A 49436-nucleotide genomic window follows, 5' to 3' on the forward strand; every position below is an offset into this window, starting at 1 on the left:
TGAAACCCTGTGGGACCGGCTTCAGCCGGGAAGGCGATTTCCCGGCTGAAGCCGGTCCCACAAGACCCCCATTGTTAGCCGATATCGATATCCAGCCGCTTCAACCGCGAGGCCAGCGTCGTCGGCTTCAACCCCAGTAACTCTGCCGCGCCGCCCTTGCCAAATAGCTTGCCGCCACAGGCCTTGAGCGCCGCCTGCATATTGCTGCGCTCCAGATCGCGCAGTTGCGCGTCGGTAAGAATGCGTTCTTCAGTTGAAACCGTGGCGGGGGCGGCTGTTTTTGGCTCGTCCGGCAGGTCAAGGTTAAGGTCGGCACCGGTTGAAGTAATCAACGCCCGTTCAATAACGTTCTGCAGTTCGCGGATATTGCCCGGCCAGGAGTAACGCTGCAGGCGTTCGATATCGCTGTTGCGCAGGCGCCGCCCGGGCATGTTCAGGCGCTTGGCGGTCTGTTTGAGGAAGTGCGCGGCCAGCGGCGCGATATCCATGGGCCGGTCGCGCAGGGCCGGGGACTGGATCGGAAATACGTTGAGACGAAAGTACAGGTCCTCGCGGAAATGCCGCGCCCCGACTTCCTGACGCAGGTCGCGGTTGGTGGCGGCGATGATGCGCACATCGACCTTGCGCGTGCGCTCTTCGCCGACCCGCTCGAACTGGCCCTCCTGCAAGACCCGCAGCAGCTTGCTTTGCAGCTCCAGAGGAATTTCGCCGATCTCGTCGAGGAACAGGGTACCGCCGTCGGCCAGTTCGAAACGCCCGACCCGATCCCGTACCGCGCCGGTAAAGGCGCCACGGATATGGCCGAAGAACTCGCTCTCGAACAACTCGGTGGGGATCGCCGCGCAGTTGACCCGGATCAGCGGGTGGGCGCTGCGGCGACTGGCCTGGTGGATGGCCCGGGCGATCAGTTCCTTGCCGGTACCGGATTCGCCATTGATCAGCACGCTGGCGTCGGTGGGTGCGACTACGTCGATCTGGCGGATGATCTTCAGGATGGGTTCGCTCTGGCCGACGATCTCGCGGAAGTTGTGCTCGATATGAATCTCTTCCTGCAGGTAGGCGTTTTGCTCTTCCAAACGCTCCTTGAGCACCTTGAGTTCTTCCAAAGCCACATGCAGCTGGTTTTCCGTGGTGCGTCGTTCGGTGATATCGCGAAACACCACCACGGCCCCGGCAATGCGGCCATCGGAGATCACCGGGGTACTGGTGAATTCCACCGGGAAGCTGCTGCCGTCGCGGCGCCAGAACACTTCCTGGCGGCCTTCGTGGACCACCCCGTCGTGCACCGCCTTATAGATCGGACAGTCCTCCACCGGGTAGTGGCTGCCATCGGCGTGGCTATGGTGATGAATGCGGTGGATGTTCTTGCCGATCATGTCCTTGACCTCCCAGCCGAGCATGCGCGCCCCGGCCGGGTTGACGAAGGTCGCCAGGCCGTCGCTGTCGATGGCGTAGATACCGTCGCCCACCGAACTGAGCAGCAATTGATTGTCGCGCTCGGACTCCTGGAACAGGTTGAGGATATTGCGCCATTCGATCAGGCCGCCGCGCATGGTCCGTTCGGTGTAGGCCTGGTCCTGATGGTATTGCTGACGACTGGCTTCGCGCAGCACCAGGATCAACTGCGGGCTGCCGCGGACCTGCAAGGTGGTGGCGGAGATTTCCAGTTCGATGCGCTCGCCGGTCTTGCAGTTGCAACTGAGGTCGTCGCTCCAGCCCCGACCCTTGTCCATCACTGCCTGGGTAAAGACGATCAGGTCCGCCAGTTGATGACCGAACAGTTTGCTCACCGGCAGGTTCAACAACTCCTGGCGCGGATAGCCGAGCAGCTTGCAGGTGGCGATATTCAGATCGCCGAAACGGTCGGCGAACGGATCGAGCAGGGCGATGGCTTCGGCGCAGTGTTCGAACACCATGTGCCGCGAGGAATAAGCCAGGTCAGCCCAACCGCTGAGGGAGTCGGTCTCGGTCATTACGAAATCTCGTGATGCAGCGCTACGAATATTCGTATTTCTACGGGAATGCGTGATTTGGTGAAAGCATCAGAGAGGTGATTTAAAACCGTATCAGATAAACAATTCGTTATTTATCAGTTGGTTAACAGGCTATAAAAAATCATCTCAGTGAGTGGCACGGCCTTCGCTCTAGTACCGGTGTAAACCCGAAAACACCCATAGCCGGAGAGCGACACGATGCCAAGCGTAGACATTGCCCACTATCAAGACGGTGACTTCCTGGTCAATTACGAAGAAAAGGTCTTCGAGGACGTCAAGGCCGAGCCGGGCGAAAAATGCCTGATCACTTTCCACACCATCGCCTTCGAGGGCTCCATCGGTCTGGTCAACATGCTCCAGGCCAAGCGCCTTTTGCGCAAAGGCTTCGAAACCAAAGTGCTGCTGTACGGGCCGGGCGTGCAGCTGGGCGTACAGCGTGGCTTCCCGACCCTGGGCGCCGAAGCCTTCCCTGGCCATCTGGCGGTGAATAACCAGATCAAGGCGTTCATGGCCGAAGGCGGTGAAGTCTATGCCTGCCGCTTTGCCCTGCAGGCCCTGTACGGCCAGACCGAAAAAGCCCTGATCGAAGGCATCCGCCCGATCAACCCTCTGGATGTGATGGACCTGCGCCTGCTGATGCGGCGCGAGGGTGCGCTGATTATTGATACCTGGACGGCGTAATTCCTCCGATTTGAACTGAAATGAGGCCCTGTGGGAGCTGCCGAAGGCTGCGAAAGCGGTGTGGCAGGCAAAACCGATTCGCAGCCTTCGGCAGCTCCTACAGGTTCCATGCATTTGCTACAGGACACCCCACCATGACTACCATCCGCGCCGCCGCCGTGCAGTTCAGCCCGGTGCTGTACTCCCGCCAGGCCACCGTCGACAAGCTGTGCCGTACCTTGCTGGAACTGGGTCGCGAAGGAGTGCAGTTCGCGGTATTCCCGGAAACCGTGGTGCCGTACTACCCCTACTTTTCTTTTGTCCAGCCGCCCTTTGCCATGGGCAAGCAACACCTGTTGTTGCTGGAACAATCCGTCACCGTGCCCTCGGACGTCACCCGGCAGATCGGTGAAGCCTGTCGCGAGGCGGGGATTGTCGCCAGCATCGGCGTCAACGAGCGTGACGGCGGCACTATTTATAACGCGCAGTTGCTGTTCGATGCCGACGGCAGCCTGATCCAGCATCGGCGCAAGATTACCCCGACCTACCATGAGCGCATGGTCTGGGGGCAGGGCGATGGTTCCGGTCTGCGCGCCGTGGACAGCGCGGTCGGGCGCATTGGCTCTCTGGCCTGTTGGGAGCATTACAACCCCCTGGCACGCTATGCCCTGATGGCCGATGGCGAGCAGATCCATGTGGCGATGTTTCCCGGCTCCCTGGTCGGCGACATCTTTGCCGAGCAAATCGAAGTCACCATTCGCCATCACGCTCTGGAAAGCGGTTGCTTCGTGGTCAACGCCACGGCCTGGCTGGATGCCGATCAGCAGGGCCTGATCATACAGGACACCGGCTGCGAGCTGGGGCCGATCTCCGGTGGCTGTTTCACCGCGATCATTTCCCCGGAAGGCAAGATCCTCGGCGAACCCTTGCGCAGTGGCGAAGGCGTGGTGATTGCCGACCTCGATCTGGCCCTGATCGACAAGCGCAAACGCATGATGGATTCAGTCGGTCATTACAGTCGCCCGGAACTGCTCAGCCTGTTGATCGACCGCACGCCCACCGCCCATGTGCATGAACGCGCTGCCGCTCTCAACCCAGGCAAGGAGCTTGATCATGCAGAACAGTGAACTGCTCGCCGAACTGCAATGCCACGGCCTGCGCTGGCCCGCCGCGCAGAATGGCCTGTCACGCCAGGGCGGTGCCGGACCTTCCGATCACAAGGCGCTGACCGTAGGCAACCGCACGTCGATGATCCCGATCCTCAATCAGGCGTCCCAGGATTCGCCCTATCAGGCCAGGCCCAGCGACGACGGCAGCCATGCCCTGATTTTCCGCCAGGGCCAGCAGGTCGGCCAGGTGCAGATGCCCGGTGTGCCGAAGTTCTACGGCCTGACGACCGAAGATGGCATTCCCTACTGGAAGATCGCCACGCTGCACAGCAGTGATGTGCTCGCTACGACCGTTTTACAGCATTGCATCCGCTTCAATGATCGCGGCACCTCGTGCCAGTTCTGCGCCATCGGCCAGTCCCTGGCGGCGGGCAAGACCATTGCCCGCAAGCGTCCACAGCAGCTGGCGCAGGTGGCCAGGGCGGCGGTGGAGCTGGACGGGGTCAAGCATATGGTGATGACCACCGGCACCCCGCAGACCCCGGACCGTGGCGCAGCGATTCTCTGCGAATCGGCAGCTGCCGTGACTGCCGCCGTCGATCTGCCGATCCAGGCCCAGTGCGAGCCGCCGGATGATGACCGCTGGTTCAGCCGCCTGCGCGACAGCGGCGTGGTCTCGCTGGGCATGCACCTGGAGGCGGTCACCGACGCAGTACGCCAGCGCATCATGCCGGGCAAGGCCGAGGTGCCTCTGAGCCGCTATTTCGAGGCGTTCGAGGCGGCGGTCGGGGTGTTTGGCCGGGGGCAGGTCAGCACCTACATCCTTGCCGGGCTGGGCGACAGCGAGTCGGCCATCGTCGAGATGAGCGAGCGCCTCAGCGCCCTGGGTGTGTATCCCTTTGTCGTGCCCTTCGTGCCCATCGACGGTACGCCCCTGGCCCGTCATCCGAAACCCGACAGCGCCATGATGGCCCGGCTGTATCCGCAGATCGGCGCCAGCCTGCGTCGTCACGGCCTGCACTCGGAGCAGATCAATGCCGGTTGCGCCAAGTGCGGGGCCTGTTCGGCTCTGAAAAGCCACGAATAATTGCGGGAGTCACGCTCATGCCCAATCTGGCCTATGCCCTTGTCGACAGTACCTTCGAGCCGTTTCGCGCGGGTGAGCTGGTGGTCAAGCCCGCCAGCGAGCCGTGGGAGAAACAGGCCTATTACGCCCTGCGCCGGGCGGTATTTTCCGATGAGCAACAGCTGTTGCCCCAGGACAAGGACGGCCACGACTTTCAGGCCATTGCCATTGTCGCCCTGGCGGGTAACTGCGGCATGGCCGATCAAGTGGTCGGTGCCGTGCGCATTTATCAGCCCGAAGCGGGGCTGTGGTTCGGCGGACGCCTGTGCGTGGCTCAGGCTTATCGCCGCCACAGCATGATCGGCAAGGCTTTGGTCAATGAGGCGGTGTCCCGGGCCAAGGAACTGGGGTGCGAGGTGTTTCGCGCCACGGTGCAGCAGGCCAACGAGGCGTACTTCCACAGCCTGCACTGGCAAACCCTGGAGCCTCTCGAATTACTCGGCCAGCCCCATTGCCTGATGCAGGCGGACCTGGCGAGCTATCCATTCATGCCGCGCCAGGTGTCGCTGGGTCCGCTGAAGGGGGCTCGTCATGGCTGATTCTCTGCCTCTTGCCGAACTGCTGGCGGCCCTGCGCGATACTCCGGCGATGCGCTCCAAACAGACCATTCAACAACCGGCCACGGTGTTGGCCGATGACTCGCGGCCCCTGACCCGGCAGCAGCTCTACGCCTTGCCCGGTGACGATACGGCAGCCATTGCCTGCGGCGAGCATTATCAGTTGCTGGCCATCGAAGGCATGTTGCCCGGCTTCGTCAGCGCCGCGCCGTGGTTTGCCGGCTGGTCGGCGGTGATGGCCAATGTCAGCGATATCACCGCCATGGGCGGCCGGGCCACGGCTGTAGTAAATGCCTACTGGCATCACGACGAGGCCGCCGCCGGGCAGATCCTCGCCGGTATTCAGGCGGCCTGCCGCGCCTACGGATTGTTATTGGCGGGGGGCCATACCAGTCAGGCCATGGGCAACCCGACCGCCCTGGCCGTGGCGATTACCGGCATTGCCAGCCGCCTGTTGTCGAGTCTGCACGTCAGGCCGGGGCAGGTGATTGCCATGGCCGTGGACCTGGAAGGCGTCTGGCATGCCGACAGTACTTACTGGAAAGCCTTCGAAGGCGTACCTGCCGAGCGCCTGCGCAGCAAGCTCGAAGTCCTGCCGCGCCTGGCCGAAGCCGGGTTGCTCAAGGCGGCCAAGGACATCAGTAACGCCGGGGTATTGGGCAGTCTGCTGATGCTGTTGGAAAGCACCGGCTGCGGCGCCGAAATCGACCTGGCGAGCCTGCCTTGCCCGGCCGACGGCGACCTGCTGCGCTGGCTGCAGGTCTTCCCCAGCTACGGCTTCCTCATGACCCTGGACGCCGCCGATTGGGACAACGTCCAGGCCGCCTTTGCCTTCGAAGGCCTGCGCTGCGAACGCATCGGTCAGGTCACCGACAGTGCTGCGCTGAATGTGGGTGACGGTGAACAACACGAGCAATTCTGGAACCTGCGCCAGCGGCCCTTTACCGGCTTTTGCTATGCGCAACTCGATCTTTCCTCCGTGCAACCACAGGAGCACTGATATGCCCGCAGTCAACTTCAAGATCCGCTGGCCCGATGGCAAGGAAGCGGCCGGTTACTCGCCGTCCACGGTGATCTACGACCATTTGCAGGAAGGCGCGAGCTACCCGCTGGCGGACTTTCTCGAACGCATCGAAGGCGGCCTGAACAACGCCTCGGAACGGGTCAAGCAGGTCAAGGGCTTCTACTGCAGTTCGGCCATGGACACCCTCAACTCTCTCAAGGGCCAGGCTTCACGCCAGCAGGACGGGCCGGTAGCGGTGTTGAGCATGCGCACCGAAGGCGGCGGCCGGGTTACCGGGGCCGGGTGGAGTTCGTTTTAGTAATTGGCTTAGACCTGTGGGAGCGGATTCATCCGCGAAGACGGTAGTTCAGGCAATGCAAATGTAGCGGATGTAATGGCCTCTTCGCGGATGAATCCGCTCCCACTGAATTCACTTGATATTTCTTGGAGACTCCCCCATGCCACATCTCACCTCAGTCAAACCCCCTCACTACAGCGTAATCATCGTCGGCGGCGGCCAGGCCGGGTTGTCGGCCAGTTATTACCTGCAAGCCCAAGGCATCGACCATCTGGTCCTGGAAAAACACAGCCTTACCCACGCCTGGCGTCATCAGCGCTGGGATGCATTCAGCCTGGTCACGCCGAACTGGCAGTGTGCACTGCCAGGTTATCGCTATGGCATCGAGCATCCTGGCAACGATCCCCACGGCTTCATGGTCAAGGATGAAATCAACGCCTACCTGGCCGGATTCGTCGCCAAGGTCAATGCCCCGGCCCTGGAGGGGGTGACGGTACGTCGCGTAGTGCCGCGCAGTCACGGCGGTTATGACGTACACACGACCAAGGGCGAGTTCACGGCTGATCAGGTGATTGTTGCTTCGGGCGGTTATCACACACCGATCATCCCGCGTCTGGCCGAACGCCTGCCGGCGGGCATTACGCAGATTCACTCGGAGCAATACCGCAATCCGCAGAGCCTGCCCGAAGGTAACGTGCTGGTGGTGGGCTCGGGTCAGTCCGGCGCGCAGATTGCTGAGGATCTGCACCTGGCCGGGCGCAAGGTGTTTCTGGCGGTGGGCGATGCGCCCCGTTGCGCACGGTTTTACCGGGGCCGCGATGTGGTCGATTGGTTGGCGCAAATGGGTTACTACGATATCGGCGTCGATGCCCATCCATTGCGTGAAGGCGTGCGCGACAACACCAACCATTACGTCACCGGTCGTGACGGCGGACGTGATATCGACCTGCGCCGGTTCGCCGCCGAAGGCATGGAGTTGTTCGGCCGCCTGGACGGCTTGCAGGGGGCGACCCTGCAGTTCTGCGCCGACCTGGCCCGGAGCCTGGACAGTGCAGATGCCGTCTATAACCGCATCAACAGTTCCATCGACAAATACATCGCCGAGCAAGGCATTGAAGCGCCGACAGGGGAGGTCTATATCCCGCGCTGGGCGCCGCAGCAGGAGCGTACTGAGCTGGACCTGAGTGCTGCGGGCATCACCAGCATCATCTGGTGCATCGGCTTCAGCCCGGACTTCACCTGGGTCGAGGCGCCGGTATTCAACGGTCGCGGCCATCCGGGCCACAAGCGCGGTATTACTGCTCAGCCTGGGTTGTATTTCCTTGGCCTGCCGTGGCTGTACACCTGGGGCTCGGGGCGTTTTTCCGGGATTGCCCGGGATGCCGAGTATCTGGTGGAGCGGATTGCCGAGTCGATTTCGGGTGGGGATGAGTTGCGCGTGGCGAGGCGTTAGACCTGGATTCGAAACTTATTGGTGGCTTCAAAATTAGACAACAACCTCTGTAGAGGAGACTTCTGTAGGAGCGAATTGTGGGAGCGAATTCATTCGCGAAGGCTGCGTTTAAGGCGATGAATATCCATCGAATGTACGGCATCTTCGCGAATGAATTCGCTCCCACAGTTTGCTCCACCGTTCCTCCCTCAGGCGTTGCAAAAATGGCGCCCCTCTTCAAAATCAACCTCACACCTTGACGCCACTTTTTTACGGGAGAATACTGTGCAAAGATTCATATAGATGACTATATAACTAAAACAGTGAAGCTCGACCATGAACCAGCTTTCCAGTGACGACCGTCTGCCGCTTTATCAACGCCTGCGTGACCAGTTGGCTGAGCAAATCGCCAATAACCGCTGGCGCCCGGGGGAGGCGATTCCTACCGAGGCGGCGCTTTCCAGTGAGTACTGCCTGTCCACCGGTACCGTGCGCAAGGCCATCGACATGCTGGTGGCCGAGAATATTCTCGAGCGCCAACAGGGCCGTGGCACCTTTATCCGCCGCCCGCAATTCCAGTCTTCGCTATTCCGCTTCTTCCGCTTCCAGACTGCCGCCGGTGAGCGTCGGGTGCCGGAGAGCCGGATCCTGTCCATCGAGCCGCTGCTGGCACCGTCGGCGGTTAGTCGGGCACTGGGCCTGATGCCCGACGCTCCGGTGATTCGCATGGTGCGCCTGCGTCTGCTCGATGCCCAGCCGGTGCTGGCCGAGGAAATCTGGCTGCCACGGGTACAGTTCCAGGCGCTGCTGGAGACCGAGCTGGATCGCCACGGTCCGTTGCTTTACCCCATCTACGAAGAACTCTGCGGCCAGGTCGTCGCCTACGCCGAAGAAACCCTCACCGCCGAAGCAGTCAGCGATGTGCATGCGCGTCTACTGCAGATTCCGGCCGACAGCCCGGTGGTGGTGATCGAACGTCTGGCCCGCAATTACGCTGGTCATCCTCTGGAGTGGCGTCGCTCGCGAGGCCACGCCAGCCATTTCCGCTACAGCGTCGAAATTCGCTGACGCCATGCAACACTGCCCACACTTATAAGGACAACAATCATGTTCAGTTGGTATCGCCAAATCACTGCGCGCGAGCGCAAGACATTCTGGGCCTGCTTCGGCGGCTGGTCGCTGGATGCCCTGGAAGTACAAATGTTCGGTCTGGCGATCCCCGCCCTGATTGCCGCGTTTGCCCTGAGCAAGGGTGACGCGGGCCTGATCAGCGGCGTAACCCTGGTGACTTCGGCCCTGGGTGGCTGGGTCGGCGGTACGCTGTCGGACCGCTACGGTCGTGTGCGCACCCTGCAGTGGATGATCCTCTGGTTCTCGGTGTTCACCTTCCTGTCCGCCTTCGTCACGGGCTTCCATCAACTGCTGATCGTCAAGGCGCTGCAAGGCTTTGGTATCGGCGGTGAGTGGGCTGCCGGTGCGGTATTGATGGCTGAGACCATCCAGCCGAAGTATCGCGGCAAGGTCATGGGTACGGTACAGAGCGCCTGGGCCGTGGGCTGGGGCCTGGCGGTGGGCGTATTCACCCTGATCTATTCCTTTGTGCCGCAGGATATGGCCTGGCGCGTGATGTTCCTGGTCGGCCTGCTGCCTTCGCTGCTGATCATCTGGGTGCGGCGCAATGTCGAGGAACCGGACAGCTTCCAGCGCCTGCAGAAAGAAAAGGCCATCCCGCAAAGCTTCTTCAAGTCCCTGGCCGGTATCTTCCGTCCGGAACTGCTGCGCGTGACCCTGCTTGGCGGTTTGCTCGGCCTCGGCGCCCACGGCGGTTACCACGCGGTGATGACCTGGCTGCCGACCTTTCTCAAGACTGAGCGCAACCTGTCCGTGCTGAGTTCCGGCGGTTATCTGGCGGTGATCATTTTTGCCTTCTGGTGTGGTTGCGTGGCCAGCGGTCTGATGATCGATCGCATCGGTCGGCGCAAAAACATCCTGTTGTTCGCCCTGTGCTGCGTGACCACCGTGCAGTGTTATGTGTTCCTGCCGCTGACCAATACACAGATGCTGTTCCTCGGTTTCCCCCTGGGCTTCTTCGCCGCAGGTATTCCGGCCAGCCTGGGTGCCTTCTTCAACGAGTTGTACCCCACCGACGTGCGCGGTGCCGGGGTCGGCTTCTGCTACAACTTCGGCCGCGTATTGTCCTCGGTGTTCCCGTTCCTGGTCGGCCATATGAGCGAGTCCATGTCCCTGGGTTCGGCCATCGGCATCGACGCGGGGATTGCCTACGGCGTTGCCGTACTGGCTGCGCTCTTGCTGCCGGAAACCCGTGGCCGCAGCCTGGAAACCAGCGTGCCGGCCACGGCCGAAACACCACAGGCGCAGCAGGCCTGATCGATCCCCTTGTTGCGCGGCGTGCTCCTGCGCCGCGTCTTTTCTACATAGACGAGTTCCATGCCCCATACCCGTACCGCGCCGATACTCGGCATCGATAGCCACGCCCATGTCTTCAGTCGCGACCTGCAACTGACCAGTTCGCGCCGCTACACCCCCGACTATGACGCACCCCTGGCGCTGTACCTGGCCAACCTGGACCAACACGGTCTGAGCCATGGCGTGCTGGTGCAGCCGAGCTTTCTCGGCACCGACAACAGCTATCTGCTGGCGGCATTGGCTCAGGCGCCCGGGCAGTTGCGTGGGGTAGTGGTCGTGGCCCGGGATATCAGCCGCGCTGAATTGCAGGCCATGGCCACTCAGGGGGTCACGGGCATCCGTCTGAACCTGATGGGCAAGCCGTTGCCGGACTTCGCCGAGCCCCAGTGGCAGGTGCTGTTCGACCATATCGCTGAACTGGACTGGCATATCGAACTGCATCGTCAGGTCGAGGACCTGCCGCAGCTGGTGCGGGCGTTGCTGCCGTTTGGCTGCAAGATCGTGGTTGATCATTTCGGCCGCCCGGATGCGCGTCTCGGTGTGAATCAGCCGGGCCTTATCGAGCTGCTTGACCTGGGTTCGAGCGGGCGGTTGTGGATGAAAGTCTCGGCTATTTACCGGCTGGCCGCAGAGGCCCGACAGAACCTCGAATTCGCCTGCTCGTTACTGCCGCTGCTGGAACAGAGCCTCGGTCCGCAGCGTCTGGTATGGGGCAGTGACTGGCCGCATACCCAGCATGAAGCGGATGTCGGTTATGGCACGGTGATGGACCAGTTGCAGGCGTTGGGCTGTTCCGAGAGCCTGCGCCAGGCGATGTTGGTCGATTCGCCTGTGCAGTTATTCGGTTTCTAGCCAGAGAAACCCGATCATGTGGGGCCGGCCCCACACGCATCAGGCTTTCCAACCCCCACCCAACGCCACCAGCAACCCTACACTGGCCTGCAACTGGCTGCTCTGCACCACCTGCAAGCGTCGCTGGGCTTCCAGCGCGGTGGTCTGGGCGGTGACCACATCCAGATAACTCACTGCGCCAGCCTGATAGCTGCTCATTGCGATCTGTTCGGCCTGTTGCGCGGCGTCGACGGCGGCTTGTTGGTCCTGGGCTTCGCGTTGCAGGTCGCCTAGCTGGCCAAGGTTGTCCTCCACTTCGCGCACGGCCTTGAGTACCAGGCTGTGGTAATGGGCAGCGGCTTCTTCGAATTCGGCCCTGGCTTGACGGTCAGCGGCGCTGCGGCGGCCACCGTCCAACAGCGGCAGGCTGACCACCGGCCCTAATGCCCAGAAGCGGTTGGCGGCGGTCAGCAGGTTGCCCGCGCCCTGGGTCTGGCCGCCGAGCAGACCGCTGAGGCTGAAGTCGGGATACCAGGCCGCCCGTGCCACGCCGATCCCGGCATTGGCGGCGAATACCCGGCGTTCGGCGGCGGCGATGTCCGGACGCTGTTGCAGCAAGGTGCCGGGCAGGGCGACGGGAATTGCCGGCAGGTCTAACGGCTGCGCATTGACGGCTAGAGTGAAGTCGCTGGGCAGAGCACCCACCAGTTCGGCAATGGCATGTTCGCCAAGATCGCGCTGGGCCTGGATATCGTCCAGTTGTGCCTGGGCCTGGGCCAGTTGGCTCTGAGCCCTGCTCAGGTCCAGTTCAGAGGCGATCTTGCCTTGATAGCGGTCGCGGGTCAGTTGCAGCGCCTGTTGATAGTCGTTCAGGGAGTCCTTGAGGATCTTGCCTTGGGCGTCCAGTCCGCGCATCTGCACATACAGGCTTGCCAGTTGCCGTTGCAGGCTCAGTCGCGCCACTGCCAGGTCGTCGCCGGATGCCTGGGCCTGAGCATCGCCTGCCGCCACTTGATTGCGAATCCGTCCCCAGAGATCGAGGTCGAAACTCAAACCCAGACTCAAGGTATCGCTGTTATATACCGAAGGCTGGGTGGTGCCGCGCAACGGCCGGTTATCCGACTGACGCTGACGCAAAGGCTGAAAGGAAGCGCCCAGTTGCGGGAACAGGCCGCCATGCAACTGGCTGGCGTAGGCCTGGGCGGCGTCATAGTGGGCCAGGGCTGCAGCCAGGTCGGGATTGGCCTTGAGCAGTCGCTCTTGCAGATCGTTCAAGTGCGGCTCGTGGTACAGCAGCCACCACTGGCCAGGTACGTGATCGGCGGCCTGAGTGCTGTGCCAGGACCCGATCTGGCTTTCCTTGAACTGTGTGGGCAGGGCCACCTCGGGCTTGCGGTAGACAGGCGCCAGGGAGCAGCCTTGCACGCTCAGGGCGATCAGCAGCGCTAGCACATCAAGCCTTGGGCGCATGGGCACCTCCGGCGTCGGCCAGTTGCACCGGATCGTTCTCGCGCAGGGCGTCCGGCGGGTTATCCACTACCCGATCATTCGGCGCCAGGCCTTGATCGATCACCAGACGATCGCCCAGGTCCATACCGATATGGACGCTGCGCATATGCACGTGCTGCTGATCATCCAGCACCGCGACCTGGGTGCCTGCGGCGCGGAAGATCAGGGCGCTGGCCGGGATACTGACACCATTGGGTGAAGCGCTGACCTTGAGCGTGGCCTCTGCATAGTCGCCTGGAAGCAGGGCGCCGTCGGGGTTGTCGGCGACGAACTGGGCCAGCAGCGTGCCGGAGCGCGGATCCACAGCCGTGGAGTCGCCGAGCAGACGGGCGCTGAACTGCTGGTTGGGGTGCTCGGGGACGGTCAACTGCACCTGCATGCCTGGGGTGATGATGCTGGCGTAGTTCTGTGGCACCGGCACATACAGGCGGATGCGGCGGGTGTCGGCCATAGTGAACAGCGGTGTACCGCCACCGTCGTCGGCCTTGATCAACTGGCCGATATCGGTGTTGCGAGCGGTGATGGTGCCGGCGAAGGGCGCGCGGATGGTCTTGTAGGCTTCCAGATCCGTCAGTCGCGCATAGTCGGCCGCCGCCGCCTGCATATCGGCCTTGGCGGCCGCGGCATTGGCCAGTTTTTCGTCGACTTCCTGCTGCGATACCGAGTGATTGGCCAGCAGGTTCTGCCAGCGTTGAGCGGTGGTGGCGGCCAGTTTTGCGGTGGCGGTCTGTTGCGCCAGATGGGCGCGGGTCTGGGCCAGTTGCTGATCCAGCTCGGGGCTGTCGATGGTCGCCAGCACCTGGCCGGCGCTGACCTGGCTGCCGATATCACTGTTCCAGTCTTTCAGGTAGCCGCTGACCCGGGCATCGATCGGCGCCTTGCTCCACGCCTCCAGGTGGGCGGGCAGTTGCAGGGTGCTGCCCTGGGCGTTGTGGGACGGCTGGAACACGTTGACTACCGGCACGGCCTGGGCCTCGGTCCAGTTGGTGACGGACTGTTCATGGCGGGTACGCGCGGCCAGGCCGTTGGCCACCAGCAGGGCGGCCAGGGTCAGGCCGCCGATGCCGGCCAGCATCAGGCGTTTGCGGGAAGGGGCGTGTTCAGACGACATGAGGCGTTTCTCCAACAACGGCACGAGAAGGTGAGCGGCGGTGCACCAGGCTGAAGACCACGGGCACGAACAGCAGGGTGGCGGTGGTGGCGAGGATCAGGCCGCCGATGACCGCGCGGCCCAGGGGCGCGTTCTGTTCCTGGGACAGAGCCAGGGGCAGCATGCCGAGGATCATCGCCAGGGCGGTCATGCACACCGGGCGGAAACGCGTGTAACCCGCTTCCATGGCCGCCTTTAGGGCATCGCCATGTTCGGCCAGCCGTTCGCGGCAGAAGCTCACCACCAGAATGGAGTTGGCCGTGGCCACGCCCATGCACAGGATCGCTCCGGTCAGGGCTGGCACCGACAGCGAGGTATTGCTCAGGAACAGCATCCAGACGATCCCGGCCAATGCTGCGGGCAGGGCGGTGATGATCACGAACGGATCGAGCCAGGACTGGAAGTTGACCACGATCAGCAGATAGATCAGCACTACCGCGCCGAGCAGGCCGAAACTCAGGCCGCTGAAGGCTTCATGCAGGGCGTCGATCTGGCCGTGCAGGGTGATGGTCGCGCCTTTCGGCCGCAGGGCTGCGGCGCCGTCGATGACTTTTTGCACGTCCTTGGCCACGCCGCCGAGGTCGCGGCCCTGAACGTTGGCGAACAGGTCCAGTGTCGGCTGGATGTTGTAGTGAGTGACCACCGCCGGGCTGTCCACGCGCTGGATGGTCGCCAGGCCACCGAGGATCTGCGACTGGCCGTCGGCGCCGGTAATGGGCAAGGCTTCCAGGGTCGGCAGGTTGTCCATGCGGTATTGCGGGGTGGCGGCGACAATGGAGTAGGACACACCATTCTTCGGATTCAGCCAGTAGGTCGGCGCGACTTGCGAAGTGCCAGCCAGAGAAGCGCCAAGGCTGGTAGTGACGTCATGTTCGGTAATGCCCAGTTGCTTGGCGCGCAGGCGATCGACATTCACTTGCAGAGACGGGTAACCGGTGGACTGCTGGATGCGCAGGTCAGCGATGCCGGGTACATGTTGCAGGCGTCGTTGCAGTTCCAGGGCGTAGGCGCGGTTGGCTTCGCCGTCGGGGCCGGAGACTTCCACGTCCAGGGGCGCCGGGTTGCCGAAGTTGAGGATCTGGCTGCTGATATCGGCGGGCAGGAAGGCGAAGTGGCTGCCGGGGAAACTGTGCGGCAGGGCTTCGCGCAGGCGCTTGACGTAGTCGGCAGTGGGTGCGTGCCCAGCCTTGAGGGTGACCTGGATATCACCGTCCTGTGGGCCGATGGTGCCGCTGCTGCTATAGGCCATGTCGATACCGCTCAGGGGAATGCCAATATTGTCGATCACGGTGTCCAGTTCGTTGGCCGGGATGACCTCGCGGATGCGCTGCTCGATGCGGTCGAAGGCGGCGGCGCTTTCTTCGATACGGGTGCCCAGGGGCAGGCGCACATGCAGGGCCAGGGCACCGGCGTCGGTGGCCGGGAAGAAGTCCTGGCCCAGGCTTGGCAGCAGGGCGAAGCTGGCCAGCACGCAAGTGAGGAAGCCGATCAGGAAGCGCTTGTAGTACCTCAAGGCCAGGCCCAGCACGCCGTAATAGACATCGCGTACCGCCGAGAAACCGTGCTCGAAACCCTGCTGGATACGTAAGGCACTGCGCAGCAGGGCGTTGCGCCCAGGCGCATGCTGATCGCCTTCGTGATGATTGATCACCGGGTCTTCGGGGTGATGCCCGGCGCCCTGTTCCAGCACATGGGGCTTGAGCAGGAACATCGCCAGGGTCGGCACCAGCGTGCGCGACAGCAGGAACGAACTGGCCATGGCGAAGATCACCGCCAGGGCCATGGGCCGGAACAGATAGCCGGCGATGCCCTGCAACATGAACATCGGCACGAAGACGATGCAGATGCATAACAGCGAGACAAAGGCCGGGCCGACGATCTGCCGGGCGCCGTCGAGGATTGCGTCCTTGACCGCCTTGCCTTGCTCCAGGTGCCAGTTGATGTTCTCGATGGTCACCGTGGCATCGTCCACCAGAATGCCCACGGCCAGAGCCAGGCCGCCGAGGGTCATGACGTTCAGGGTCTGGCCGCTGAGGGCGAGCAGGGCGATGGCCGAGAGCACCGCCAGGGGAATCGACGCGGCGATGATCAGGGTCGAACGCCAGCTGCCGAGAAACAGCAGGATCATCAGACTGGTCAACAGGGCGGCAATAATGCCCTCGCGGGCGACACTGCCCACCGACTCCTTGACGAACACCGAGGCGTCGCCCAGCAACGAGGTTTTCATTTCCGGCGGCAGGGTTTCGTTGATCAGTGGCAGCATCTTGCGCACGCCGTCGACGATGGACAGGGTCGAGATATTGCCGTTCTTCAGGGCCGGCATCAGCACGGCGCGGCGGCCGTCGACCCGCACCACGTTGGTTTGGGGTGGCGAGCCGTCGCGCACATGGGCCACCTGGCCGATGGTGATCAGGGCGCCGTCGACGGTCTTGATCGGCAACTGGTTGAGTTCATCGATGGCCTTGGGGCTGTTATTGAGCAGAACGGTGTATTCGTCGCTGCCCATCTTCGCCGTACCCACTGGAATGATCTGGTTCTGTGCGGCCAGAGCGTTGCCGACGTCCTGTGCCGACAAGCCCTTGGCGGCCAGGGCCTGGGGATCGAGATCCAGGGTGATCTGCCGCTGCCGGCCGCCCATGGGGGTAGGCAGGGCGATGCCGGGCACAGCGGTCAGGGGCAGGCGCACATTATTCTGTACCAGGTCACGAATCCGCGCTTCCGACAGCGTCGGACTGGAAAAGGCCATTTGCAGGATCGGCACGGTGGAGGCGCTGTAGTTGAGGATCAGCGGCGGGGTGATGCCGGGTGGCATCTGCTTGAGTACGGTCTGGGACACCGCCGTGACCTGAGCATTGGCGGTGCGGATATCCACCCCCGGCTGAAAGAAGATCTTGACGATGCCCATCCCCGGCAGCGATTGCGATTCCAGGTGCTCGATATCGTTGACCGTGGTGCTCAGTGAGCGCTCGTAGGTGTAAATCACCCGACCAGCCATGGCATCAGGTGACAGTCCGTTGTATTGCCAGACTACGGCGATCACTGGAATGCCGATATCGGGAAACACATCAGTAGGGGTTTTCAGGGCCGCCAACGGTCCGACGATACAGATGAAAATCGCCAACACGATAAACGTGTAGGGCTTGAGCAGTGCAGTCTTTACCAGCCCGAGCATGCCAGGAACCTCCGCTTTGGAATCACGGCAGTCTTGGCGTGCGGACTTAACAGGCGGCTTTCAAACGTATGAACAAAGATTTACCTGAGGCAGCAAGGAGCTTTCATCGGGTATTCATTTGAGCTTCATCTATCCCCTCGCCAAGCTGACCCCATCGAAAGCCCTGACGCTTCAAGCTCCGGGGCATAAGGGAAGAGCATTTTCTACTGCCGAGGTTATTCACATGTCGTCCAAATCATTGCTGTTGCTACCCATGCTGGGCCTGGTGGGGCTGTTGTCGGCCTGTGCGGGGCCGATGCCCAAGGCCGACCCCAATGAAGCCTGGATCGGCTTGAAGGAAGAACCATCAGCGGTGCTGATGGCCGAAGACCTGGATGGCAAGCGCCTCAATGACGGCCGCTACTTCGATGTCACTCCCGGCACCCACCGTCTGGATCTGAGCCTGATCATTGAACCCGATGGCGACAACAATCAGGAACGTTGCACCACCCATATCAACTTCAACCAGTTCAAGGCCGGCAGCCGTTACAAGGTAGTGGAGAGCAGCCTTGGCGAGGATTACAGCGCCGTACTGGAAGACAGCACCGGCAAACTACTGGGCCGCAGCCATGATTTCGATTGCATGCCTGGCTGAGTAAAGAACGCTCCCTTCAACGGTCTTCGTTGAGCCCATGGCTGCTGCCATGGGCTTTTTTTGTGCACCTCACGCTATCGCCGGCCAAACAAGAGACCGATAAAGTTGTATAGCCCATGACATCGCCTTCCCGGCTGAAGCCGGTCCCACGATGACAAACGCATTCATTGATCGTTGAGGTGGCTTAACCCAGATCCGTCATCTGCCTGCACTCCAGCACCAGGCTCGCGCCGCCCGATGGACTGTTGTCGATGCGCAAGCGGAAGCCGTGCAGATTGACGATGGCGGCGACTATGGACAGGCCCAGGCCGAAGCCGCTGGACTGGGTGCCGCTCTCGCTGCGGTAAAAACGTTTGAACACCGCTTCGCGTTCGGCTTGAGGAATGCCGGGGCCGGAGTCGCGGACTTCGATCACGGTGCTGTCGAGTTCGGCGCGGGCAATCACCAGTACGCTGCCTCCGGCCGGGGTGAACTTGATTGAGTTGCTCATCAGGTTGGCCAGGGCTTCGAACAACAGGGCGCGGTCGCCGGTCACCGGTGGCAAGTTTTCGCCGAGCTCCAGATGCAGCGACACATGCCCTTCTTCGGCCAGGGGCAGGTAGAAGTCGTACAGCTCCAGCAACAGCGGCTTGGGATCGAGTTCGACGAAGGCCGAGCGACGCTGGTGGTCCTCAAGCTCAGAGATGCGCAACAGGCCGCGGAAGCGCGCCATCAGGGTATCGGCATCGGCAATGACCTGGGCCATTTGCTCGCCCTGGGTCGAGTCTTCCGGTGATTGCTGCTGGATACGATAGAGCTGGGCGCGCAGGCGGGTCAGGGGTGTGCGCAGGTCGTGGGCGATGTTGTCGCAGACGCCCTTGACCTCGTTCATCAGCTTCTCGATACGGTCGAGCATGGCGTTGACGATCACCGCCAGCATGTCCAGTTCGTCACGGCGGTTGGACACCGGCAGGCGCCGCGCCAGATCACCGGCAATGATCGCCTCGGCGCTGGCCTGGATGCCGCGGATGCGCTGCAGGGGACGGCGACGCAGCAGATGCCAGCCCGCTACGCCGGGAATGATTGTCAGGGAAATCCCCCAGAACAGTGCATGCAGGATCAGCGTGGCGACCGCGAACAGCGAACCGTTGTCCCGTACCAGCACCAGCCAGCGGCCATCACGGGTCTGCATGGCGACGGCATCGCAGCTGTCGCGGGGCAGGTCGGGGTCGTTGGAGTCGGTGCAGTTTTTCAGCTCGTGAATCTGCCCGTCCAGGGGCAGATGCCGGGGAATGCGGTGGATCGGCCCGTTGATCGGCAGCTTGTCCATATCGAACAGGCCGTAGGCGTCCACGGTGCGGATGTCGTAGGTCACGCTGGTGGTCAGGGCCTCGACCAGTTGCTCGCCTTCAAAGCGGGAAAACAACTGCTGACGCTGCATCAACGAGTGGCGCGCCAGGTTATCCAGGTAACTGGTGACTTCCCAGTACAGGAAGCCCAGCAGGATGCCGCTCCAGGCGACGAACAGAAAACTGTACAGGGCCAGCAGACGACTGCTGGAAGAGCGCCAACCGTTAGACGGGTTCGGCAATGACATAACCGGAGCCTCGCACGGTTCGGATCAGCGGGGTCATGCCGGGCGGGTCGATCTTCTTGCGCAGCCGACCGATATGCACATCGATCAGGTTGGTGCCGGGGTCGAAGTGATAGCCCCAGACTTCCTCGAAAATCATCATGCGGGTGATGATCTGCCCGCTGTTGCGCATCAGGAATTCCAGCAGCTTGTACTCGGTGGGCAGCAGCGACAACGGCTGCTCGCCACGACTGGCCTCGCGGCTGATCAGATTCAGCTCCAGGTCGGCGACGCGCAGCACGGTTTCGGCAGCAGTCACCGGGTTACGGCGGCGCAGCAGCACTTCGACCCGGGCGGCCATTTCGTCGGAGGCGAACGGTTTGGACAGATAGTCGTCGCCACCGGCACGCAGGCCGCGCACCCGCTCGTCGACATCGGAGAGGGCGCTGATCATCAGGATGGGTGTAGAGATCCCCAGGGCGCGGATGGTGGTGACGATGGCCAGGCCATCGACCTCCGGCAGCATGCGGTCCAGGGTGATCAAGTCGTAGTCGCCGCTGACCGCCCGCACCAGGCCTTCGCGGCCGTTGTCTACCCAGTCCACGTCGAGGCCGTGGCTGCTGAGTTCGGCAACAATTTCATTTGCGGTGACGGCATCGTCTTCGATAGTCAGAATTCGAGTCATGTGGCCTGTCGCTATCAATTAAGGCTGAAGGCTGCATTTTGCCCCTAAAAACGCAGGGGCTTTCTAAATAAAAATTTATGTCTCGTCTTTGCTCTCGGCCTTTTCGTCCAAACGTCGCTGGCGCATGGCTTGCTGACGTTGCTCTTCGCGGGTGGTGCGGTCGCGTTCGCTGCGGATCTGGGCGTGACTGATCAGGGCGAAGATAAAACTGCCGCCGATGATATTGCCGGCCAGGGTCGGCCCGGCGAAAACATTGATGAAGTCTTTCCACGGTAGCTCACCGGCGAATACCAGGTAGGAAACTTCGGCAGTGCCGACGACAATATGGGTGAAGTCGCCAAGTGCCATCAAGTAGGTGATCAGTACAATGATCCAGATCTTGCCGCCCTCCATCGACGCAATCATCCACACCATGGTCGCGATCATCCAGCCGGAGACGATACCCTTGGCGAACATCTGGCCGACGTCGTTTTCCATGACCTTGCGGCCGATTTCGAGAAAGGCGGCGTCGGTCTTGCTGTCGAAAATCGGCAGATGCAGCATCACATAGGCCACCAGCAAGGTGCCCATCAGATTGCCCACCAGCACCACGCTCCAAAGCCTGAGCAAACGGCCGAAGTTCTTGACGGTAGGTTTGGTCATGATGGGCAGTACGGCGGTCAGAGTGTTCTCGGTGAACAACTGCTGACGGGCCAGGATCACCGCGAGAAAGCCGGCACAATAGCCGAGGCTGGCAATCACCTTGCTGGCTTCGCCGTCCGGCAATCGCGCATTGAACAGCCCCATGCCCATCAGCGACAGGCCCATGGTCAACCCGGCGGCCAGGGCCGACCAGAACAGTGCAGCGACACTGCGCTCCAGCTCCTGATCGCCCTGGGCCCGAATGGTCTCGTGCAGCACGGCGGCGCGGGGCGGCTGATTCTTGTCGATCTCGCGTTCTTCTTCAGGAGACAGACCCGGGGTCTTGCCGTCGTTTTCGGTGGTCATGGGGACTTCCTTGGCGTGATGAGCAGGGGCGTTGCTTTGAGACACAATCGCTCGCCCGTCGTTCGCCGAAAGGGGGTAACCCAGAAATAACCTTTGAAATGAGGGGGTAGGAGCCGGCTTGCTGGCGATGGCTTTGTCACAGGCAACATCGTCATTGACTGACCTGATGCCATCGCCAGCAAGCCGGCTCCTACAGGGTTAGCGTTTACCGCAAGGGATGGGGCAATCAGGCAAACACGCGAATCGGTTTGCCCGCATGCCAGGCCTGGATGTCCTCGATTATCTGGCTGTAGAACATGTGGTAGTTGTTCTGCGTGACGTAGCCGATATGAGGCGTGGCCAGCACGTTGTCGAGGCTGCGGTACGGGTGATCGGCGGGCAGAGGCTCGATATCGAAGACATCCAGGGCCGCTCCGGCGATGCGCTTGTGGCGCAGGGTGTCGATCAGGGCGGTTTCATTGACGATGGGGCCGCGGGAGGAGTTGATCAGGTAGGCGCTGGGTTTCATCCAGCCCAATGCCTCTGCGTCGACCAGGCCGCGGCTGCGATCACTGAGGACCAAGTGCACGGAGAGGATATCGGCCTGTTCGAACAGTTCCTGCTTGCTGACCCGGGTCACGCCGACTTCGGCGGCGGCTTCGGCGGTGAGGTTCTGGCTCCAGGCGATGACCTTCATGCCGAAGGCCTGGCCGTAGCGGGCAATCCACTTGCCGATGCTGCCCAGCCCGAGGATGCCAAGGGTCTTGCCGTGCAGGTCGCTGCCGATGCCGATCTGCCAGTTGCCCGCGCGCAGGGAGTTGGCTTCGCTGACCAGATTACGGGTGATGCCCATGATCAGCGCCCAGGTAAGCTCGGGAGCAGCGTGCTTGTAGCTTTCCGTGCCGCAGACTTCGATACCGTGGCGTCGGGCTGCAGCGACGTCGATGGCGGCGTTGCGCATGCCGCCGGTGACCAGTAGCTTGAGGTTCGGCAGTTGCGAGAGCAGGGCTTCGTTGAACGGCGTGCGTTCGCGCATGATGCAGATCACGTCGAACGAGGCCAGCCGCTCGACCATGGTCGCGGTGTCGGCAGGGTATTCATGGAGAAAGCTGACTTCACCCACGCTGTCGAGGACTGACCAGTCCAGTACGCCGCTGGCGATGGATTGCCAGTCATCGAGCACGGCAATTCGCAGAAGGGCAGGTTGCGTCATTTCGGATATGCCTCGCTAAGGCCAAGAATTGGAGTTATTGGATGGGCGTTATAGCAGTTTTCAGCGAGTCATGAGTAGCTGGATATCTGCGCTTGTAATGCGGTTTTTTTGACGAGCAGAGAGCGTCGCACTTATCAAAAGTCAGCCAAACAACCCCGCCGCAATATTGATCGAAAACCCCAGAATCGCCGTATTGAACAAAAATCCGATCAGCGACTGCGCCAGCACCACCTTGCGCAGGACCCGGGTCGCAACGCCGACGTCGGACGTCTGCACCGCCACGCTCAAGGTGAAGGAGAAGTACAGGAAATCCCAGTAATCCGGGTTGCGCTCGCCATCGGCAAAACGCAGGGCCGGGTCCTTGCCTGACCAGGTGTAATAGAGCCTTGCGTAATGCAGGCTGAATACCACGCCTATCAACAGCCACGAGCCGATGATGGTCAAACCGGTGAAGCCATAGCGCAGGGCCTTCTCGTTATTGGCCAGGCCCTGGCTGCCGGTGAGTTCCAGAATAATCGCAGCGAGGCTGGCCAGGGCGGCGATACAGACGGTGACCAGTACTAACCCGGCATTCTCGTCTTCGACCATGGAGATGCGTCGGGCATCGTCGGCATTGGTGCGGAAGGTACGGATCAGGATCAGCAGCAAGTACAGCCAGACGCCAATGTTCCAGCCAATCAGGCAATGACTGATAAGGCTCAGGGACGGAGCGACATAGACCGAGGCAGCGCCGCAGGCCAGGCCCACCAGGGCGGCGATGGTCAGGCGTGGGTGGGTACGGGAAAGCGCGGACATGGGCAGGCATCGCAGGGGAAGTTGGGGCGAACCTTAGCATGCCGTCGATAGAAAAACGGCACGCAAGGGGGTTGCGTGCCGGGTGCCAGGGGTGGCAAATGTCTACTTTGTTTCAAATCGGGTGATATTAATGTCGACAGAAACGGCATTGAGCGCTGTGGGGCGAATTGTGGGAGCGAATTCATTCGCGAAAGCGGCATTCCGAGCGACGAATATCTATCGGATGTAGCGGCCTCTTCGCGAATGAATTCGCTCCCACTGGTGCAGCGTCAAAGCTTCGCTGCATTTCTTTGTTTAACGAGCGGCTCAACGCACCAGGCAAGGCTGCTTGTTGTTGAACTTCCAGTCCGGGATCAGGAACTGCATGGCGACGCTGTCGTCACGGGCGCCCAGACCCATGCCTTTGTACAGTTCGTGGGCCTTGGCCACCTGATCCATATCCAGTTCGATGCCCAGGCCAGCTTTTTTCGGCACCTGCACGCAGCCGCCGACGATTTGCAGCGGGGCCTTGGTCAGGCGTTGGCCGTCCTGCCAGATCCAGTGGGTGTCGATGGCGGTGATATCGCCCGGCGCTGCGGCGGCAACGTGGGTGAACATGGCCAGGGAAATATCGAAGTGGTTATTGGAATGGGAACCCCAGGTCAGGCCCCATTCGTTGCACATCTGGGCGACGCGTACCGAACCCTGCATGGTCCAGAAGTGCGGGTCGGCCAGGGGGATGTCCACCGACTGCAACTGAATGGCGTGGCCCATCTCGCGCCAGTCGGTGGCGATCATGTTGGTCGCGGTCTTGAGGCCCGTTGCACGGCGGAACTCGGCCATGACTTCACGCCCTGAATAGCCGTTCTCGGCACCGCAAGGATCTTCGGCGTAGGCCAGTACATGGTGTTGATCGCGGCACAGACGGATAGCTTCCTTCAGCGACCAGGCGCCGTTGGGGTCGAGGGTGATACGGGCATCGGGGAAGCGCTCCGCCAGAGCCGTGACCGCTTCGATTTCCGCGTCGCCGCTAAGCACGCCGCCTTTGAGCTTGAAGTCCTGGAAGCCGTATTGGGCATACGCCGCTTCGGCCAGGCGCACCACGGCTTGCGGAGTCAGGGCTTCTTCGTGGCGCACGCGGAACCAGTCATTCTCGGCATCGGTTTCAGTGCGATAGGCCAGATTGGTTTTCTTCTGGTCGCCGACGTAGAACAGATAGCCGAGCATCTTCACTTCATCACGCTGCTGGCCTTCGCCTAGCAGGGCGGCAACCGGCACGTCCAGATGCTGGCCGAGCAGGTCGAGCAGGGCCGCTTCCAGGGCGGTGACGGCATGGATGGTGATGCGCAGGTCGAAGGTTTGCAGACCACGGCCACCGGCGTCGCGCTCGGCGAAGGCCTGGCGCACGCTGTTGAGGATCTTCTGATAGTTGCCCAGGGTCTGGCCGACCAGCAACGGGCGGGCGTCTTCCAGGGTCTGGCGAATGCGCTCGCCGCCCGGTACTTCGCCGACCCCGGTGTTCCCGGCGTTGTCCTTGATGATCACGATATTGCGGGTGAAGTAGGGGCCGTGGGCGCCGCTGAGATTGAGCAGCATGTCGTCATGGCCGGCCACCGGTACCACTTGCAGGCTGGTGATGACCGGAGCTTTGCTGATCTGGGTATTGAGCGTGTTCATAACGGAATCCTGTAAAAACGAGTCGCTTTGAAGAGAGGTTCAGGTGTGGCTGGTGGCCGGTTTGATCACTGTGGCCGGTGTCGGGCTGCCCTTGGGCACGTTGCGCGCGGCAAAAACCAGGATTGCGGCGACAATCGAAGTCGCGGTCAGGCCATACAGACCGCCCTGGATTGAGCCGGTGTGTTCTTCGAGAAAGCCAAAGGTGGCCGGGGAGACGAAGCCGCCCAGGTTGCCCACCGAGTTGATCAGGGCGATGACCCCGGCCGCGATGCGCGCATCCAGGTAGGCCTGGGGAATCGGCCAGAACAATGATGAGGCCGATTTGAAGCCCAGGGCCGCGAAGCAGATGGCAACGAAGGCGAAGATCGGGCTGCCGATGGTGGACATGAACATCCCGGCGGCAGCGATCAACAGGGCAGTGGCTGCCCAGGCCTGCTGGTTTTTCCATTTTGCCGAGAACGAGGCGAAGGCGTACATGCCGATGATCGACAGCAACCAGGGGATCGAGTTGAACAGGCCCACCTGCATTTCGCTGAGGTCGCCCATTTTCTTGATGATGCTCGGCAGCCAGAAGGTCGCCGCATAGATGGTCAGTTGAATAAAGAAGTAGAGCAGGCAGAACAGCAGGATCTGCTTGTCCTTGAGCAGCGTGAGAATCGACGGCTTGACCGGGGTCGCGGCTTCGCGGGCTTTTTGCTCGTCGTCAATGGCCAGGGTCAAGGCCTGTTGCTCTTCCTTGCTCAGCCATTTGGCATCAGCCGGACGCGAGTCGAGCCAGAACCACACGAATACACACAGGCCCACCGAGAACAGGCCTTCAATCAAGTACATCCACTGCCAGCCCTTGAGGCCCAGGCCGTTGATTTGCAGCAGCAGCCCGGACAACGGGCCGGAGATCAGCGAGGCCAGGGCCGAACCACTGAGGAAGATCGCCACGGCCTTGCCGCGTTCGACGCCGGGCAGCCAGCGGGTGAAGTAGTAAATCACTCCGGGGAAAAAGCCGGCTTCGGCAATGCCCAGCAGGAAACGCAGGATATAGAAGTGGGTTTCCGTCTGGATAAAGGCCATGCCGGCCGCGACCAGGCCCCAGGTGAACATGATGCGGGTCAGCCACAGACGGGCGCCGACTTTCTGCATGAGGATATTGGAAGGGACTTCGAACAGCGCGTAGCTCAGGAAAAACAGCCCGGCACCGAAGCCGTAGGCGGCTGCACCGATACCCAGGTCGTGCTCCATGTGCGAACGCACGAAGCCGATGTTCACCCGGTCGATGTAGTTGACGATAAACATGATCACGAACAGCGGCAGGATATGGCGCTTGACCTTGGAAACGGCAGATTGCAGCACCGAATCGTCAGCAGCGTTCATCCCGGGATTGGATGTCTTCATTGTGATGTCCCACTCGTTATTTTTATGCGGGGCGGGGGTGTGTTAGCCCCTGATGTTGTTCGTCATCATACAAGTAATAAATCCCGACGCAATAGGCTGACATTCTTCTTTTCTAACGTGCCATTGGTTTTTTGAGCGGAGGGAATTTCGATATTTTCCCGGAAGTTACGTGTTAATATCGGCATTTATCCGGTTTTAGCCGATAGATTAGATGTATGTGGATATTTCATCATCGCTTTCCTGGAGGTGGAAATATCCTCGGATTCGACCGATGGTGATTTTTCCGATGGCTAATGTGATGTGCTTGTCATACAAGTTCAACAAGTGCCGCTTCGACTCGTCATACAAGGGCGGTGCTATGATCGCGCTATTCGAAGCCGGACCCGTAGCCATGCCAGATACCGTTCCAAGCCCTTCCAGGCGTCGCCCGCATAACCTCGCCACGGATCTTGTGGCCGATCTCAGCCAACGCATCGCTTCGGGCAAACTGCAGGCCGGGCAAAAACTGCCGTCGGAAAACCAGATTGTCCGCGAGCATGGCGTCAGCCGAACTGTGGTGCGGGAGGCCATTTCCAAATTGCAGGCGGCCGGGCTGGTGGAGACTCATCACGGCGTCGGCACCTTTGTACTGGAGCGCAATGAATCCACCGGCCTGCACCTGAAGGTCGAGACCGCGTCCGGCGTGCGAGCCATTCTCGAACTGCGCCTGGGCCTGGAAACCCAAGCCGTGGCCCTGGCGGCAATGCGCCGCACTGATGCGCATCTGGCGGCCATGCGTCAGGCTCTGGACGATTACCAGCAATTGCTGGCCAACGAAGACAGCTGCGTGGAAGCCGACCGGCGTTTCCACATGCTGATTGCCGAAGCCACCGGCAACGCCTACTTCGTCGAGATCATGCAGCACCTGGGCAGCGGCATTATTCCCCGTAGTCGTATCGCCTCCAGTGAGCGGGTCGGGGTCAATCTGGCGCATCACGCCTATCTGGCCAACGTTGAACACGAGGCGCTGCTCAGTGCCATCCGCCGCCAGGACCCGGACGCCGCCCGCGCCGCCATGTGGACCCACTTGAGCAACAGCCGCGAACGGTTGGCGCCTCATGAATAGCCTGGCAGGAGCCGCCCATGTTCGCCCTTGATCACGCCTTGGCCCAGGACATCGTTGACCGGGCCATGGCGATCCTGCCGTGCAACGTCAATGTCATGGATTACCTGGGCATCATCATCGGCAGTGGTGATGCCGAGCGCCTGTATACCCGCCACGAAGGCGCGCAACTGGTATTGGCCAACAGCCGGGTGGTGGAGATCGACCAGCAGTCGGCCAAAAGCCTCAATGGCGTGCGTCCTGGAGTAAACCTGCCGCTGATGCTCGACGGCAAACTGGTGGGTGTACTGGGTATTACCGGCGAGCCGGAGCGGGTGCGGGTCTATGGTGAACTGGTGCGCATGACCGCCGAAATGCTGATGGAGCACCGCCGCCAGCAGGCCAGCGAACAATGGCGTCAGCAGCGTAGCGAGGACCTGTTATCGCGCCTGCTGCTGGCCGATTGCCCGGAAAGTCTGGTGCTGGAGGCCGAACAGTTGGGCCTGCAACCGCAATTGCCGCGTCAGGCGGTGCTGATTCAACTGCCTGCGCAGTCTCAGGCGGGCGGCGCAGTGATGACCTGGCTCAACGGCCGCTATGCCAACAGCTGGTGTGTGATGCGTGAACCTACGCTGTTGTATTGGTGCCGGGCCGCAGGGCGGGAGCGCGACGATGCCCTGTTGCTGGAGCAGTTCGACGAACAGGGCTGGGTCGTATCGCGCATGGCGACGGTGGAGCGCTCGGCCGATCTGCCAGGCTTGCGTCAGGCTTGTGCCGCTGCCAGCGACCTGCTTGATTACGCCAGTCACGTGCAGCCCGGCCAGCGTTTGCTGCGTCTGGCACCGAACCGTCTGGCGGTGCTGTTCTGGCGTTATCGCCATGACCCCCTGGCTGAGGGGCTGACCGAACCGCTCAGCCGCCTGCGTGATCATGCCCAGTTGCTGGAGACCCTGCGCGGCTGGATCGAGTACAGCGGCGAAAGCCAGGCCTGCGCCGAAGCCCTGGGCATCCATCGCAACAGTCTGCGTTATCGCCTGGAAAAGATTGCCGAGCTGAGTGGCTGCGATCCTTACCGCACGGACGACCTGTTGCGCCTTTACCTGGGGCTGCACATGAGCCCGCGCGCTATCTGACGCCGGGTATTGTTCGAATGACCAAAGCGTCGGGCGGTTCATTGTGCGAAGGGCAGGCGGCAAAGGTTCGAGGCGATGAGAGTATTCGAGGCAAGCTTCGCTCCAACGGTTAGTGATCCACTGCCTGCGCGAGTATGTCAAAACGCCGCGCGCTACTGCGGTCAATATCGCCAATTCAAATAGTGTTGTTTGAAGAGATCTCCCATGAAAATCGTCATCGCCCCCGACTCCTTCAAGGACAGCCTCAGTGCCCAGGCTGTCGCCGATGCCATTGCCACTGGCCTGATCGAGGTCTGGCCCGACGCTGAACTGGTCAAATGCCCCATGGCTGATGGCGGCGAGGGCACCGTCGAGGCTGTTCTGGCGGCCTGTAAAGGCCAGTGGCAAAGCACTACCGTCAGCGGTCCTTTAGGTGAGCCGGTTGATGCGCAATGGGGTTGGCTCGAAGACTCGCGCACGGCGATTATCGAAATGGCCATGGCCAGCGGCCTGCAACTGCTCGGCATTGAACAGCGCGATGCCTGTGTCAGCACGACCTATGGCACCGGTGAGTTGATCCGCGCGGCGCTGGACAAGGGCGCCCGGCGCGTCATCCTGGCCATCGGCGGCAGCGCCACCAATGATGCTGGCAGCGGCATGCTTGCGGCCCTCGGCGCGCGCTTTTTCGACGCCGACGATCAGCCCCTGGCACCCGGTGGCCTGGCCCTGGCAAAGGCGGCGAGAATCGAGCTGTCCGGCTTCGACCCGCGGTTGGCCGATGTGCAGTTCGAGATCGCCGCTGACGTCGACAACCCTTTGTGCGGCCCCAACGGTGCTTCCCATATCTTCGGCCCGCAGAAGGGGGCTTCACCTGAGCAAGTGCTGGAACTGGACGCGGCCCTGGGGCATTTTGCCGAGCTGACGGCGGCGGTGCTGGGCAAGGACCTACGCGATCAGCCCGGTAGCGGTGCAGCGGGGGGGATGGGCTTTGCCGCCAAGGCGTATCTGCAGGCGTCGTTTCGTGCGGGTGTCGAAGTAGTAGCCGAATTGAACGGTCTGGCCGAAGCATTGACCGGGGCGGATCTGGTACTGACCGGCGAGGGTCGTTTCGATGCTCAGACCCTGCGCGGCAAGACGCCTTTTGGCGTGGCGCGGGTCGCCCGTCGCCAGGGTGTGCCGGTCGTGGTGTTGGCAGGCACCCTGGGCGAAGGTTATGAGCGCTTGTACGAGCACGGCATCAGCGCTGCGTTTGCTCTGGCCAGCGGGCCGATGACCCTGGACTTCGCCTGCCGCCATGCGGCGGCATTGCTGCATGAGCGGGCACGGGACCTGGCGCGGGTGTGGCAACTGGCAGCAAGGCGCTGAAAGGGGAAGGGCTGGCGTTGTTATTGTTGTAGCCGCCCGCTCTCGACTCAGTTGTCGCCGTCGCAATCATTGCCGAACACTTGATAGCGCAGGTTATGGGACTGGCCAGCATGGTCGATATAGCCCAGTTGTACCGGCTTGACGCCGCAGAAGTCCAGATCCGGTGCCTGGGTGACCTTGGCGATATCAAGGTGCGTGGCGTAGGTGTAGTTTTCCACCGGCGGCATGTTCTGGGTGTTGGCGCTGGCGGCGCTGGCTACGGCGCTCAGGGTCAGCAGAGTCAGGGCGATCAGGGTAGTTTTCATGGCAGCTTCTCTCGTTACAGGTGGGGTTTAACTTCTTGAGCCTGTACGACGAAGCTGGGTGAGGTTTATTCCTGTCCAGTTGAAAATAAGATTTTCTGGCGCCGATTTGCAATCGGCTGCTGGAGGGCTGTGTTTTTCTTTCATCCAGTCAGCGTTTTCCAATGGAAAGGATCGTGGACGAATAACCGATTTTCAGCAGCGCGCTCAAGGGGGACAATCCCCACCGGACTCCAGACAAATAATTCACGGGGCGCTTATGCAAAAGCCTTTGCAGGGAATCAAGGTCATCGAATTGGGTCAACTGATTGCCGGGCCGTTCGCCGCCAAGATGCTGGGTGAGTTCGGTGCCGATGTGATCAAGGTCGAACCACCGGGCAGCGGTGATCCGTTGCGCAAATGGCGCCTGCTGCATGACGGCACTTCGGTATGGTGGGCGGTATCCTCGCGCAACAAGCGCTCGGTGACCCTGGACCTGCGCGAAACCGAAGCCCAGGAAGTCGCCCGACGATTGATTGCCGAGGCCGATGTGTTGATCGAAAACTTCCGCCCCGGCACCCTCGAAGGCTGGGGCATGGACTGGGAAACGCTGCGGGCGCTCAATCCGGGGCTGATCATGCTCAGGGTCTCCGGCTATGGCCAGACCGGGCCTTATCGCGACCGTCCCGGCTTTGGCGTGATCGGTGAAGCCATGGGCGGTCTGCGCCATCTGTCCGGCGAACCGGGGCGCACCCCGGTGCGGGTCGGCGTGTCCATTGGCGATTCGCTATCAGCGCTGCACGGGGTGATCGGGGTGCTCATGGCCCTGCGTCATCGCGAACAGAACGGCGGTGAAGGGCAGCAGATCGACGTGGCGTTGTACGAGTCGGTATTCAACATGATGGAAAGCCTGATTCCGGAATACTCGGTGTTCGATGTGGTCCGCGAGCCTGCGGGCAGCAGCTTGCCCGGCATTGCGCCGACCAATGCCTACCGCTGTCGCGACGGCCGCTACGCCTTGATCGCTGGCAATGGCGACAGCATCTATCAGCGCCTGATGGCGCTGATCGAGCGACCCGATCTTGCCGCCGATCCGGCCCTGGCCCATAACGACGGGCGTGTGCGTCAGGTCGAATTGATCGACGGGGCAATCTCCGCCTGGGCCGCCCAGCATGATCTGGACGATGTATTGGCCCGGCTCACCGAAGCACGGATCCCGGCAGGCAAGATCTACGATGCCGCCGACATCGCCAGCGATCCCCACTACCGCGCCCGGGACATGCTCCTCGACAGTCATCTGGACGATGGCACTGCGGTGACCCTGCCGGGCATCGTGCCCAAGCTCAGCGTTACGCCCGGCAGTGTCGATCGCCCGGCGCCGACGCTGGGCCAGCACACCGACGAAGTCCTCGACGGCCTGGGCATCGACGCCGAGCGCCGTGCCGAATGGCGCCGCCGCGGAATCATTTGAACGGCAACCTTGCCCGATGCAACAGCAAGAGTCGCCACTCAAGGAGATCACATCATGATCGATCATCTCGACCACCTGGTCCTCACTGCCGTCAACGCCGATGCCACTGTCGATTTTTATACCAGGGTCATGGGCATGCAGCTGGAAACCTTCGGCGCCGGACGCATGGCATTCAAGTACGGCAAGCAGAAAATCAACCTGCATATCCGTGGCCAGGAGTTCGAGCCCAAGGCCCATGTGCCGGTGCCGGGGGCGCTGGACCTGTGTTTCATCGCCTCGATCCCGCTTGACAAGGTCATTGAGCACTTGCATGCCGCCGACTGGCCGATCATCGAAGGACCTGTCATCCGTACCGGTGCCACTGGGCCGATTCGTTCGGTTTATGTGCGTGATCCCGATTTGAACCTGATCGAGATCTCCGAGCCGGCTTGAGTAGTGATTAATGTATGAACCACTTGGGTAATTTTTCTTCGCGCCAGGGTCAAGAAGGCGGTGGGCAGGTCGATAGCATGAAGTTGTAGGACAATTATAACTGTCCTCGATACTGCCCTCATAACAACGAGACTGCGGCCATGAATGTGCGCACTATGACCATCGCCCGCCGCGCGGGACTGGGTTTTACCCTTATTTCTCTGCTGGTTGTACTGCTTGGCTGGTTCGCCATGGTGCAGATGTCGACGATTCGCCAGAGTGAGCTGGCCGTCGAGAGCAACTGGATGCCGAGCATTCGTGTGGTCAACGACATTCGCGAAATCATGCTGCGCATTCGCACCATCTCTCTGCGTATGGCTCTGGATCCGGATCCGAAGAATATCGCCACCTATCGCGATCAGATGGACGTGCGCAGCAAGGACCTGAGCAATCGCCTGGCGATCCTGGACAAATTCGTCGATACCCCTGAAGAACGTACCTTGTACGAGCCCTTCCGGACGACCCTTAATGATTATCAGAAAGGTTTGCAGCAGTCGTTTGTCTTCGCTGAGCAGGGTAATCGCGACGGCCTGGTAAAGCTGTTGCTGGTGGACATGAAGACCATCGTCGACGGCTCCGGCAAGCAGCTCAACGACTTCAGTGAGTACTACACCAAACAGGTCGAGGCCGAGGGCAAGGCGGCCGAAGCGCAGTACGATCACTCGCGCAATATCGTGCTGATATTTGTCATCATCGCGGGTCTCGGCACCATCGGTCTGGCACTCTGGCTGACTCGCAGTATTGTGCGCCCGCTGGAAGATGCGGTGACGGCGGCCGAGCATGTGGCCAAGGGCGATCTGACCCAGACCATCAAGGTTGATGGCCGCGATGAAGTCACCCGATTGCAACGTGCCCTGGAACTGATGCAGGGCAACCTGCGCTCGGCCATGAGTCATATCGGCAGTTCTGCCACGCAACTGGCGGCAGCGGCCACCGAACTGAACTCGATCACCGAAGACAGCTACCGTGGCCTGCACCAGCAGAATGCCGAAATCGATCAGGCCGCCACGGCGGTCAACGAAATGACCTCGGCGGTCGAAGAAGTAGCACGCAATGCGGTATCCACTTCTGAAGCGTCCAACGATTCCAACGACTCCGCCCAGGCGGGGCAGAAGCGCGTGGTGGAAACCGTGCAGTCGATCCAGGCCCTGACCAGCACTGTGCAGTCGACCTCGACACTGGTGCAGAACCTGGCCGAGCAGAGTCAGGACATCGGCAAGGTGCTGGACGTGATTCGTTCGATTGCCGAGCAGACCAACCTGCTGGCTCTCAACGCCGCCATTGAAGCGGCACGGGCCGGGGAGTCCGGGCGTGGTTTTGCCGTAGTGGCTGACGAAGTACGTGCGCTGGCCCATCGCACCCAACAATCGACCCTGGAAATCGACAAGATGGTCTCGGCCATGCGCAGTGGCTCGGCCCAGGCCCTGGAATCGATGCTGGCCAGCCGCGAACAGGCCGGTTCGACCCTGACCCTGGCGCAGGGCGCGGGGGAGGCACTGGTATCGATCACTGCGTCGATCCAGCAGATCTCCGAGCGCAACCTGGTCATTGCCAGTGCCGCCGAAGAGCAGGCCCAGGTAGCCCGGGAAGTGGATCGCAATATCGTCAATATCCGCGACTTGTCGATGCAATCCACCACCGGCGCCAACCAGATCAGTTCATCCAGTCATGAACTGTCGCGGCTGGCGGCGGAACTGAGCCAGGTGGTGGCGCGGTTCAGGGTTTGATGTCGACCCGTTGGAGCGAGGCTTGCCCGCGAAGGCCAGGATGCAATTCATCTAACGGTCCGCCCCGCCTATTCGTGGGCAAGCCCGGTTCCAACGGGTTTTGAGATTAATGAGCGGCTGCATAGTGTCAGCCGCATTGCCGATAATCCGGTCGATTCACGTCAATCGGCAGGAACGTTTCAGCCTTGTTCAGGGTCGGCTTGCCGTAGACCTGCGGTGACGCGCATCATGCGCCACGGCCGCCCGGTCCGGCCGCTGAGACTCGATCATCGATGGAGGCGAAACTGCCAATGGACAATAACAATTACACCTTCAGCAGCTGGTTGCGCGCCCCCGGCCATCGGCACTGGCTGGAACAGGAAGGTAACCGCCTGCTGGCCTTTGCCAAGGCCGCAAAACTGCCCCAGGGCTTCGGTAACCTTGACGATCAGGGGCGCCTGCCTGCTGACGCCCACGCCGAAACCATGAACACCGCGCGCATGACCCACAGCTTCGCCATGGCCCATATCCGTGGTATTCCCGGCTGTGCCGCTCTGGTCGATCACGGTATCGCTGCACTCTCCGGCCCTTTGCGTGATGCCGAACACGGCGGCTGGTTTTCGGCGCCACTGGAATACGCCGCTGACACCGGCAAGGCAGCCTATCTGCATGCGTTCGTCGCGCTTGCGGCCAGTTCTGCGGTAGTGGCCGGGCGTCCCGGTGCCCAGGTGTTGCTCAACGATGCCATCCAGATCATCCATACCCATTTCTGGAGCGAAGAAGAGGGCGCCATGCGCGAGTCCTTCGCCCGGGACTGGAGTGATGAAGAGGCCTATCGCGGCGCCAACAGCAATATGCACAGTACCGAAGCGTTTCTCGCCCTGGCCGATGTCACGGGCGATGCGCGCTGGCTGACGCGGGCGCTGAGCATTGTCGAGCGGGTGATTCATGGTCACGCCGTGGCCAATGACTTCCAGGTCATCGAGCACTTCAGCCTGGATTGGCAGCCGCTCAAGGACTACAACCTGGAGAATCCGGCGGACGGCTTCCGCCCGTTCGGCACTACGCCGGGCCATGCCTTCGAGTGGGCGCGGTTACTGCTGCATCTCGAAGCGTCGTTGCAGCGTGCGCAAATGCCTGCGCCTTACTGGCTGGTGGAAGACGCCCGCGGCTTGTTCGCCAATGCCTGCCGCTACGGCTGGAACGTTGATGGCAAGCCGGGCATCGTCTATACGCTGGACTGGGACAATCACCCGGTAGTGCGTCATCGCCTGCACTGGACCCACTGCGAAGCAGCTGCGGCGGCTGCATCGCTGCTGCAACGCACCGGCGAACATGTCTACGAGGACTGGTACCGGGTGTTCTGGGAATTCAACGAGACCCTGTTCATTGACCGTGAACACGGCAGCTGGCGCCATGAGCTGAATCCAGACAACCAGCCCAGCGCTGATATCTGGGGCGGCAAACCGGATCTCTATCACGCCTATCAGGCGGTGCTGTTGCCGTTGCTGCCCTTGGCGCCGAGCCTGGCCAGTGGCCTGGCACTCTAGGGTTATTCCGGTTTGTGGGTCAGGCGGATGATCTGCCGCGCCAGGTAACTGCCGCTGATGATCACGCCGAACAGGCGCAGCGTCTGCATGGCCAGGACAAAGCCGACGTCGGAATGGGTGTCGATGGCGATGATCGCCATGGCATCCAGGCCGCCTGGGCTGGTGGCCAGGTACACCGAGAGGAAATCCTTGCCCATCATCGCTGCCATCACCCAGGCCGACAGGGCGCAAAGCAGGATCAGCACCAGTGAGCCGATGATCATCGTCGGCAGGCGGCGCCAGACGTAGTCGATGGTGGCGCGGTCGAAGCGCAGGCCGATATAGCCGCCGATACAGCCATAGGCCAGTGCCAGCATCCACGGTGGCAGGGTTATTTGCAGCAGGCCGCTCAGTTGCAGGGCGCCGCCGATGAACAGCGGGCCCAGCAGTGCGCCGGCCGGCAGGCGTGCAGCGACCAGTACGCCACCGACGATCACCGCCAGGCTCAGGGCGAAATTCACCAGATTGGCACCGTGCAGTGACAGGTCAACGCTGTGGGCCACTGTGCCGCTGCCCGGTGCGCCGATCAGTCTGGCCACGACAGCCCCGACCATCACCACACAGACAACCCGCACATATTGCATGGTCGCTACCACACGGCCATCGGCGCCGTAGTCTTCCGCCATCGCCACCATGGCTGACGCCGCGCCGGGCGCTGTGCCCCAGGCTGCGGTATTGCCGGGAATGCCCGAATAGCGAACCAGACCGATACCGACCACGGCGCTGAGCAGGATCGTCAGCACCGTACCCAGCAGCATCACATGCCAGGATTCCAATGCTGTCACCAGCACGCCCATGCTCATCGAATGGGCCACCAGCACGCCCACCGTGCCCTGGCCAAGGCGAAAAGCCTGCTTGTGCAGGCGAATGGTCGCGCCGCTGACGCCGAAGACAATGGCCACCAGCATCGGGCCGAGGAACAGCGCGGCAGGAATATGCAATTGGGCGAGGAGTTGTCCGGCACAACCGGCCAGGACGATCAGGGCCAGCCATTGCAGGGACGGGTGCAGGGTGGGTAGGGACAGGGTGGCGGCAGCGCGTGGCAAGAAGGTTCTCCCCATTGATGACGGCAGCGGGATGGCATTTATGGCGCCTAGTATCGACAGCTGAATCGATCAAGTCTATTTTCTAATAGTCATGAATCGATAACTTTGGTTGATCAATTATGGATCTGCGGGATCTGGCTTATTTCGAAACCATTGCTGAGCTCGGGCACTTGGGGCGCGCGGCAGAAAAGCTCAATCGCAGCCAGCCAGCCTTGACCAAAAGCATCCAGCGCCTGGAAGAATCCTTCGGCACCAAGCTGTTTCAGCGTGACGGGCGCCGTATCAAACTGACCCCGGTGGGTGAGCTACTTCAGGCCCGGGGCAAGGTGCTGCAACAGAGCATTGCCCAGACCCAGCGCGAGGTGCAGGATTTTGCCAGCGGTACGGTAGGCAATATCCGCGTCGGCTGTGCGGCGACCATGGCCGAGCATCTGCTGCCCAAGCTCACCTCGGCACTGCTGCTACGCGCCCCGGATATCACCCTGAAACTGGTGATCGGCCAGGACGACCTGCTGCGCGAGTCCCTTAATTCGGGGCAACTGGACATGATCATTTGTCAGGTCATCGCCAGCGATGAGCAAATCACCAGTTTCAATATTCTTGAGGACGAAGCCGTGGTGGTGGCTAGTCATAAGCATCCGGTTTTCCAGCAGCCCTATCGAATGCGTGACCTGTGCGACTACCGCTGGGTGCTGCCGCCGCTGGGAGTCTCGTCGCGTAAATGGCTTGACGAGGCGTTCGCCCGACAATCACTGCCGGCGCCCCGGGTGCAGATTGAAGCCAACTCGATTTCCCTGTTGCCGGGGTTGATCGCTCAGACCCACTTGCTGAGTTTTATCGCCCGGGAGACTCTGGAATTCGGCAAGGTCATGCAGCACCTGCGTGAGGTCGAGCTGCCTCAGACCACCATGAAGCGCACCGTTGGCGTCAGCGTGCGCAGGGGCGGGTACCTGTCTCCGGCGGCGCAGGGCATGGTGCAGATGCTGCGTGAGGGCAGCGCACAATTTTTCAGTTGGGCTTAGTCGGGAATAAAGCTGACCGTAGCGGCAACTGGCTGGTCTGGGTTAGCCTGTCAATCAAGGGTGTGGCGGACACACCCGGGCAATAGGGAAGGATGATAAGGAGACAGCCCTCATGCAGACACATACTGAACTTGAAATCGTGCCTGTCTGGGCTCATGCAGACCGCCACTTCGGTGGTGATCAATCACCGTTGAACGATGCCGACGCCGACGAAGGCTTCGATCCCGAAGGCGAACTGGATCTGGATATTCTCGGCCTGGACGAGTTCAGTGACTCGGACAAGCTGGATGTCGGCTCGTCGATGTTGGGTTGACCCCCGGGTTGGAGCGAGGCTTGCCCGCGAAAGAGTCAGTGGATCCGACACCCTTGTGGTGCCTGAAACATCGGCTGCGCGGGCAAGCCTCGCTCCCACGGTCTTAGCCCAGATACTTCGCCAACGCCTCTACCCCTTGCTCCACCGTTGCGCTGCTGCCGGCCCAGGTGCAGGCCAGCATCAGGTTGCGCGGCAAACCGAAATCCTCCACCTGCATTCCCCAGGCATCGAAGCCGTTGGCATCGTGTGGGACCAGTTCGCGCAATGAACCGGTCGTCTCGAAGTATGCCCATACCGGCTTGCCCAGTGCCACCGCCATCCCCACTTCAAAGACGGTGCCTGAATCCGGCTCCAGCCCGCGAAACACATTAAGATTGGCCAGTACCGCCGTGCAGCGGCGCAGCATGGCGATATTCATCCCACAGATCAGTTCGGCGGTAGCGGCGGGTGCCAGATCAAGCGGCACTTCATTGTCGAACGGATACAGCCCTTCCAGGCCGTGACGGTTGCACAGGCTTTTCAGGTAGCGACCATGCTCGACGGCATCCGGGCGAAATACATCAAAACCGGCCAGATAAATAAGTGCACTCATGACGATCCCTCGAAAACGGTGGTGGGTGATTCTATAGCCTGGCGGCCTGCCATTGATCGGCCCACAAGCATCGCCTGACGAGGGGGGCTGGAATCTGTATGGATAGCCAGTATCCTTGTCCAGTCCGTTTCCTACGTCGTGAACCGTTTTGTGACTACAAACCCACTGGAAAACCCGCTGTATTACCTGGAAAACTTCCGACAGGCCCTGGACTGGGTCGCGCGCCGCTATGACGATCTACTGGATGAGCAGGAACGCCATTTCATCGACGACTTCGCCCGCCTGCCCGAGGCGAGCCAGGGCTTGCTGGTGCGCATGATCATGCGCAAGGGTACGTTGTTCCGTGCCAGCAAACTGGAGTATCCCGAGTTGGGCGACACTTTGCTCGCCGTGCAGCCGCTGCTGGCCACTGGCTGGGTCGACGCTCAAACCGATATAAGTCTGGAAGAGCTGTTCGGTCTGTTGCGCAAGGAGGAACTGAGCGCTTGTTTTCCTGCCCACGGGATCAAGGCCAGTGAGAAGAAAACGGCTCTGCTGGCCCGTCTGCAATCCTTGTATCCAATGGCCCGGCCTTGGTCGCTATGGTATCCCGGGAACACGGACCCGTTGTTCAGCCTGCAAGTCATGGCGATCAGCGACCGCCTGCGCCTGCTGTACTTCGGCAACCTCTATCAGGACTGGTCGGAGTTCGTCCTCGCTGATCTGGGCGTCTATCGCTATGAAAAGGTCGAATTCTCACTGGATTCCCGGGGCATCAACGAACGGGCCGATATTGATACCTGCATTCTCCTGCATGCCTGTCGCCAGGCCCTGGAGGAGGGCGTCGAATTGAGCCTGTTGGCGCGGCATGCCCGTGCCATTGAAAGCCGCAATCCCTGGTTGCAGATGCGTCGGGCCAAATTGCTGTACCAGTTGGGCCAGCAGGCCGAGCGGCTCAAGGACTGGCCGCTGGCGCTGGAGTTGTACGCTGGTTGCGATTACCCCGGTGCTCGCTCACGACATATTCGCGTGCTGGAGCTTAATGGCGACCACGCCGAAGCCATGGCCTTGCTGGAAAAGGTGCGCGCCGAGCCGCGCAGTGATGCTGAATTGCAGCACCTGTCACGGGTATTGCCGCGTCTGCAAAGGGCGCTGGGCTTGCCGGTAGAGCGGCGCCGGGCGGCGCGGGAAGTCAGCCGTCTGGACCTGACCGTCGTACCCCAGACGGACCTGAGCGTCGAGCAGTTGATCCAGATGCACCTGCATGAAGAGGGCGCTCAGGTGCATTACGTCGAGAATGCCCTGATCAATTCGCTGTTCGGCCTGTTGTGCTGGCAGGCGGTGTTCGCGCCGCTGCCGGGCGCGTTCTTTCATCCCTTCCACAGCGCCCCCAGCGATCTGCACAGCCCGGATTTCTATCAGCGCCGGGCCGGGCTGTTCGAGACTTGTCTGGCGCAGTTGGACTCCGAGATCTACAAGGAAACCATCCGCGAGCACTTCGTCAGCAAGTCGGGCTTGCAATCACCCTTCGTTTATTGGGGCGTGCTCAGCGCCGAATTGCTTGAGCAGGCGCTGTATTGCCTGCCCGCCGACCATCTTCGTCACTGGTTCCGCCGGCTGCTGCTGGATATCAAGGCCAATCGCGCGGGTATGCCCGACCTGATCCAGTTTTTCCCCGAGCAGCGCAGCTACCGCATGATCGAGGTCAAGGGGCCGGGGGATCGCCTTCAGGACAACCAATTACGCTGGCTGGATTTCTGCGCTGAGCATGGGATGCCGGTGGTAGTGTGCTATGTGCAGTGGCAGCCGGGCGAGCGGTAGTTATTTGCCCAGAGGCTCGAGCACCTTGTCCTGTTCGCCCAGCAGCATGTACACCAGGATCTTCGCTGGTTTACTTGAGCTGGCGTTTTTTGAAACGTAATGTTTCGAACCCGCCGGCTCATACCAGGTCTCGCCTTGCTTATAAGTAATAGCCTTGCCGTCATTTATCTGTGAGATCACTTCGCCTTCCAGCACGTAGGCAAAGGTACTGCCGCTGTGGGTGTGGGCCATTGATGCTTGTCCCGGTGCGTATTCCACGGTCAGCACCATGGCCTTGAGACCGGGGGCATTGAGCATTGGCTGTTGTTCGAGAACGGTGATCTTTTCCGCGCCAGGGCCCGGTTCATGGGCGCTTGCGCCCCAACTGGCAAGCATTGAGAGGCTGACAAGGCTGGCGGTGACCAGGTGGCGGGCGTTCATGGGCGCTTACTCGGTTGGTGAAAGGACGTTCTAAGTTAAAGCGACGGCAGGGAGTGTCACACGGCCAATAGCCAGAAAGACCGGGAGACCAATCCATGCTTTTAATACCACCCCTTATTAATGAGAGTTAAAGCGACTCCACCTCTTAATCCGCGCAAAAAAGCGAGTAATCAAGACAAGGGCAGGGGGATCTGGCTAAGCGCCACTGGTGTGATGATGGCGTTTTGATGTCTTGCGCGCTGAATAGTAAGCGACTGTTTTTATTTAACTATTTTCTTTTCGGGGAAAGGTTTGCCTGTAGGAAAACGGCTACAAAAAGCGTCAATTTCGGCGACGAACGAAAGACTGTCATTAAACAGCAACATTTCAGGTTTTAAATCCGCCTCGGGCCTTCTTAAGTGTGGACCACCCACAAACTCTCTTGGATTGAGGTATCACCGTGATTCTGTTGACTAAAAAACGTCTGTCGCTGCTTCTGGCTTCGATGTGCCTGAGCGGCATGGCACACGCGACTGATGTTACAGGCGCTGGTTCGAGTTTCGTTTTCCCGGTCATTTCCAAGTGGTCCCAGGACTACAGCAAGGATTCCGCCAATCGCGTCAACTACCAATCCATCGGTTCGGGCGGCGGTATCGCTCAAATCAAGGCCGCTACCGTTGATTTCGGCGCTTCCGACGCTCCTTTGTCGGCTGACGACCTGAAAGCTGCCGGCCTGGGTCAATTCCCAAGCATCATCGGCGGTATCGTTCCAGTGGTTAACCTGGAAGGCATCAACGCAAATGACCTGAAGCTCAGCGGCAAGGTTCTGGCTGACATCTTCCAGGGCAAGATCACCAAGTGGAACGATCCAGCGATCGTCGCACTGAACTCGGGCGTGAAACTGCCTGAAACCGCTATCACCGTCGTCCACCGTTCGGACGGTTCGGGTACTTCGTTCAACTTCACCAGCTTCCTGAGCAAAGTCAGCGAAGACTGGAAAGGCGGTCCGGGTACTGGTTCGGCCGTTCAATGGCCAGTGGGCGTGGGCGGCAAGGGTAACGAAGGTGTATCGGCCTACGTAAAACAGATCAAGGGTTCGATCGGTTACGTTGAGTACTCCTACGCCACCCAGAACAAGATTGCTTACACCCAACTGCAGAACGCTGCTGGCAAGTACATCAAGCCAGATGCCAAGGCGTTCGCTGCTGCCGCTGACAGCGCCAAGTGGGAAGACGCCAAAGACTTCAACCTGATCATGACCAACGCTCCAGGTGACGCTGCATGGCCAATCACCGCCACCACCTGGATCATCATGTACAAAGAACCGAAGAACGCCGAGAAAAGCGCTGCTGCTTTCGACTTCTTCAAATGGTCCCTGGAAAAAGGCCAGGCCCAGGCTGAGTCGCTGGAATACGTAGCGCTGCCGAAGTCGCTGGTCAGCAAGATCGAAGACTACTGGAAGACCGAGTTCAAGAAGTAACTTCAGGTAATCCGGCTTAACCCCTGCCATCGACCACTCGGTGGCAGGGTTTCTTTTCGAGTGGACCCCACCATGACTGAAAACACCCAATATATGTCTGCTGTCGTCCCTGACGTTGTATCAGAAAGCGAAAAACGCGCAGCACGCGATCATCGTCACGATGCCTGGTTTCGTCGAACGATGCTGGGCGCGGCGCTGTTGGTGCTGGTCCTGCTGGCGAGTATCGCCGGCTCGACGCTCTGGGGCGGTGCCCTGGCGTTCAAGACCTTTGGTTTTGAATTTCTTACCAGTACCGAGTGGGATGCAGTCAACGGCCATTTTGGCGCGTTGGTCCCGATCTACGGCACCCTGGTGACATCCTTTCTCGCGCTGCTGATCGCCGTACCGGTGAGTTTCGGCATCGCAGTTTTCCTGACCGAAGTGGCGCCGCCATGGTTGCGGATGCCGATTGCCTCCGCCGTCGAATTGCTGGCGGGCATTCCTTCGATTATTTACGGCATGTGGGGCCTGTTCGTATTCGGCCCGTTCATGGCCGAACACCTGGCCCCCTGGATCAACGATTACCTGGGCGCTTTGCCGCTCATCGGCCCGATCTTCCAGGGGCCGCCCCTGGGTATCGGTATGCTGACCGCCGGTATCGTGCTGGCGATCATGATTACTCCGTTCATTACCTCGGTCATGACTGAAGTATTCCGCAGCGTGCCGACCACTCTCAAGGAGTCGGCCTACGCCCTGGGCGGCACTACCTGGGAAGTGGTCTGGGACATCGTTCTGCCTTATACCCGTTCGGCGGTGGTCGGTGGTGTGTTCCTCGGTCTGGGCCGGGCACTGGGTGAAACCATGGCGGTGACCTTCGTTCTCGGCAACGCCCACCAGTTCTCCGCATCGCTGATGATGCCAAGCAGTTCGATCGCTTCGGTGATCGCCAACGAGTTCAGTGAGGCCTATACCGACTTGCATCGCTCGTCGCTGATTGCTCTGGGCTTCCTGCTGTTTGTGGTTACTTTCATCGTTCTGGCGTTCGCCCGCCTGATGCTGTCTCGTCTGTCGCGCAAGGAGGGCCTGTGAGTATGGCTGCTAACGAAAGTCTGTACCGCAAGCGGGACATCAAGAACAAGATCGCCATGGTTCTCAGCTGCGGCGCCACGGTGTTTGGTCTTTTGTGGCTGGTGTGGATCCTGCTGACCACCATCATCAATGGCTTCGAGGCGCTCAATGCCCGCCTGTTCCTTGAGATGACTCCGCCACCGGGTTCATCCGGTGGTCTGGCCAACGCCTTCTACGGCAGCTTCCTGATGTCTGGCATCGGCCTGTTGATCGGTACGCCGATCGGTCTGATGGCGGGTATCTGGCTGGCCGAGTTTGCTCGCCACACCAAACTGGGTAACGCCGTACGCTTCGTCAACGACATCCTGCTGTCGGCCCCGTCGATTGTTCTGGGTCTGTTCGTTTACACCGCGGTGATCCTGCCGCTCAACGCCATGACCAACCACCAGGTTGGCTTCTCGGCGATTGCCGGTGCGCTGGCTCTGGCGCTGCTGGTGATCCCGGTTGTGGTCCGCACCACCGACGAAATGCTGCAACTGCAACCGACCACCATGCGTGAAGCCGCACTGGCCCTGGGCGTACCGCAGTGGAAGCTGACCCTGCAAATCGTCCTGCGTGCCGCCAAGGCCGGCGTGGTCACTGGTGTGCTGCTGGCTCTGGCCCGTATCACCGGCGAAACCGCGCCTCTGCTGTTTACCGCATTCGGCAACCAGTTCTGGAGCAGCGACATGCTCAAGCCGATTGCCAGCGTTCCGGTGGTGATCTTCCAGTACGCCATGAGCCCGTTTGATGACTGGCATTCCCTGGCATGGGCCGGTGCACTGATCCTGACGCTGTTCGTACTGATTCTGAGTCTGAGTTCCCGTTTACTCCTTTTGCGCAATAGGGCGTCCTGATGAATAACCTTTCCCTTGCCGACGAAAAAACCAAGATTCAGGTACGCGGCCTGGACTTCTTCTACAACGGTCATCGCTCGCTGAAGTCGGTCGACATGACCATTCCCGAGAAGCGCATCACCGCGATCATCGGCCCGTCGGGCTGCGGTAAATCGACCCTGTTGCGCGTGTTCAACCGTATCTACTCGATGTACCCGAAGCAGGAAGCCAAGGGTGAAGTGATTCTGAACGGTGAAAACATCCTGGCCCCTGGCTACTCGATGAACCGCCTGCGCAGTCACGTCGGCATGGTGTTCCAGAAGCCGGTACCGTTCCCGATGTCGATCTACGACAACATCTCCTACGCCGTGAAGCACCACGAAAAGCTCTCCCGCCGCGAGATGGAAGAGCGTGTGGAAGAGGCCTTGCGTGGCGCAGCCTTGTGGGATGAGGTCAAGGACAAGCTCAAGCAGAGTGCCCAGAGCCTTTCCGGTGGTCAGCAACAGCGCCTGTGCATCGCCCGTACTATCGCCTTGCGCCCACAGGTGTTGTTGCTGGACGAACCGACTTCGGCACTCGACCCGATTTCCACCGGACGTATCGAACAGCTGATCACCGAGCTCAAAGAGCAGTTCACCGTGGTCATCGTGACCCACAACATGCAACAGGCGGCGCGCTGCTCGGATTACACCGCGTTCATGTTCATGGGCGAACTGATCGAACACGGCGACACCGATACCATCTTCACCAAGCCGTCCAAGAGCCAGACCGAAGACTACATCACCGGTCGTTTCGGCTAAGCCTCACTCAGGCTGCATGGGGGCCGAACTGGATTCGTCCCCCATGTGCTTCTCCAACTGCGAACGCAGCCAGCGTTCCGCCGGATCGTTATCCATCACACTCAGCCAGGCCATGGACAGTTCCAGCGCCGGAGTGATGAAGGGCAGGGGTTCATGCTTCAACAATCCCAACTCCATCATCGACCGCCCGGTATACGCCGGAATGTTGGCCAGCAGGTTCGTACCTGCCATCAGGGCTGGCAGGGTGCTGTATTGCGGCACTGACAACACGACTTCGCGCTTGCGCCCCAAGGCACTGAGCCAGTCATCGGCAAAGCTGCTGATATTCGCCACATGGGACACCACCACATGTGGACGGGAGCAGTATTCATCCAGGGTCAGCGGTTCATTCGAGCCATCGGCCCTCGCCACCTGGGGTTTCATGCGGCGCAGGGTCTTGCGCTTGGCATTGGCCGGCAGCTCACGGGTCAGGCACACGCCGACGGTGATTTCCCCGGACGCCAACAGTTCGGAAATATTCCAGTAGTCCACATGCTTGACCACGATCACCACTTTCGGCGCTTCGACCCGCAGAGCCCTGAGCATCGCCGGAAACAGGCCGAACTCGACGTCGTCAGACATGCCGATGCGGAACGTCATATTGCTTTGCGCCGGATCGAACTCGCGGGTCTGACCCAGGGCCATGGACATGGCGTCAAGGGCCGGCGACAGGTGACGCAGGATCTCATGGGCCCGGGCGGTCGGCTCCATGCGGTGGCCGACGCGGATGAACAGCGGATCGTTGAGCAGTGCCCGCAGGCGATTCAGCGCGGCACTGATAGTCGGTTGGCCGAGGAACAGCTTTTCAGCGGCACGGGTCACATTGCGCTCTTGCATCAGGGTCTCGAACACGACCATGAGGTTCATGTCCGCCTTGCGCAGCTCATTTCGATTCATCGAACCCTATTCCTCACCTTTGACATGCTTCGCAACATTTCGTCATGTAGCGACACAGTCTAAGAAGGGCCGAGGTCCGGCGTCCAGCGCGGTGTAGGTTCTTTAGTTGTAGGAGCTGCCGAAGGCTGCGATGGGATTTGCCTGATACACCGCTGATCGCAGCCTTCGGCAGCTCCTACAGGGGCGTGTTCGTCGTGCGAGAACGTTGGCTCGCGGCAACCCCTATTTTTTATGCAACACATACCCCAACGCCCGCTGCTCCAGAGCATAGCGTTCGCCAACCATGGCGCAATAGCTGGTGCGTACCAGCCACGCGCCGGGGCCTTGCAGGTAAGGGTCGATATTGCCAGCCTCATCGCATTGCAGCAGGCTGCGGCCGCGAAATTCTCCGCTGGCCTGGGCCGAGCGCAGGGCGCCCATGGGTGTCCAGTCGGCGAGGATCAGCGCGCCTTCGGGGATGCTCGTGGCGTAAGCGCGGACAAAGGTTTCTGCGGAGCGATCCGGCAGGTACGGCACCATGAAATAGTGGATGTCGTTGCGCACCGGAAGCGGCTCGATATGGCTGGGCAGGCGCACCGCCCCCCAGCTGTAGAGCGTGTATACCAGCAGCAACACCACTGGTGAAGTCAGCACGGACAGGTGCAGCAGCGTGCTGCCCTGGCGGTCTGATGGCAGCAGGCTGTGCAGGCGCAGCATGCCGAGGATACACAGCAGCTGCACACCGGGCAGAAAGAAGGTAAAGCGATCGGTTACGTTGTACGACACCGCAAAGACAAAGTTCAGGGCTGCGGCGCTCCATAGCAACCGCTGGCGGCTGTCGGCGGGAAACATGATCAATCCGAGCAACTGCGGTCCCAGCAACGACAACAGCAACAGGAACACTGAGTTCTTCTCGTGCCACATATCGTCGAAACGGAACAGGCTGCCCTGCCATCCCCCCGTGCTGGTCTTGGCGGTATTGCCCGTCATATAGCGTCGGGCGATGTCGATCAGGTTCAGGCCATCACCCAGATCATGGGCGATCGCCGGCCAGGCCAGGGCAAAACCCAGGACGAAACCGGGCACGGTCATCAGAATCCGACTCTTGTAGCGCGCCAGCAGCTGGATATACAGCGGCAGCAATACGACGAAGGTCAGTTGATGGACCGAAGCGCCCAGTCCGGTCACCAGGCCGATCAGGAACAGTTTTTTCAGACTGCTGAGTTGCGACTGTCGGTCCAGGTGAATCCAGTAGGCCAGCAGCACGAACAGCGAGTGGAAGATATACACCTCGGCCTTGGTCGAGATCCAGAACACCGCATGGGACAGCACCGCCGCGGCTGCCGCCAGTAGCCCCAGGCGGCGGTCCGCACCAACATTCATGGCCAGCAGGTAGATCAACCAGGCCATGGGCAGCAGCAGGATCGAATTGAGCAGGCTCAGCGGCCAGGAGCCGAACAGGGCATAGAACAGACTGTTGAAGAACTGGTACAGCGGGTGCTCCAGCGGTCCCAGGCTTTCGCTGAGGTAATGGCCCTGAGCGGCTTCGGCGAGGAAGGCGCCGTTGTCCATCCACTGGATCGGGCCGCTGGACGCAACAAAGCTGGCGACGATGGCAGTCGCCAGCAACAGCAGGGCCATGCGCAGGGTTTGGGTCATACTTTCGCTCCTATGCCGTGTCGCAACCGTCCTGGTTGCGCTCAATCGATAAAATCTCAAATCGCCTCCTCCGGTTGCCCGGTGTTCCTGATCCGCAGCAACATTAATGCGCCAATGCCTACGGCAAACCACAGGGTTGCCAGGCGAATCAGCACCGTGGCGGCAATGGCATCGGCGCTGGCCATGCCTTTCCATATCAGCAGCGCCACCATCACCGCCTCGGCGCCGCCCAGTCCGCCAGGCATGAAACTGATGGCCCCGGCCAGCATGGCCAGGGCATAGACGAATACGGCAAAGGTCAGGCTGATATCGGCGCCCATCCAGCCGAGGATCCAGTGAAAGGCCAGGGCTTCGGCGCCCCAGGCCAGTACGCTGAGCAAGGTCACGCCCGGAAGCAGCTTGAGGCGATGGCAGTGCTGGGCCTGTAACAACACTTCCAACAGATGCCCGGACAGCCGATGCAGGCGGCTGTGACCCTGGCTGCTGGCCTGGGCCAGGCGCTCAAGCAGGCTTCGCTGGGAAAGCATCAGCAAGGCCATGACGATCAGCGCCGCGCCCGCGACCACCATGGGTTGCGCTGCCGGGTACAGAGACAGACCGAACAGGGCCAGTAGCACCACGGCGAACAGATCCGACAGGCGCTCGCTGAAAAATGCCGCGAAACTGTGGGGGTAAGGCACGTCCCAGGCCTTGAGCAGCACCCCGCGCAGGGCTTCGCCGGCCTTGCCTGGAGTGGTGGTCAGGGCAAACCCGGCCAGATAGATGTTCAGGCTTGGCCGCCAGGGTAGATGGTGGCCAAGTACGCCGAGGTAGATCTGCCAGCGGGCGAAGCGCAGGGCGTAATTCACTGAAGACAGGCCCAGAGCAATGACAATCCCGATCAGACCGACTTCGCCGATGGCGTTGCTGACCGCCTGCCAGCCACCCCACAGGGAGAATCCCAGATAACCCAGGGCCGAGGCGACCACGGACAGCGCCACGGCGTGATAGCGCCAACCGGACAGGCTCAGGCTTTTGTTTGGCGGCGCTTCGCTCACAGGTTCAACCTCTTGAACAGTGGCTGCGGAATGGCGCGGATCACCAACATGATCAGGGCCCAGAACCCCGGCGCATACAGGCTTGGAACCTTGTGGGTAACGCCATGGACAATCCGTTCGGCAACCTGGGCCGGTTGCGCCACCAGCGCCGCAGGCAATTTCAGCCCTCGGGTCATGGGTGTATCAACAAAACCGGGCTTGATCGTCAGCACATGCACACCGACCTTGAATAGCCGCGCCTGCAGGCCCTGGCTGAAGGTCGTGACCGCTGCCTTGGCTGCGCCATACAGATAATTGGAAGGGCGTCCGCGATCACCCGCGACCGAAGAAATCACTGCCAGAGTGCCGCAGCGCTGGGTTTCGAACTGCCTGGCCAGCACCGTCAGCAGCGCAATCACCGAAGTGCCGTTGATGGCGAAGGCCTGCATGGCCAGGTCCACGTCCTGTTCGCAGGCGTTCTGATCGGGCAGGGTGCCGTGGGCAATCAGCGCCACATCGATTTGCCCAAGTACCTGCAGGCACTGTGCGAGCATCTGCGGATAAGCCGCGATATCGGTGGCGTCCATGCAATGGCCGACCACCTTTTTCGCACCTCGACCCTTGAGGTCGGCGGCGGTGATTTCCAGTTTGTCGGCCTGGCGTGCGACCAGAAAGAAATCGCTGCCTTCGGCGGCCCACAGGCGGGCGCAGGCGGTGGCGATGGCCGAGGTGGCGCCAATGATCAAGACTCGTTTCATAGGATCACTCGTTTCCAGAAGCGGGACATCAGGGAAGGGTCGCGCAGCGCTTCCAGTTGCTCCCAGGCGGGGTAGGCCTGGCGAAAATCGCTGCCACTCATATGGGCATCCTTGGCCGGATACAGTCGGCCGCCCGCGGTCCGCACTATGGCGTCCAGGCGCGGGAACAGGTTGTGGGCCAGGTCGGCGTGCTGGGGGAAGTCCAGGGCCAGAGAGGTACCCGGCAGCGGAAACGACATTAACCCTGGTGAAGTCATGTCGCCGCAGCGCTTGAGCACCGCCAGGAACGAACCCTGGCCGGAATCGGCAATGGCCCCCAGCAACTCGGCCATCGCGCCTTCGGCAGCCGCCTCAGGGATCACGCACTGGTACTGTTGGAACCCTCTGGGGCCATAGATCCGGTTCCAGTGCTGCAGGCGATCCAGCGGATAGAAAAACGGCTCATAAGCGCTACGTCGCTGACTGGGGCGGGCCGGGTGG

Annotated in this window: 44 protein-coding genes and 2 pseudogenes; 26 read left to right on the forward strand and 20 right to left on the reverse strand. The window is 61.1% G+C overall.

Annotated features, from left to right (window positions below; all coding sequences use genetic code 11):
• Positions 1 to 74: 74 nt before the first annotated feature.
• Entirely contained in the window at positions 75 to 1973 is a 1899-nt protein-coding gene (locus ACCD02_RS28485) for a sigma 54-interacting transcriptional regulator (RefSeq protein WP_413309303.1), read from the reverse strand.
• A gap of 219 nt (positions 1974 to 2192) precedes the next feature.
• On the opposite strand from ACCD02_RS28485, the gene ACCD02_RS28490 reads away from it, so the two are divergent.
• The 10 genes from ACCD02_RS28490 to ACCD02_RS28535 all read left to right on the forward strand — a co-directional run bounded on the left by ACCD02_RS28490 (position 2193) and on the right by ACCD02_RS28535 (position 11458).
• Entirely contained in the window at positions 2193 to 2675 is a 483-nt protein-coding gene (locus ACCD02_RS28490; RefSeq protein ID WP_259109252.1) for an MSMEG_0572/Sll0783 family nitrogen starvation response protein, read from the forward strand.
• A 134-nt stretch (positions 2676 to 2809) separates the two neighbouring features.
• Positions 2810 to 3781 carry a Nit6803 family nitrilase gene (locus tag ACCD02_RS28495; protein WP_413309306.1) on the forward strand — a complete coding sequence of 324 codons (972 nt, stop codon included), beginning with the start codon at positions 2810 to 2812 and terminating at the stop codon, positions 3779 to 3781.
• Positions 3768 to 4850, forward strand: coding sequence for an MSMEG_0568 family radical SAM protein (locus ACCD02_RS28500; RefSeq protein WP_413309308.1), 1083 nt, complete (start codon positions 3768 to 3770; stop codon positions 4848 to 4850). The genes ACCD02_RS28495 and ACCD02_RS28500 overlap by 14 nt, the downstream gene beginning before the upstream one ends.
• Positions 4851 to 4867: 17 nt before the next feature.
• The gene (locus tag ACCD02_RS28505) at positions 4868 to 5428 is read left to right on the forward strand and encodes an MSMEG_0567/Sll0786 family nitrogen starvation N-acetyltransferase (RefSeq protein WP_413309310.1); all 561 of its coding nucleotides are present in this window, start codon (positions 4868 to 4870) and stop codon (positions 5426 to 5428) included.
• The gene (locus ACCD02_RS28510) at positions 5421 to 6446 is read left to right on the forward strand and encodes a sll0787 family AIR synthase-like protein (RefSeq protein WP_413309312.1); all 1026 of its coding nucleotides are present in this window, start codon (positions 5421 to 5423) and stop codon (positions 6444 to 6446) included. The genes ACCD02_RS28505 and ACCD02_RS28510 overlap by 8 nt, the downstream gene beginning before the upstream one ends.
• 1 nt (position 6447) lies before the next feature.
• On the forward strand, positions 6448 to 6768 hold the full coding sequence (locus tag ACCD02_RS28515) for an MSMEG_0570 family nitrogen starvation response protein (RefSeq protein WP_413309314.1): 321 nt from the start codon (positions 6448 to 6450) through the stop codon (positions 6766 to 6768).
• Positions 6769 to 6907: 139 nt separating this feature from the next.
• Positions 6908 to 8200, forward strand: a complete 1293-nt coding sequence (locus ACCD02_RS28520; protein ID WP_413309315.1) for an MSMEG_0569 family flavin-dependent oxidoreductase — start codon at positions 6908 to 6910, stop codon at positions 8198 to 8200.
• A gap of 315 nt (positions 8201 to 8515) precedes the next feature.
• Complete coding sequence (locus tag ACCD02_RS28525; RefSeq protein WP_413309317.1) at positions 8516 to 9247, forward strand: GntR family transcriptional regulator; 732 nt, start codon at positions 8516 to 8518, stop codon at positions 9245 to 9247.
• Positions 9248 to 9286: 39 nt separating this feature from the next.
• The gene (locus ACCD02_RS28530) at positions 9287 to 10567 is read left to right on the forward strand and encodes an MFS transporter (protein ID WP_413309319.1); all 1281 of its coding nucleotides are present in this window, start codon (positions 9287 to 9289) and stop codon (positions 10565 to 10567) included.
• 60 nt (positions 10568 to 10627) lie between these two features.
• A complete protein-coding gene (locus tag ACCD02_RS28535) occupies positions 10628 to 11458 on the forward strand; it encodes an amidohydrolase family protein (protein WP_413309321.1) in 831 nt (276 codons plus the stop codon).
• Positions 11459 to 11497: 39 nt separating this feature from the next.
• On the opposite strand, the gene ACCD02_RS28540 is transcribed toward ACCD02_RS28535, so the two are convergent.
• Genes ACCD02_RS28540 through ACCD02_RS28550 form a run of 3 tightly spaced genes read right to left on the reverse strand, consistent with a single transcriptional unit; the run spans position 11498 to position 17268 of the window.
• Complete coding sequence (locus ACCD02_RS28540) at positions 11498 to 12907, reverse strand: efflux transporter outer membrane subunit (protein ID WP_413309323.1); 1410 nt, start codon at positions 12905 to 12907, stop codon at positions 11498 to 11500.
• The gene (locus ACCD02_RS28545) at positions 12891 to 14057 is read right to left on the reverse strand and encodes an efflux RND transporter periplasmic adaptor subunit (protein WP_413309325.1); all 1167 of its coding nucleotides are present in this window, start codon (positions 14055 to 14057) and stop codon (positions 12891 to 12893) included. Before ACCD02_RS28545 ends, ACCD02_RS28540 begins: the two co-directional genes overlap by 17 nt.
• The gene (locus ACCD02_RS28550; RefSeq protein ID WP_413309327.1) at positions 14047 to 17268 is read right to left on the reverse strand and encodes an efflux RND transporter permease subunit; all 3222 of its coding nucleotides are present in this window, start codon (positions 17266 to 17268) and stop codon (positions 14047 to 14049) included. The genes ACCD02_RS28545 and ACCD02_RS28550 overlap by 11 nt, the downstream gene beginning before the upstream one ends.
• Before the next feature lie 223 nt (positions 17269 to 17491).
• Here ACCD02_RS28550 and ACCD02_RS28555 point away from each other — a divergent pair, with 223 nt between their 5' ends.
• Entirely contained in the window at positions 17492 to 17902 is a 411-nt protein-coding gene (locus ACCD02_RS28555; protein WP_413309329.1) for a hypothetical protein, read from the forward strand.
• Between the two features lie 184 nt (positions 17903 to 18086).
• Here ACCD02_RS28555 and ACCD02_RS28560 read toward each other — a convergent pair whose 3' ends face one another.
• The 7 genes from ACCD02_RS28560 to ACCD02_RS28590 all read right to left on the reverse strand — a co-directional run bounded on the left by ACCD02_RS28560 (position 18087) and on the right by ACCD02_RS28590 (position 26158).
• Positions 18087 to 19478: a sensor histidine kinase gene (locus ACCD02_RS28560; RefSeq protein WP_413309331.1), complete on the reverse strand. Its 1392-nt coding sequence runs from the start codon at positions 19476 to 19478 to the stop codon at positions 18087 to 18089.
• Entirely contained in the window at positions 19456 to 20139 is a 684-nt protein-coding gene (locus ACCD02_RS28565) for a response regulator transcription factor (protein WP_259109234.1), read from the reverse strand. Before ACCD02_RS28565 ends, ACCD02_RS28560 begins: the two co-directional genes overlap by 23 nt.
• 75 nt (positions 20140 to 20214) lie before the next feature.
• Positions 20215 to 21126 carry a formate/nitrite transporter family protein gene (locus tag ACCD02_RS28570; RefSeq protein WP_413309333.1) on the reverse strand — a complete coding sequence of 304 codons (912 nt, stop codon included), beginning with the start codon at positions 21124 to 21126 and terminating at the stop codon, positions 20215 to 20217.
• Between the two features lie 226 nt (positions 21127 to 21352).
• Positions 21353 to 22318, reverse strand: coding sequence for a D-2-hydroxyacid dehydrogenase family protein (locus ACCD02_RS28575; RefSeq protein WP_413309335.1), 966 nt, complete (start codon positions 22316 to 22318; stop codon positions 21353 to 21355).
• A gap of 141 nt (positions 22319 to 22459) precedes the next feature.
• Positions 22460 to 23113, reverse strand: coding sequence for a DUF1345 domain-containing protein (locus ACCD02_RS28580; RefSeq protein WP_413309337.1), 654 nt, complete (start codon positions 23111 to 23113; stop codon positions 22460 to 22462).
• Between the two features lie 306 nt (positions 23114 to 23419).
• On the reverse strand, positions 23420 to 24769 hold the full coding sequence (gudD, locus tag ACCD02_RS28585; protein ID WP_413309338.1) for a glucarate dehydratase: 1350 nt from the start codon (positions 24767 to 24769) through the stop codon (positions 23420 to 23422).
• A 39-nt stretch (positions 24770 to 24808) separates the two neighbouring features.
• Positions 24809 to 26158, reverse strand: a complete 1350-nt coding sequence (locus ACCD02_RS28590; RefSeq protein WP_413309340.1) for an MFS transporter — start codon at positions 26156 to 26158, stop codon at positions 24809 to 24811.
• A 391-nt stretch (positions 26159 to 26549) separates the two neighbouring features.
• On the opposite strand from ACCD02_RS28590, the gene ACCD02_RS28595 reads away from it, so the two are divergent.
• The 3 genes from ACCD02_RS28595 (at position 26550) to ACCD02_RS28605 (ending at position 29716) form a co-directional block, all read left to right on the forward strand.
• Entirely contained in the window at positions 26550 to 27263 is a 714-nt protein-coding gene (locus ACCD02_RS28595; protein ID WP_413309342.1) for a FadR/GntR family transcriptional regulator, read from the forward strand.
• Between the two features lie 17 nt (positions 27264 to 27280).
• Positions 27281 to 28372 carry a CdaR family transcriptional regulator gene (locus ACCD02_RS28600; protein WP_413309344.1) on the forward strand — a complete coding sequence of 364 codons (1092 nt, stop codon included), beginning with the start codon at positions 27281 to 27283 and terminating at the stop codon, positions 28370 to 28372.
• Positions 28373 to 28576: 204 nt separating this feature from the next.
• A complete protein-coding gene (locus tag ACCD02_RS28605) occupies positions 28577 to 29716 on the forward strand; it encodes a glycerate kinase (protein WP_413309346.1) in 1140 nt (379 codons plus the stop codon).
• 47 nt (positions 29717 to 29763) lie between these two features.
• Here the strand turns inward: ACCD02_RS28605 and ACCD02_RS28610 are convergent, their stop codons facing one another.
• Complete coding sequence (locus tag ACCD02_RS28610; protein ID WP_413309348.1) at positions 29764 to 30021, reverse strand: DUF2790 domain-containing protein; 258 nt, start codon at positions 30019 to 30021, stop codon at positions 29764 to 29766.
• Positions 30022 to 30277: 256 nt separating this feature from the next.
• On the opposite strand from ACCD02_RS28610, the gene ACCD02_RS28615 reads away from it, so the two are divergent.
• From ACCD02_RS28615 to ACCD02_RS28635, 5 genes and pseudogenes are all read left to right on the forward strand, one after another.
• A complete protein-coding gene (locus tag ACCD02_RS28615; protein ID WP_413309350.1) occupies positions 30278 to 31468 on the forward strand; it encodes a CaiB/BaiF CoA transferase family protein in 1191 nt (396 codons plus the stop codon).
• Positions 31469 to 31522: 54 nt separating this feature from the next.
• Positions 31523 to 31900, forward strand: a complete 378-nt coding sequence (locus tag ACCD02_RS28620) for a VOC family protein (RefSeq protein ID WP_413309352.1) — start codon at positions 31523 to 31525, stop codon at positions 31898 to 31900.
• Positions 31901 to 32055: 155 nt separating this feature from the next.
• Positions 32056 to 32808, forward strand: a pseudogene (locus ACCD02_RS28625) (MCP four helix bundle domain-containing protein); the annotation flags it as partial.
• Positions 32809 to 32826: 18 nt separating this feature from the next.
• Positions 32827 to 33666 carry a methyl-accepting chemotaxis protein gene (locus ACCD02_RS28630; protein WP_413309384.1) on the forward strand — a complete coding sequence of 280 codons (840 nt, stop codon included), beginning with the start codon at positions 32827 to 32829 and terminating at the stop codon, positions 33664 to 33666.
• A gap of 290 nt (positions 33667 to 33956) precedes the next feature.
• The gene (locus ACCD02_RS28635; RefSeq protein WP_413309354.1) at positions 33957 to 35195 is read left to right on the forward strand and encodes an AGE family epimerase/isomerase; all 1239 of its coding nucleotides are present in this window, start codon (positions 33957 to 33959) and stop codon (positions 35193 to 35195) included.
• 2 nt (positions 35196 to 35197) lie between these two features.
• On the opposite strand, the gene ACCD02_RS28640 is transcribed toward ACCD02_RS28635, so the two are convergent.
• Positions 35198 to 36280: an AbrB family transcriptional regulator gene (locus ACCD02_RS28640; protein ID WP_413309356.1), complete on the reverse strand. Its 1083-nt coding sequence runs from the start codon at positions 36278 to 36280 to the stop codon at positions 35198 to 35200.
• A gap of 119 nt (positions 36281 to 36399) precedes the next feature.
• Between ACCD02_RS28640 and ACCD02_RS28645 the strand changes: the two genes are divergently transcribed.
• On the forward strand, positions 36400 to 37302 hold the full coding sequence (locus ACCD02_RS28645) for a LysR family transcriptional regulator (RefSeq protein WP_413309358.1): 903 nt from the start codon (positions 36400 to 36402) through the stop codon (positions 37300 to 37302).
• A 112-nt stretch (positions 37303 to 37414) separates the two neighbouring features.
• Positions 37415 to 37615 carry a hypothetical protein gene (locus ACCD02_RS28650; protein ID WP_413309360.1) on the forward strand — a complete coding sequence of 67 codons (201 nt, stop codon included), beginning with the start codon at positions 37415 to 37417 and terminating at the stop codon, positions 37613 to 37615.
• A gap of 103 nt (positions 37616 to 37718) precedes the next feature.
• On the opposite strand, the gene ACCD02_RS28655 is transcribed toward ACCD02_RS28650, so the two are convergent.
• Positions 37719 to 38207, reverse strand: a complete 489-nt coding sequence (locus tag ACCD02_RS28655; protein ID WP_413309362.1) for a nucleoside 2-deoxyribosyltransferase — start codon at positions 38205 to 38207, stop codon at positions 37719 to 37721.
• A 150-nt stretch (positions 38208 to 38357) separates the two neighbouring features.
• On the opposite strand from ACCD02_RS28655, the gene ACCD02_RS28660 reads away from it, so the two are divergent.
• Positions 38358 to 40007, forward strand: coding sequence for a VRR-NUC domain-containing protein (locus ACCD02_RS28660; protein ID WP_413309364.1), 1650 nt, complete (start codon positions 38358 to 38360; stop codon positions 40005 to 40007).
• Here the strand turns inward: ACCD02_RS28660 and ACCD02_RS28665 are convergent, their stop codons facing one another.
• Positions 40008 to 40427, reverse strand: coding sequence for a cupin domain-containing protein (locus ACCD02_RS28665; RefSeq protein ID WP_413309366.1), 420 nt, complete (start codon positions 40425 to 40427; stop codon positions 40008 to 40010).
• A gap of 439 nt (positions 40428 to 40866) precedes the next feature.
• Here ACCD02_RS28665 and pstS point away from each other — a divergent pair, with 439 nt between their 5' ends.
• The 4 genes from pstS (at position 40867) to pstB (ending at position 44608) form a co-directional block, all read left to right on the forward strand.
• Positions 40867 to 41886, forward strand: coding sequence for a phosphate ABC transporter substrate-binding protein PstS (gene pstS / locus ACCD02_RS28670; protein ID WP_413309368.1), 1020 nt, complete (start codon positions 40867 to 40869; stop codon positions 41884 to 41886).
• A 72-nt stretch (positions 41887 to 41958) separates the two neighbouring features.
• Positions 41959 to 42954, forward strand: coding sequence for a phosphate ABC transporter permease subunit PstC (pstC, locus tag ACCD02_RS28675; RefSeq protein ID WP_413309370.1), 996 nt, complete (start codon positions 41959 to 41961; stop codon positions 42952 to 42954).
• 2 nt (positions 42955 to 42956) lie between these two features.
• Entirely contained in the window at positions 42957 to 43829 is an 873-nt protein-coding gene (pstA, locus tag ACCD02_RS28680) for a phosphate ABC transporter permease PstA (protein WP_413309372.1), read from the forward strand.
• The gene (gene pstB, locus ACCD02_RS28685) at positions 43829 to 44608 is read left to right on the forward strand and encodes a phosphate ABC transporter ATP-binding protein PstB (protein ID WP_413309374.1); all 780 of its coding nucleotides are present in this window, start codon (positions 43829 to 43831) and stop codon (positions 44606 to 44608) included. The genes pstA and pstB overlap by 1 nt, the downstream gene beginning before the upstream one ends.
• A gap of 3 nt (positions 44609 to 44611) precedes the next feature.
• Here pstB and ACCD02_RS28690 read toward each other — a convergent pair whose 3' ends face one another.
• From ACCD02_RS28690 to ACCD02_RS28710, 5 genes and pseudogenes are all read right to left on the reverse strand, one after another.
• Positions 44612 to 45544 (reverse strand): LysR family transcriptional regulator, encoded by a 933-nt coding sequence (locus tag ACCD02_RS28690; protein WP_413309376.1) that lies wholly within the window; start codon positions 45542 to 45544, stop codon positions 44612 to 44614.
• A 222-nt stretch (positions 45545 to 45766) separates the two neighbouring features.
• On the reverse strand, positions 45767 to 47182 hold the full coding sequence (locus ACCD02_RS28695; RefSeq protein WP_413309378.1) for a protein O-mannosyl-transferase family: 1416 nt from the start codon (positions 47180 to 47182) through the stop codon (positions 45767 to 45769).
• Positions 47183 to 47238: 56 nt separating this feature from the next.
• A complete protein-coding gene (locus tag ACCD02_RS28700) occupies positions 47239 to 48219 on the reverse strand; it encodes a lysylphosphatidylglycerol synthase transmembrane domain-containing protein (protein ID WP_413309380.1) in 981 nt (326 codons plus the stop codon).
• Positions 48216 to 48956: an SDR family oxidoreductase gene (locus ACCD02_RS28705; RefSeq protein WP_413309382.1), complete on the reverse strand. Its 741-nt coding sequence runs from the start codon at positions 48954 to 48956 to the stop codon at positions 48216 to 48218. The genes ACCD02_RS28700 and ACCD02_RS28705 overlap by 4 nt, the downstream gene beginning before the upstream one ends.
• Positions 48953 to 49436: pseudogene (locus ACCD02_RS28710) on the reverse strand (FAD-binding protein); the annotation flags it as partial. The pseudogene ACCD02_RS28710 and the gene ACCD02_RS28705, both read right to left, overlap by 4 nt.

Origin of the sequence: Pseudomonas sp. Pseusp88, from assembly GCF_047303955.1 — a bacterium.
Lineage (GTDB): Bacteria > Pseudomonadota > Gammaproteobacteria > Pseudomonadales > Pseudomonadaceae > Aquipseudomonas.

Excerpts from the sequence above, each read along its gene's own strand:
- pstA (WP_413309372.1), top strand. The coding sequence starts at position 42,957 with ATGGCTGCTAACGAAAGTCTGTACCGCAAGCGGGACATCAAGAACAAG.
- pstC (WP_413309370.1), top strand. The coding sequence starts at position 41,959 with ATGACTGAAAACACCCAATATATGTCTGCTGTCGTCCCTGACGTTGTA.
- ACCD02_RS28610 (WP_413309348.1), bottom strand. The coding sequence starts at position 30,021 with ATGAAAACTACCCTGATCGCCCTGACTCTGCTGACCCTGAGCGCCGTA.
- ACCD02_RS28690 (WP_413309376.1), bottom strand. The coding sequence starts at position 45,544 with ATGAATCGAAATGAGCTGCGCAAGGCGGACATGAACCTCATGGTCGTG.
- ACCD02_RS28655 (WP_413309362.1), bottom strand. The coding sequence starts at position 38,207 with ATGAGTGCACTTATTTATCTGGCCGGTTTTGATGTATTTCGCCCGGAT.
- pstB (WP_413309374.1), top strand. The coding sequence starts at position 43,829 with ATGAATAACCTTTCCCTTGCCGACGAAAAAACCAAGATTCAGGTACGC.
- ACCD02_RS28505 (WP_413309310.1), top strand. The coding sequence starts at position 4,868 with ATGCCCAATCTGGCCTATGCCCTTGTCGACAGTACCTTCGAGCCGTTT.
- ACCD02_RS28545 (WP_413309325.1), bottom strand. The coding sequence starts at position 14,057 with ATGTCGTCTGAACACGCCCCTTCCCGCAAACGCCTGATGCTGGCCGGC.
- ACCD02_RS28695 (WP_413309378.1), bottom strand. The coding sequence starts at position 47,182 with ATGACCCAAACCCTGCGCATGGCCCTGCTGTTGCTGGCGACTGCCATC.
- ACCD02_RS28495 (WP_413309306.1), top strand. The coding sequence starts at position 2,810 with ATGACTACCATCCGCGCCGCCGCCGTGCAGTTCAGCCCGGTGCTGTAC.
- gudD (WP_413309338.1), bottom strand. The coding sequence starts at position 24,769 with ATGAACACGCTCAATACCCAGATCAGCAAAGCTCCGGTCATCACCAGC.
- ACCD02_RS28570 (WP_413309333.1), bottom strand. The coding sequence starts at position 21,126 with ATGACCACCGAAAACGACGGCAAGACCCCGGGTCTGTCTCCTGAAGAA.
- ACCD02_RS28705 (WP_413309382.1), bottom strand. The coding sequence starts at position 48,956 with ATGAAACGAGTCTTGATCATTGGCGCCACCTCGGCCATCGCCACCGCC.
- ACCD02_RS28550 (WP_413309327.1), bottom strand. The coding sequence starts at position 17,268 with ATGCTCGGGCTGGTAAAGACTGCACTGCTCAAGCCCTACACGTTTATC.
- ACCD02_RS28500 (WP_413309308.1), top strand. The coding sequence starts at position 3,768 with ATGCAGAACAGTGAACTGCTCGCCGAACTGCAATGCCACGGCCTGCGC.
- ACCD02_RS28555 (WP_413309329.1), top strand. The coding sequence starts at position 17,492 with ATGTCGTCCAAATCATTGCTGTTGCTACCCATGCTGGGCCTGGTGGGG.
- ACCD02_RS28515 (WP_413309314.1), top strand. The coding sequence starts at position 6,448 with ATGCCCGCAGTCAACTTCAAGATCCGCTGGCCCGATGGCAAGGAAGCG.
- ACCD02_RS28630 (WP_413309384.1), top strand. The coding sequence starts at position 32,827 with ATGAGTCATATCGGCAGTTCTGCCACGCAACTGGCGGCAGCGGCCACC.
- ACCD02_RS28635 (WP_413309354.1), top strand. The coding sequence starts at position 33,957 with ATGGACAATAACAATTACACCTTCAGCAGCTGGTTGCGCGCCCCCGGC.
- ACCD02_RS28540 (WP_413309323.1), bottom strand. The coding sequence starts at position 12,907 with ATGCGCCCAAGGCTTGATGTGCTAGCGCTGCTGATCGCCCTGAGCGTG.
- ACCD02_RS28590 (WP_413309340.1), bottom strand. The coding sequence starts at position 26,158 with ATGAAGACATCCAATCCCGGGATGAACGCTGCTGACGATTCGGTGCTG.
- ACCD02_RS28525 (WP_413309317.1), top strand. The coding sequence starts at position 8,516 with ATGAACCAGCTTTCCAGTGACGACCGTCTGCCGCTTTATCAACGCCTG.
- ACCD02_RS28600 (WP_413309344.1), top strand. The coding sequence starts at position 27,281 with ATGTTCGCCCTTGATCACGCCTTGGCCCAGGACATCGTTGACCGGGCC.
- ACCD02_RS28565 (WP_259109234.1), bottom strand. The coding sequence starts at position 20,139 with ATGACTCGAATTCTGACTATCGAAGACGATGCCGTCACCGCAAATGAA.
- ACCD02_RS28490 (WP_259109252.1), top strand. The coding sequence starts at position 2,193 with ATGCCAAGCGTAGACATTGCCCACTATCAAGACGGTGACTTCCTGGTC.
- ACCD02_RS28580 (WP_413309337.1), bottom strand. The coding sequence starts at position 23,113 with ATGTCCGCGCTTTCCCGTACCCACCCACGCCTGACCATCGCCGCCCTG.
- ACCD02_RS28620 (WP_413309352.1), top strand. The coding sequence starts at position 31,523 with ATGATCGATCATCTCGACCACCTGGTCCTCACTGCCGTCAACGCCGAT.
- ACCD02_RS28575 (WP_413309335.1), bottom strand. The coding sequence starts at position 22,318 with ATGACGCAACCTGCCCTTCTGCGAATTGCCGTGCTCGATGACTGGCAA.
- ACCD02_RS28595 (WP_413309342.1), top strand. The coding sequence starts at position 26,550 with ATGCCAGATACCGTTCCAAGCCCTTCCAGGCGTCGCCCGCATAACCTC.
- ACCD02_RS28605 (WP_413309346.1), top strand. The coding sequence starts at position 28,577 with ATGAAAATCGTCATCGCCCCCGACTCCTTCAAGGACAGCCTCAGTGCC.
- ACCD02_RS28535 (WP_413309321.1), top strand. The coding sequence starts at position 10,628 with ATGCCCCATACCCGTACCGCGCCGATACTCGGCATCGATAGCCACGCC.
- ACCD02_RS28560 (WP_413309331.1), bottom strand. The coding sequence starts at position 19,478 with ATGTCATTGCCGAACCCGTCTAACGGTTGGCGCTCTTCCAGCAGTCGT.
- ACCD02_RS28665 (WP_413309366.1), bottom strand. The coding sequence starts at position 40,427 with ATGAACGCCCGCCACCTGGTCACCGCCAGCCTTGTCAGCCTCTCAATG.
- ACCD02_RS28520 (WP_413309315.1), top strand. The coding sequence starts at position 6,908 with ATGCCACATCTCACCTCAGTCAAACCCCCTCACTACAGCGTAATCATC.
- ACCD02_RS28645 (WP_413309358.1), top strand. The coding sequence starts at position 36,400 with ATGGATCTGCGGGATCTGGCTTATTTCGAAACCATTGCTGAGCTCGGG.
- ACCD02_RS28485 (WP_413309303.1), bottom strand. The coding sequence starts at position 1,973 with ATGACCGAGACCGACTCCCTCAGCGGTTGGGCTGACCTGGCTTATTCC.
- ACCD02_RS28510 (WP_413309312.1), top strand. The coding sequence starts at position 5,421 with ATGGCTGATTCTCTGCCTCTTGCCGAACTGCTGGCGGCCCTGCGCGAT.
- ACCD02_RS28650 (WP_413309360.1), top strand. The coding sequence starts at position 37,415 with ATGCAGACACATACTGAACTTGAAATCGTGCCTGTCTGGGCTCATGCA.
- ACCD02_RS28615 (WP_413309350.1), top strand. The coding sequence starts at position 30,278 with ATGCAAAAGCCTTTGCAGGGAATCAAGGTCATCGAATTGGGTCAACTG.
- ACCD02_RS28530 (WP_413309319.1), top strand. The coding sequence starts at position 9,287 with ATGTTCAGTTGGTATCGCCAAATCACTGCGCGCGAGCGCAAGACATTC.